We start from the raw sequence: 55,361 nt of genomic DNA on the forward strand, positions 1-55,361 counted from the left end.
CCGGCCACAGCCGCACGGGGCGCGGGGGGGGGCCCCCGCGGGCCGCGAACGGCTGAGAGATGCCGATGTCGGACCCGTCGAGCCGGCACGCCTCCCGACGGCCGGCTCGACGGCGTTCCGCTCTGCCTAAGGTTGTCCCGTGAACCTCCGCCAAGCCCAGAAGCGCCTGACGAGCGAGCTGCTGCTCAAGGAAGGGCTGGGGCTGTTCCAGGCCAAGGGCTACGCGGCCACCACGATCGACGACATCGCGGCCGCCGCCGGGACGACACGGCAGACCTTCTACCAGCACTTCGCCTCCAAGGCGGTGCTGATGAAGCAGCTCATCACCGCCGTCGACGACCTGTTGATCGCCGCCGACGACCCCCGGCTCTCCGCCGTCGTGGCCTCCGGGGACCGGGACACGATCCACGCCTGGCTGGGCAAGAAGATCGACCAGTGGCCGGCCATCAAGCCCTATGTCATCGCGGCGCACGAAGCGGCGGCCCAGGATGCCGAGATCCAGGAGGCCGTCGACGTCTGGTTCGAGAGCGCTATCGGTGACATCCACCTGGGCCTGGAGAAGGCAGACCGCTTCGATCCGACCTCGCGCCGAGTGCGCGGCACGCTCGCCTTCGGCCAGCTGGAGTTCGCCTCGGTCCGCTGGATGCGCCACGGGTGGGACGTCGACCGCGACGCCACCCACGCGGTGCTCACCGAGTCGTGGATGCACCTGCTCGTCGACTGACATCTCCCGGCCGGCGGCGCCGCAGCCAGCCGCCGCCGTACAGCGCCCAGAGCACGAGCAGCGGCTGGAAGAACAGGCGGACGAGGCGCTTGCGGTCGGTGTCGAGGCCGAAGGCGTCGGTGCCCTCCAGGTACTGCGCGACGTTGCCCGGGAAGATCACCACGAAGAACGCCGCGAGCAGCCCGCCGACGAGCCGCCGCTTCCGCGGGAGCGCGAGGAACGACGCGCCGAGGGCGATCTCGACGACGCCCGAGCCCAGCACCGTGAGGTCCTCGTCCACGGGGAACCAGGCCGGCACCTGGGCCCGGAATTCCTCCCGCTGGGTGGTCAGGTGGAGCACGCCCGCGCCGACCATCACCGCGCCGAGCAGCAGGCGGGCGGCGGTGCGCGCGGCGGCGGGCATGCACGGACGGTAGCCCGCGCGCCGCACCGCGCGTTGACAGCCGGGCCGGGCCGCCCGTAGACAGCGGGCATGGCTGACGACGTCCCGCGCCGGGTGGCGCTCACGGTGACCGACGGCGTGGCGACCGTGCGGCTGGACCGGCCGGAGAAGATGAACGCGCTGGACCCGGCGATGTTCTCGGCGATCCTGGCCACCGGGAAGGAGCTGATGGCCCGGGAGGACGTCGGCGCGGTGGTGCTCACCGGCGCCGGCCGGGCCTTCTGCGCCGGCCTGGACTTCGGCTCCTTCGCGGACATGGCCGAACGCGGGCCGGAGCGGACCCGCGAGCGCGAGGCGGCCGCCCCGGCGCCGCTGGGCGCGGCGGGCGCGCTGGCCCAGCAGGCCGTGCACGTCTGGTCGCTGGTGCCCGCGCCGGTGATCGCGGCGGTGCAGGGTGTCGCGTTCGGCGGCGGGCTGCAGATCGCGCTGGGCGCCGACATCCGGCTGGTCGCCCCCGACGCGCAGCTCTCGCTGATGGAGATCCTCTGGGGCATCGTGCCGGACATGTGCGGCACCCAGCTGCTGCCCGAGCTCGTCGGCCGCGACGTCGCCAAGGAGCTGGCGCTGACCGGGCGCAAGGTGTCGGGCACCGAGGCGGTGCGGCTCGGGCTGGCCACCCGCGAGGCCGCCGACCCGGTCGCCGCCGCGCTGGAGCTGGCCGCCGAGATCGCCGGGCACAGCCGCAGCGCGACCCGGGCGGTCAAGCGGCTGGTCGACCTCGCCGGCCGGGTGCCGCTCGCCGAGGGGCTGGCCGCCGAGCAGGCGGAGATCGGCGCGCTCATCGGCTCGCCGGAGCAGGCCGCCGTCGTCCGCCGCCGGCTGGAGAGCCGCGGCTGAGTCTCCGGACGGCTACCGCGGCACCAGCACCGACCAGGCGTGGTGCACCACCCGCCAGCCGCCGGCGTCCTGCACCTCGCCGAGCTCGCCGTCGGCGTCGACGGGCACCGGGCCGCCCGAGATCCGCACCTCGCGACCGCACAGCACCAGCACGTCGGGGCGGTCGACGTGTCGGCCCGTGGTGAGCGCCGCCGCGTACGCGGCGCGCGCGACCGGCCCGGTGGCCGCGCACACCACCACGTCGGCGAGGCCGTCGTCGGGGCGCGCGTCCGGCGCGAGCGCGGTGCCGCCACCGATCGTCGCGCCGTTGCACACCCCGACCATGAGCACGGGCTGCTCGCCGTCGGCGGCCCAGCCCTCGCCCTCGTGGACGGCGACCTGCCCGTCGACCTCCACGCGCAGCGGCCAGCCGGTGTCCCCCAGCCCCGCGATCGCCGCGCCGACCGGGTAGGCCGCCGCGCCGAGCCGCTGCTTGAGCCGGTGCGCCTCGGCGGCGGCCTCCGCCCCCACCCCGGCGTGGACGGCGTTGACGACCACGGCGCCCGCGTCGTCGCGCAGCAGGTCCAGCCGGCGCGGCACCCCGGCCAGCACGGCGGCGGCGCCGTCGGCCGGGTCCAGCGGCAGCCCGAGGGTGCGGGCCAGGTCGTTGCCCGTGCCGCACGCGATGATGCCGACCGGCTCGTCGGGCGAGAGCCGCCCGGCCCGGTCGAGGGCGGCGACCACCGCGTGCACCGAGCCGTCCCCGCCGAGCACGACGACCCGGCGGCCGGGGTGGGCACCCAGCGCGTCGTCGAGGTCACCGGCGTCGGCGGTCGCGGCGACGGCGACGTCGGCGCCGGCACGCAGGCCGCTCACCGCCGCCTCCACCCGCTCGTCCTCGGCGGTCCCCGCCGACCGGTTCACCACGAGCAGCATCTCCGGCTTCCCGGACATCGGGCCTCCTGCCTGGTCGGACGGACGGCCGACCGTACTGGCCGCGCCGTCCGAGGCCTGCAGCGCCCCGGGTCAGCCGCGGCGGGCGCGGGCGGCCTCGGCGAGCTCGGCCAGCAAGTGCTCGGTCGTCGGCAGGTCGACGCAGGCGTCGGTGACGCTCTTGCCGTACTCGAGGTCGCCCGGGTGCTGCTGGTCGAGGTCCTGCCGGCCGGCGACCAGGTTGCTCTCCACCATCACGCCCCGGATGGCCTGCTCGCCGCCGGCGATCTGATCCGCGAGGTCGCGCACGACGTCGATCTGGCGCAGGTGGTTCTTCTGGCTGTTGCCGTGCGAGGCGTCGACGACGAGCACCTCCGGCAACCCGCGGGCGGCCAGCCGGCGCCGGGCGTCGGCGATGTGGGCGGCGGAGTAGTTCGGGCCGTCCTTGGCGCCGCGCAGGATGACGTGGCCGGTGCCGTTGCCCGTCGTCGACAGTTGCGCGGAGACGCCGTGGGCGTCGACCCCGAGGAACTGGTGCGGCGCCCGCGCCGCCATCACCGCCTGGATGGCGGAGTCCACGCTGCCCTCGGGCGAGTTCTTGAACCCGACCACCGACGAGAAGCCGGACACCCGCTCCCGGGCGGTCTGGTCGGTGACGTTGCGCGCCCCGACGCCGTTGTAGGTGACCAGCCCGTTGACGTACTGCGGCGTCAGCGCGTTCAGCGGCTCGGCGGCCACCGGCACGCCGGACGCGGTGATGCGGCACATCAGCATCCGGGTGGCGACGAGGCCGACGCTGATCCGGCTCGACCCGTCGAGGAAGGGATCGTAGGCGAAGCCCTTCCAGTCGACCTCGGTGCGCGGCTTCTCGGTGTAGGTGCGCATGAGGATCTCGAGGTCCGCGCCGTGCCGCTCGCGCATGCGGGCGACGAAGGCGGCGTACTCGAGCGCGGCCTCCGGTTCGTGGATCGAGCACGGTCCGGCGATGACCGTGAGGCGCTCGTCGGCGCCGGTGAGGATCCCGGTCACCGCCCGCCGCGCAGTCCGCGTGGTGGCGGCCGAGCCGGCCGGCACCGGGACGGCGGCGGCGACCGCGGCCGGGGTGACGACGACGCTGGAGCCGGTGATCCGGGTGTTGACCAGGTCCGAGAGGCAGGCGGCGCCGTCCGGCGAGACGCCGAGCTGCTGCTGGACGCCGGGCAGCAGCTCCGCGAGCTCGGCGTCGATCCGCCCGTTGACGCGGGTCTGCACCTCCAGCAGCAGCTCGGCGACCCGCGTCGCGGCGGTCAGGAGCGGTTCGGCGGTCATCGGTCCTCCAGGGCGGCGGTGAGCAGTGCGACGAGCGCCTCGAGCTGGACGTCGGCCGACCCCTGCATCTCCTCGTCGGAACCGTCGAGCGCACGCGCCGCCAGGCCGGCCTTGCTGTCGATCAGCTCGGCGATCCGGGCGTCGAGGGTCTGCGCGGCGATGATCCGCCACGCGGTGACCGGCTCGGTCTGCCCGATGCGGTGGCTGCGGTCGATCGCCTGGGTCTGCTCGGCGTCGGTCCAGGAGAGCTCGGCGAGCACCAGGTTGGAGGCGACCTGCAGGTTGATGCCCACGCCGGCCGAGGTCAGCGAGCAGACGGCGACGGCGACCTCCGGGTCGTTGACGAAGGCGTCGATGTTGCGCTGGCGCACCGCGGGCGTCTGGTCGCCGCGGATCGAGGAGTAGCGCAGGCCCATGCCCTCGAAGGTCTCCTCGGCCACGTCCATGACGTCGATGTGCTTGGCGAAGAAGACGACCTTGCCGGCGCTGCGGGCCAGCTGCGCGGCGTAGTCGGCGGCGAGCCCGGCCTTCGCCTGCCCGATCCGCCGCATCATCGTGAAGACGTTGTCGCCGCCGGTGCCCGAGGTCGAGTCCTTGAGCTCCCAGCCGGCGACCTTGCGCACCAGCGCGTGGTCGATGCCCTCCACCACGGTGGCCGACTCGCGGGCCGCGAGGGCGCTCTCGTAGCGCTTGACCAGGCGGCGGGCGAGCTCCCGCTCGGCCGCGCGGACCGAGCGGCCGGCCTTGTCGTCGAGCTCGACGGGGAGGTCGGCGATGCGGCGGGCGGGGATGTCGGCGGCGACGTCGACCTTGCGGCGCCGGACGATGCCCCGGTCGATCACGCACTGGCGGGCTGCCGGGTAGAAGCCGGGGTCGGCCGGCGTCAGGCCGGTCCCCTCCAGGCACTCCATCAGCTCGCCGAGCGGCTTCTCCTCGTCGATCCAGCCGAGGAACTGCCAGATCGCCCGGAAGTCGTCGATGTCGTTGATCAGCGGCGTACCGGTGAGCGCCATGAGCAGCGGCCGCGCCGCGCGCAGCCGGAGGCGCTGGGACAGCTCCAGCACGTGCTGCGAGCGCTGCGAGCTCTTGTTCTTGATGAAGTGCGCCTCGTCGACGACCATCCCGCCGAACCCGAAGTCGCCCAGCCAGCCCACGTGCCGGTCCAGCACCTCGTAGTTGACGACGACGATGTCGGCGAAGCCGTCGACGCTCTCGCCGTTCCCCTGGATCACGGTGGCCCGGCGCTGGGGCACCCAGCGCGCGGCCTCGCGGGCCCAGTTGGTCTTCACGACGTTGGGGACGACGACGAGCAGCGGGAAGGCCTGCGCCGCCTCCGCCGCGAGCAGCGACTGGGCCGTCTTGCCGAGGCCCGGCTCGTCGGCGAGCAGGAAGGTGCGGGAACCGCTGGCCGCCGCCGCGACCAATTGCCCCTGGTGCGGCATGAGCTCCAGCCCGGCCGGGGTGAACTGGGAGCTCGGGAAGGGCAGCGGCATGCACGCCGGGGCGCCGCCGCCGGCCCGCTCGAAGGAGTTGAACAGCGGCTCCAGCAGCTCCCAGCCGGCCAGCCGGCGCGGCCGCACGGCGCTGGGCCGCGCGGCGTCGAAGTCGGGGGCGAGGAAGGGGTTGGCCAGCTGCCGTGAGACGACCGACTGCGGCACCACCTGGCGCTCGGCGGAGGCGGCCACGGGGGCGGCGGCCTCCACCGGCGGCGGAGCCTCCTCCTCGGGCGCCTCGATCCCGGCGGCGGCGAGCAGCTCCCGCCGGTGCGAGCGGGCCGCCTCGGTGGCGACGGCGTCGTCGGAGAGCAGCGCCAGCAGGCCGGAGTTCCGAACCGCGGTCGTGGCCAGGATCGTCGCGATCCCGTCGAGCCGCTTCAGCTGCTCGGAGCGGCGGCCCTCACCGGTGCTCTGGTCGGCCTGCACCCGGGCGCGCTCCTCGCGCAGCACCAGGGCGATGGCCTGGAACTCGGCGCGCACCGACGGCGTCACGCGGTCGCGCTTGACCGCCGCCTCGACGTCGCGGACGGCGCGGGCGAGCACCGCGATGACGTCGCCCTCGCGGACGCGCCGCTGGGCGCGCGGGGCGCCGCGCCGGGCGCCCGTCGAGCGCCGTCCTGGTCGAGCCACAGACTCCTCCTCTGCACTGCCCGGCAGGGTTGCCGGGCAGGACGCGCACGCGGCCCCCTCGACCGGACGGCGGAGGTCGCGGGGCTGAACGCCCCGCGGAAGGGCTCCGCGATCCGGCCCCGCCCCGTGGCTGCGCGGGAGAACGACGTCTCGGGCCGCGCGCCCCGAGGTCCCCGGGGGACCGTCAGCCCGCCAGACGATGACGGGAGCACCGGTCGCACCAGCGGGCTTCCTCGCCAGGCGAGGGCATGCTGGCCCGCGGCCGGTACGGCCCCCACAGTAGACCCCGTGCGGCGCCGGGGCCCGGGCCGTCGCCGCGCCTCCCCGGCTCAGCCCCCGACGGTCGCCTGCAGGTCGTTGCGCGGGACGACCCGGAGGGCGCGGAACGGCAGGCCGTGCGCGCCGGGCCGGGCCCACTCCACCTCGACGACCTGCCCGGCCCGCAGGCCCCCCGAGCCGGTCGTGCTCTGCTCCACCGCGGCGGCGTCGGCCCAGCAGCCGCCCGGGAGGTCGGGGGCCTCGATGACCGCGCCCGGGTCCTCGTCGTCCCACCGGACGACGGTGCCGAAGGTCGTGCCGCCCTGCGTCATGGTCCGAGGCTCCGCCCTCCCCGCCCTGCGGGCAAGGCGTGCGGCCGCCGGGGAGGCGGAACCGTTGCGGCCGCGCGCCACCGGGGGTGGGATGTGCCATGGCTGTCGTCCGGGGCGAGCGCCCCTCCCGTGGCGCGCGGAGCCGCGACGGCGCGAGACGCGGGCACGAGGCGCACTCCCCGCACCTGATCCCCGCCGCCGGGTGGCGCCGCGTGCTCCGGCGGGTCGTGCGCCAGGTGCTCAGCGACCGCCTCATGGTGCAGAGCGCCGGGGTCGCGTTCTTCGCCGTCCTGTCGGTCGCCCCCGTGCTGGTGACGGCGCTGTCCATCTACGGCTTCGTGAACACGCCGGAGACGGCGCGGCGGCAGCTGTCCGGGTTGGCGGACGTCCTCCCCACCGACCTCGACGCGATCGTGACCGACCAGCTCACGACGATCACCGCGGCGTCGGCCCAGGTGCTCACCTTCCGCGGGCTCACCGGCCTCGTCGTGGCGCTGTGGACGGCGACGACCGCGATGACCTACCTCATCGACGGGCTCGGCATCGCCTACCACCAGCCGGAGTCGCGGAGCTTCCCGCACCGGGTGGGGCTCGCGCTGGTGTTCGTCCTCGGGGGTGCGGTGCTCCTCGCCGCGCTGCTCACCGTCGCGGGGGTCGCCGCGGCCGAGGTCGCCGGGTCGTCCGGCCCGCTCCGGCTCGCCGCCCGGGTCCTCTCGTGGCTGGCGCTCGCCGCGCTCATGGCCGTGGCCCTGGCCGTCCTCTACCGCTTCGGCCCGGACCGGGCGCGCGCCCGGTGGCGGTGGCTCACCCCCGGGTCGGTCCTCGCGACGGTCGTCTGGCTGGCGGTGACCCTCGGCTTCTTCTCCTACGTGCAGAGCCTGGGCAGCTACCAGTCGACCTACGGCTCGCTCGCAGGCGTGGCGATCAGCATGTTCTGGCTGTGGACCACAGTCCTGCTGATCTTCTTCGGGGCCGCGGTGAACGCCGAGGCCGAGCGGCAGACCGTGCGCGACTCCACCGTGGGTCCGGAGCAGCCCGCGGGGACCCGGGGCGCCGTCGTCGCCGACGACACCCCGCCGTACCCCGGCGAGTGACGGTGTCCGGCACCGCCGGCCGGCTCACCCGCCGCCGGGCCGCTCCCTGCGGTAGGTGAGGCGGACGAGGGAGTCGCCCACCGTCTCGACGTCGAGCAGGTGCAGGGGCACCCGGTCGGCGGTGGGGCCGAACAGGCGCTCGCCGCTCCCCAGCACCACGGGGAAGACCGTCAGCCGCACCTCGTCGACGAGGTCGTGCGCCAGCAGCGTCTGCACGAGCAGCCGGCTGGCATGGACGACGACGTCGCCGGCCACCGCGCACCTGAGGCCGGCGGCGGCCTGCACCACGTCGCCGGTCAGCACGGTGGTGCCGGCCCACCCGGGCTCCGTGAGGGTGGTGGACACGACGTACTTGGGCAGCCCGTTCAACCGGTCGGCCCACTCCCCCGTCCGCGCGGGCCAGCGGGCGGCGAACCACGTGTAGCTCCGGCGCCCGAGCAGCAGCGCGGCCGCCTCCCGCGCCTCCCGGTGCTCGACCTCCGCCCAGGCCCGGCGGTCCGCCTCGCCGATCCGGCCGAACCACCCGCCGCGGTCGAAGCCCTCCTCGCCCGTCGGGTCCTGCACGACCCCGTCGATCGAGACGTTCTCGCTGACGACGATCCTCCCCATCACAGCTCCCTCCTCGCGGCGCCGTGGGCTGTCGACGGTGCAGACCCCGGGACGGCGCCGGACTGAGCGCTCGCGACGCTGAGCAGCTGCTCACCCCGCGGAACGGCGGGCCACCGACCGGAGGAAGCAGGCCGGTGAGGAACAGCACGGGCGAACACCGACGCGGCCGAGGAGGCCCGTGCCTGGCCCGCTCCCTACGCTGGCGTGATGTTCCTGCTCTTCGGGTTCGGCACCAAGCGCAAGCACCTCGGCCCCGGGGAGACCCGCACCTGCCCGAACTGCCACAACACCACGCGTTGGTCGCGCATCCGGCAGTACCGGCAGTTCTCGCTGTTCTTCGTGCCGGTCGCCCGCTGGAAGCGCCGCGAGCTCGAGGTCTGCGGCATCTGCGGCACCGCCGTCGCCGTGTGACGGGCCCGGTGCCCGCGATGGGCAGCGTCGGCCGGTCGCACGGCCCACGACGGAACCGCTGACCGAGGGCGCTCGCGATGAGCGGCAGCCGGTGAAGGGCGACGAAGGCCGGCGACCGCCCGGCCGCCCGTCCTCCGGATCCGTCGGTCCCGAACGCCGGATCAGGGAACGGACGGCTCGTCGGCGATCGGAGCAGGCAGCTGCTTGGGGCCGGCTTCGGCGGGGCGCGGCCGGTCCTGACGGTGCAACCGGACGGCGACCAGGGCGACGTCGTCGTCGGGCCGCCCGTGCACGAGCCGTTCCAGCAGCTGGTCGCACAGCTCCTGCAGCGGCAGGTCGGCCAGCTCGGTAAGCGCACGCTTGAGCCGGTCCAGACCGGCGTCCAGGTCGCTGTCGCGACGTTCGATCAGCCCATCGGTGTACAGGAGCACCGTCGCGCCGCGATCGACGGTGACGACCGACTCGGTGCGCCTGGCGGCCGGCTCGATGCCGAGCATCAGCTCCGCTCGCTGCGCGGAGAGTTCGAGCACGCTGCCGTCCGGCTGCAGGATCAGCGGGGGCGGATGGCCGGCATTCGACCAGCGCAGCTGCGTGACCCCGCGCAGCCGCTGGTCCATGTCCTGCTCGATGCGAGCGACGGCGGCGGTGACGAGGGTGCCCATGTCCAGCAGCTCGATCGACTCGTCGAGCCGGGTGAGCACCTCCGCCGGGCCGATCTGGTTGCTGGTCGCGATGCCCCGCAGCACTCCGCGCAGCTGCCCCATCGCCGCCGCGGCGGCGATGTCGTGCCCGGCGACGTCACCGATGACCAGCACGGTCGCGCCGTCGTGCTGCAGGAACGCGTCGTACCAGTCACCGCCGACCGCGGCGGCCTCCGCAGCGGGCAGGTACCGGACCACGACCTCGGCGTGGTCGGGCTCCGGCGGTGCGGTGAGCAGGCTGCGCTGCAGCTCCCCGGCGACCAGTCGTTGCTGCCGGTAGAGGCGGGCGTTGTCCAGCGCCATCCCGGCGCGGCTGGCCACCTCACCGGCGGTGGCCAGGTCCTCGGCGGAGATCGGGCCCCGGGCGGGGCCGTTGAACAGGGAGAGCAGACCGACGGTGCGCCCGCGCCCTCGCAACGGCAGGACGACGAAGGACTCCGGAGCGAGCCGGCCGATCAGCTGCTGCGCCTCACCCTGGTGCAGCACGGCGCGGACCGCGGTCGTCGCATCCCGGTCCACGATCACCTGCTCGCCGGTGCTCAACGTGCGCAGGAGGAACGAGTCGTCCCGCAGCGCGGGGATGCGCACCTGGCAGTAGGCCTCGACGAGCGGCCGGGGGGTGTCGTCGGCGTGCCACCAGCCGACGTCCCGGATCCCCGCGCGGGACCCCGAGGGCATGGCGTCATCGACGAGGGTGACGACGCACCAGTCGGCCAGCGACGGCACCACGAGCTGGGCGAGACGGGCGACGGCCTGCTCAGCGTGCAGCGTGCCGGTCACCTGCTCGGTGACCGAGGCCAGCAGCTCCAGCCGCGCCGAGGCCCGAGCGGCGCGTTCCTGCTCGGCCCGTCGGACGGTGACATCGAGGAAGTACACCGCCAGCCCGTCGGGGTTGGGCCAGGCCAGCACCTCGTACCAGGAGTCCAGCGGCGGCGGATAGTACGCCTCGAAGGTGACGGTCTCACCCGACGCCATCGCGTGCCGGTAGTCGACTTCGAAGGGGCTGCCCACCGCCGCCGGGAAGGCCTCCCAGATGTTCTGGCCGACCAGGTTCCCGCTGACCGGCTGCAGCAGCCGCTCGGCGTGGGCGTTCACGTAGGTGAAGCGCCACTGCCGGTCCAGCGCGAAGAACGCCGCTGGCATGGCCTCCAGCACGCGGGTCACGCTGGCGTCGGCCTCGTGCTGGCTGGTGACGTCGTACGCGGCCCCCAGCAGCCGGGACGCCCTGCCGTCGGGGTCGCACAGGGTCCGGCCGCGCGCGGAGATCCACCGGGTGTCGCCGCTGGGCAGGCGCACGCGGTAGAGGGCCCGGACGTCCCCGCAGGTGTCGATGGCCGTCTGCAGGGCCTGCGTGACCCGGGCCAGGTCATCGGGGTGGACCCGGGCGTTGAACCCCTCGATGCTTCGGTCGAAGTCCTCGGGGTCGTAGCCGAACATCGCGATCAGCCGGTCGTCCCACTCCAGCCGGCCGGTGACCAGGTCCCAGTCGAACGTCCCGATGTCGGCGGCGTCGATGGCCAGCTCACCGCGGAGCCGCGCGGCCTCCTCGTCCCCGAGCAGCACGGGCTCGACCGACTCGTCCACGTTTTCCCCTCTGGTCGGACACCGCGGTCGCGAACGCGCCCGAACAGGTGGGACCCACGCCCGCCAGCAGTCTGACGGTGACCCCGAGGGCCCACAACCGGTGTGTCGCCGAGGTCTCGATCCGTCAGGTTTCCTGACGCACTGGGACGCGGCTGGGCTGCGCGGGGCCGTCGCTGTCGCGCCTGCGGTGGGTGAGGCAGGTGGACGGCGTCCGCCGCACGCGTGTCACCTCGCGGGTGACGGGGGCAGCCACCGGGCCAACCAGTCGGCGGACCGGCCGATGACCGCCTCGAGGGCTCCCGGCTCGGGGAACAGGTGCGATGCACCGGATACCACGCTGAGCTCGTGCTCACCGGTGAGCCGGGTGGCGGCCGCCCGGTTGAGCTCCAGCACCTGGTGGTCGGCACCGCCGACGAGGAGCAGCACCGGCGCACGGACCCGCTGCAGCGCATCGCCGGCCAGGTCGGGCCGGCCACCGCGGGAGATGACCGCGCGGACCCGATCCGGCCGGTCGGCGGCGGTGATGAGCGCGGCCGCCGCACCGGTGCTGGCCCCGAAGGTGGCCAGCGGCAGCCCGGCGGCGACCTCCGAGGTCCCCAGCCAGTCCGCGGCGTCGGTGAGCCGCCCGGCCAGCAGCCCGATGTCGAAGCGCAGTTCCCGGGTCGCTGCGTCGACCCGCTCCTCCGCCTCCGTCAGCAGGTCCATCAGCAACGTGCCGAAACCGGCGTCCTGGAGGCCGGCGGCGACCTGCTGGTTGCGCGGGCTGCGCCGGCTGCTGCCGCTCCCGTGGGCGAACAGCGCCACCCCGCGAGCTCCGCCCGGGACGACGAGGTCACCTGCGAGCTGCGCGCCCGAGACGGGCACCTGCACGGCCTGCGTGGATCGGTCAGCCGGCATCGGGGAAGGTCTCCATCTCCCCGCCCGCGGGATGGGCCCCGTGCAGCGGGCTCAGCGCCCGGGACTCGTCGAACCAGCAGAAGGCGTCGTACCGGCGGCCGAGGACCGTGGGCACGTAGTTGCCCCACCGTTCCGCACCCGGGTGGTAGACGACGCCGACCGCGCGGTGCGGGCGTTCCTCGGCCAGCCACCGGGGCTGGTCCGCAGGGAAGACGAAGAGGGCGCCGGCCTCGCTCACCGCGTCGTGCAGCAGGGCCTCGGTACTGCCCCGGCGGGCGGGCGGCAACGGCATCCGCTCCGTCGGAGCTCCCCAGCTGTCGGCCGCGATCACGCTGCCGTGGTGGCTGCCGAAGCCGACGATCACGACGTCGTCCTCGCCGTACCGCTCGCGGGCCAGCTCCCCGACGTTGACCATGCCCGAGTCCACCATGTCGGTGTACCGGGCGTCGCCGACGTGGGTGTTGTGCTCCCAGACGACCGCCTTGGTCCCCGGCCCGTGGTGGTCCAGGAGGTGGTCCAGGGTGTCGACCATGTGGTGGTCGCGGACGTTCCACGACTCCGGCCCGCCGCGGACCATCGCCCGGTAGTAGGCCTCGGCGCCGGCCGCGACACGAGCGTTCTGCTCCGCGTTGAACGCTGCGTCCCGGTCGGCGCCCCCGTCGGTGGCTGCTCGGGCGAGGATGTCGCGGAGCATGTCGACCACCGCATCCTCGCAGCTGGTGGGCACCAACCGCGTCGCGCGGGCGTAGGACCGCGGGTCCTCGGCGTAGGGCTCGAAGCACCGGAACGCGTGCAGCGCGGTGTCCACGTGCTCGGGTTCGTGCTCGCGCAGGTAACCCAGGATGGCTCGCAGGGAGTCCCAGAGGCTGTAGACGTCGAGGCCGTAGAAGCCCACCCGGTCGTGTGGCGGACGCTGCGCGTTGTGCTCGCGCAGCCACCGCGTGAAGTCGGCGACCTCCTCGTTGGCCCACATCCACGTCGGCCACCGCTCGTACCCGCGGAGCACCTCGCGGGGGTCCGCGGCGGACGAGGCCAGCCGCACCGAGCAGTTGACCCGGTAGCAGTCGGGCCAGTCCCCCTCCACACCGACGAAGGAGAACCCCCGCTCGGTGATCAGCCGGCGGGTGAGCGCCGCCCGCCACGCGTAGTACTCGTGCGTGCCGTGCGATGCCTCCCCGAGCAGCACGATCCGGGCGTCGCCGATCCGGTCCAGCAGCGGGTCCAGGTCGTCGGCGGTCCGCAACGGACAAGCCAGATCGCGCACGTGCTTCCTGTCGTCCCCCACGTGGCCGCCCCTTCGATCGCTGTGTTCGCCGTTGCCGGGGACCGCACCGTGCGCACCTCCGCCCTGCGCTGTCACGGAACGCGGCGCACGCCCGGACCCCTGGATGCCCGCGTACCCCGTCCGGCAGCGCCGATGCCTGTCACCAGTCCCCGCTGGTCCGGCCACGGCGGCGATCCGTACCGGGGGCCGGCAGGGGGTACAACGCCTGAGCGATCCGCGACGACCCGAGAGGGGCACCCATGTCCTCGACCACCAGACCGTTCGCCGACCGGACCGGGGCAGGTCGGGCGCTCGCCGCCCGGCTGACCGAGCACGCCGGCACCGACCCGGTCGTGCTCGGCCTCCCACGGGGCGGCGTCGTGGTCGCCGCCGAGGTCGCCGCCGCGCTGGGCGCGACCCTCGACATCGTCGTCGTCCGCAAGGTCGGCGTCCCCTGGCAGCCGGAGCTGGCCATGGGCGCCATCGCCGCCGTGGACGACGACGTGGAGACGGTGGTGTCCGAGAGGGTCCTGCAGCAGCTCCAGGTCGACGACGACGCCTTCGAGCGCGTCCGGCAGCAGGAGATCCGAGAACTGCGCCGCCGCGAGACGGCGTACCGGCAGGGACGCCCCGCACCACCGCTCGCCGGTCGGCCGGTGATCGTCGTCGATGACGGGCTGGCCACCGGGTCCACGATGCGGGCCGCCGTCGCCGCGATCCGCCGGCAGGGCCCCGGCCGCCTCGTCCTCGCCGTCCCCGTGGCCTCGCCCACCGCGTGCCGGACCCTCGAACCGGAGGTCGACGACATGCTCTGCCTCTGGGCACCGGACTCCTTCTCAGCAGTCGGGCAGGGATACGAGAGCTTCGAAGCGACCACCGACGAGGAGGTCCGGAACGCGTTGGCGCCGTCCGCGTGATCCACATGCGAGGCGGCACCCGACGGAGGCCTCCGGCGTGGTCAGCCAGGTCCTGGCTCGACACATCTTTCGGGATGTCACCGGTCGCCGCCAGAACACCCCGGGCGAGTGGCCGCACCTCCCGCCTCTGTCGATCGCCTCAACGCCCCTGCTCCACCGCGGTCACCACCATGCGAGCCGCTCGGTGCTACGAGCGCAGGGTGACGAGACCGAGAGCTTCGGCTTCCCGCGCCAGGCGGCTGTCGAAGGCAGCGACGCGGGCAGCCGCATCCTGGGCGACGAGCAGGACGCAGCAGTCCGGCATCCGCAGACCCGTGCCGGCACGCAACTGGGCAAGTCGGACGGAAGTGTCGGGGGGAAACGGTCGCTCGTCGACCTCGAGGTCTCGCAGGGCGGAGAGGGCGGCGTCGAGACGACCCGACCGCGCAGGCGCGACCAGCACCTCCGCGAGCGTCAGTGGATTGGCGGCGAACACGTCGTCGATCTCGCGCGCGAGCAACGAATTCGCCGCCTCGTGCTGGACGTCTTCGGCGTCCAGGTATGCGATGAGAACGCTGGCATCCAGCACGATCACGCGGGCCACTCCTCGCGCAGTCGCTGCAGGTAGTCGGAGCCGTAGACCCCGGTCAGCCCACCGCTGTGTGCACGCAGGGCCGCGAGCCGCCGCTGCCGCCGCTCGTCGTGCGCCCGCTGGGCGGCCTGATGACCTTCCAGGGCCAGTCGGGTGAGCAGTTGCGAACGACTGAGGCCTGGAGCGCGCGCCGCCGCTGCGTCCAGAGCAACAGCCAGCTCGTCCGTCTCGGTCACCATGTGGCGCGGGCGAGCAGTTGGCACGAGTAGAGTGTAGCACTTGGACATGGCGGTGTAACACCGTAGTTGTGACGGCCTGTTCGGGGTGAAGGCGCCCGCAACGGCCGCTCCTCCGCCGTCCAGTACGTCGACGACGCAATCTCATCCGCTGGGCAGAGCTCCTGCCCTCAGGCAATGTGCGCCGTGCAGTTCACCGCTTCGGCGGGTCCCGAGGCTCTCCGTCATCGACATCGCCGAGCGGGAGGCCGGTCGGGGGCATGGGCTTTCCGACGTCTTCACTGCCACCATCAAGCAGGCCGACCCCCACGCATGCGGTGATGCCTAGCTGAGCGGTGGCGTGGCCTCACGCGACGCCGTCGACAGCGGGGATCAGGCAGGGCGGACGACGGCCAGTCCCGAGGCGCTCGCGGCGGAGCCCAGCTCCGAGTCGTAGGGGCTGATCTCGTCCACCCCGACCCGGAGGGCGACAGGCAGGTGCACTGCGCCGTTCGAGCGCAGCCGGCCGGGCAACGCCGCGGCCGTCCGTAGATCGCCGCGCGTCAGATCGATCAGCGTGAGGGTGTCGAGGACGACGCCCACCGCAGCCAGGTCGAGATGGTCGGGATGGCGGCTGGCCGCGCAGTGCAGCTCGGTGTGGAGCAGCCCTGACGCGACCACGTCGGAGATCTCTTCCGACTGCAGGTAGGTGATGAGCGCCGCGGACTCCGCCTCTCGACGAGCGGCTTCATCGCCGCCGACGCGTCCAGGTACGACGTCACCAGCGGCCTCGGGCGTCGTCGGCCAGCGCCTGGCTCGACAGCGTGGCCGTGCGCCGCCGGGTGGTCGACAGATCGGCAGGGGACCGGCGTGCCCGCCGTGCCTACTGGCGCCAGGAGACGTCGTCCGCCGGCCGCTCACTCGCCGACCAGGTGATCTGTTCCAAGGGAGTGGTGACGTTCACGCGGGCACGTCGTCAAGCCGGCGACCTCGACCACGGTCCAGCGGGAACGCGACCACGTCGGCGACCTCGTCGCTCTGGTCACACGACCGGCCAGCGTGGTTGTGTGACCACGAGTGGCGCGGGCCAGCGTGCGCCGGAGTCGAGGGAGGCCCGGATGGCCGAGGTGCAGGGCAGATGCGACGACCGGTTCGGCGCGCTGCGGGAAGCGCTGGAACGCCGGCTGGACGACGACGAGCTGGGTGCGTCGGTCGCGGTCGACCTGGACGGTGAGGTCGTCGTCGACCTGTGGGGCGGCTACCGGGACGAGGCGCGGACGACGCCGTGGATGCAGGACACCATCGTCAACGTCTGGTCGACGACCAAGACCGTGCTCTCGCTGGCGGCACTGATGCTCGTCGACCGCGGCGAGCTCGACGTCTCCGCGCCGGTGGCCAAGTACTGGCCGGAGTTCGCGGCCAACGGCAAGGAGAGCATCGAGGTGCGGCACCTGATGGGGCACACCTCCGGCGTCGCCGGCTGGGACCCGCCCTTCACCGTGGCTGACATGTACGACTGGGAGCTGTCGACGTCACGACTGGCCGCCCAGGCGCCGTGGTGGGAGCCGGGGACGGTGTCCGGCTATCACGCCAACGACCAGGGGCACCTCGTCGGCGAGGTGATCCGCCGGATCACCGGGAAGACCTTCAAGCAGTTCGTGGCCGATGAGATCGCCGGGCCGACGGGCGCCGACTTCCAGGTGGGCGCGAAGGAGTCGGACTGGGACCGGATCGCCCCCGTCGTCCCGCCGCCGCCGTTGGCGTTCGACCTTGCGGCACTGGACCCGCTGTCCCCGATGGTGCGCTGCATGACCGGGCCGATCCCCGACGCGAGCCAGGCGAACACCGCGGGTTGGCGGGGCGCGGACATGGGCGCGCTCAACGGGCACTCCAACGCCCGGGGGGTCCTCGACATCATGCGGGCGATGTCGCTGGGCGGGGAGACCGGCGGCGTCCGGTTCCTCTCGCCGGAGACGATCGAACTCGTCTTCGAGGAGCAGGCTAACGGCACGGACGTCGTCCTCGGCGTGCCGCTGCGGTTCGGCACCGGCTACGGGCTCACCCCGTCCGGGGCGATCCCCTACCTGCCCGAAGGCCGGGTCTGCTTCTGGGGTGGCTGGGGTGGCTCGCTGATCCTCATGGACCTCGACCGGCGGCTGACGCTGAGCTACATGATGAACCGGATGGCGCCGGGCATCATCGGCTCCGACCGCAGCGAGGCCTACGTCCACGCCCTCTACGACGCGCTGCGCTGACGCCTGGGCGATGAGAGACGTTCCAGCGGGAAGGTCTGTAGCGGTGCTTCAGCGTGCCTCGATCGCCCGATGGACGAGGGTGCGTTCTGCAGCGGGTCCTGGCCCTTCCGGGGCTCTGACGTGAACGCGCACGTCTCGACGAGCCGCCTCCAGCGGTGGAGGGCTGCCGCGGACGCCGCCTACCTCGCGGGGAACCGAAGCTCCGGACGGCCTAGCCTCCTGCTCATGCGAGCCGTGCAGATCACCGAGTTCGGTGGCCCCGAGGTCCTGAACGTCGTCGACATCCTGGAGCCGGAGGCCGGTCCCGGCCAGCAGCTCTACGACGTCTCCACCGCCGGCGTGAACTACGCCGACACCCACCACGTCGGGCCAGCTTCTCTCTAAGCAGGATGGACGCCCGGCCCAGGTCGATGAGAGCCGCCCCCTCCCCACAGCAGACGCTGTGACGGGCAGCCGCGGCGTCGCTCCCGTAAAAGCAACCGTCTACGCTTCATTGTTCGGCAAGTCCTACAGCCCCACTTACGGGGTGGCAGGCTGCTCAATCTTCAATGCCTGTGCGAATGTGCTCGCATGAGCACAACGCCTCCTGACGGCGCGCCGGAGACCGGCAGTTCCGAAGCCACCAACGGCTATGGGAGCAACGACCGTATGCCTGGCATCGCTCCGGGCGCCGGCTGGTATCCCACCCCGACCGGCGAGCAACGGTACTGGGACGGTGAGCAGTGGCTGGCACTGCCTCCACCCACGGACCCTGCCGGAACCAGCATGGCGACCTCGGAAGCCAGTATGGCGCCAGAGAGGCGGCGGGTCGGCAAGTGGCTTGCGATCGCCGGAGCGGTGGCGGTGCTCCTAGGCCTCATCGGCGGCGGTATCGCCTGGAAGTCGGCCAACGACGCAAGGGTGGCCGCAGCAGAAGCCGCAGCCGCTGAGGAGAAGGCCGCGGCCGAAGAACGCGAGCAGCAAGAGCGCGAGGACGCCGCTGCTGCGGCTGCTCAGGAAAGAAGGGACGAGGGGGAGCGCAGCGCGAGGCGCGCGTCGGTCACCGAGATCGAGGCGAGCGTCAAGACGATGGCCGAGGGCCATGCGGCTGACGACATCATCGACGGTCCGATAATCGACGTGAGTTGCTCTCCGGTTGGCGGCGGTTCGACGGACGACCTCACGGAGCAGACGACCGTTTTCGCGTGCTTTGTCGCCAACGTGGACAACGGCGACGGAACAATGAGTGGGTACAAGTACAACGCGACCATGAACTGGTCCAGCGGCTCATTCACCTACGGCCTCGGCGCGCCCTAAGGAGTCGCTTCAGTCGAACGCCACGCGGAGAACGAGCCGGCCGGGCATGCGCTCGACCGGCTCGTCCGTTCGAGAGGGCTCAGGAACCTGATCGCCCAGGGATTCCACGGCGGCCGATTGCGGAGTCACTTGGGTGACTTCAGCGATGCCTTAAACCTCCAACGTCGGAAGGCCGTGCTCATGAGTTCCTTTCGCAGGGCCTCGTACCTATGCCGCCACTCTGACGCCGTTCGACTTGCTGCGAGGAAGCGCTGGTCCGCTTCAGCGACTTGTGCTCGCTCTTGATCCAGCTCACTGGTCCGCTGATCGAGCGCCGCCTGCGCTTCGACGAGGTCACGCTGCCAGCCGCGCGCGGTTGCGTCGAGCGCCCCTAGCTGACGCCGCAAGTCAGACCGCACGCCGGCGCCCTCGTCCAGCTTCGCCTCGAGCTCGGCTATTCGGCGAGCCTGCCATTCTGTGTGCTGCTTCCAGTCGGTCATCGATGCCCAGCCGTTCTGTAGGCCGTCAGCAGCCTGTTGCACCGGGCCCCAGTCCACCGTCTTCGCCAGGTGGTCTCTTAAGAAGGTCGCCAGCGCAGGGCGTCGCAACCCTGGCTGCAATCTCCGGGTCCTGCGGTCTAAGGACAGGTAACCCTCCATCACGGAGTAGTAGACGCCGTGCACTTCAGTGGTCGCGTAGTGATGGGGCTTCTCCGTCTCCGCGCGTAGTCCCACGGACGGAAGCCGGTCCACCCAGTTGACGTTTCGCGTCACCCAGAGGACCTCATATCCCTGGTGCTGCAGCGACTCAGTGCGACGACGTGCCGTCTCGAGGAGGATGGGCGACAGCTGCACCTCGTAGGCGAGCTTCCGCCCTTGAATCTCCACATGAACATCCGGGCGCAGCTCACCGACGGTCCGGTCGTACTTGGGCGAGAGGCTTTGCGCCTCAAGCCAGTCATGGATCCACCAAGTCAGAGCGACGTGCTCCTCACTCTCGCGCCCTGCTGCACCAGTGGCCCCATGCCGCTGCTCAGCGGCAGCGGCGTTGTGGCGCAGCCACACCCGTTCACCTCGCAAGAAGGGATGAACCGGCTCGCCACAGCCAACGCAGCGGAGTCCACCCCGGCTGTGCCAACGTTCGTAGGCCTCCGGCTTGCGGATATCGACCCGCTCGTCGTTAGGACCGAAGGCGAGAGTCATGCGCAGGGCGGGGCCCGGGTTCGAACCTGGTCGCCTCCCGCGCATGGGAGCAGCCTCTGCCACGGGTACGACGGTTTTCAACCCTGGCTGACTGCCTGCGGAGCGGCAATGCCACTGCCCCAAGGGGCGCCACGACCCCAAGACCTAGGGTCACGGCATGCGTGCTGTTCAGATCACCCGCTTCGGCGGCCCCGAAGTCATGGACGTCGTCGACCTTCCTGACCCCACTCCGGGACCGGGTCAGCAGCTCTACGAGGTGAGCTCCGCAGGAGTCAACTTTGCCGACACCCACCAGATCGAGAACAGCTACCTCGCCGAGCAGAAGCTGCCGCTCATCCCCGGTGCGGAGTTCGTCGGCACCCCGGTCGGCGGCGGGCAGCGGGTCGTCGGCCTGCTCGACGGCGGCGGCTACGCCGAGAAGGTCGTGGCGCACGACTTCTTGACCTGGCCGGTGCCCGACGGCGTGAGCGACGAGCAGGCCCTCGCCGTCGTCCTGCAGGGCTCGACCGCCTGGCACCTGCTGCGCACCAGCGCGCACCTGGCCGAGGGCGAGACCGTCGTCGTCATCGCCGGCGCCGGCGGCGTGGGCTCGCTGGCCGTGCAGCTGGCCCGCAAGTGGGGCGCCGGCCGGGTCGTCGCCACCGCCTCCTCCCCCGAGAAGCGGCAGCTCGCCGAGGAGCTCGGCGCGCACGCCACGGTCGACCCGGCGCTGGCCGACGACGACCCGAAGGCCTTCACCGGCGCGCTGCGCGAGGCCAACGGCGGCAAGCCCGTCGACATCGTGCTGGAGATGACCGGCGGCAACGTGTTCAACGGGTCGCTGGCGGCCCTTGCGCCCTTCGGCCGGCTGGTCACCTACGGCATGGCGGCTCGGCAGGAGACGCGGTCGGTCCCGCCCGGCATGCTCATGCAGAAGAGCCGCGCGATCATCGGTTTCTGGCTGGCCCACTGCATGGCTCGCCCACAGATGATGGACGCCGCCATGACCGACCTGCTGGCCATGGTCGACGCCGGTGAGCTGAAGCCCGTCGTCGGCGGCCGCTACCCGCTGTCGGCCGTCGCCGACGCCCACCAGGATCTGCTCGCCCGCCGCACCACCGGCAAGCTCGTCCTCGACCCCAGCCGCTGACGGCTCCGCGCCACGCCGGCTCGACCGCGCCGTCCGGCAGCCTTCCCCGCCGTGTACGGCGAGGAGGGCTGCCGCACCGCGCGATTCACACCAGGCGGTTGGTCCAGAACAGGCTGAGGACCGCGCCGAGCAGCACGACCAGGACGCCGGCCCGCACGAACCAGGGGCTGATGTCCTGCGGCTCGGTGGTGTAGCCGATCTGGCTGCCCAGGTCGGCGTACACCTGCTCCAGCTCCGCGGCGCTGGCGGCCTCGCTGTAGCTGCCGCCGGTCTGGTCGGCGATCTCCTCGAGCGCCGCCCGGTCCACCGGCACCGGCACCCGCTCCCCGTCGATGTCGAGGGTGCCGTAGTCGGTGCCGAACGCGATCGTGGAGACCGGCACCCCGGCGGCGCGCGCGGCCTCGATGGCCTGCGTGTCGTCGCGGCCGACGGTGTTGGTGCCGTCGGAGAGCAGCACGATCCGCGCCGGCGGCGGCTCCTCCCCGGCGCTCTCCAGCGAGGCCTGGAAGTTCTCGATCGCCGCCAGCGAGGTGAACACCGCCTCGCCGATCGCCGTCGCCTCCGCGAGGTCCAGGTTCTCGATCGCCACCGCCACCTGCGCCCGGTCGGTGGTCGGCGGCACCACCGTGGTGGCCGTGCCCGCGAAGGTCACCAGGCCGAGGTTGATCCGCTCGGGCAGCACGTCGACGAACTCGGTGGCCGCCCGCTGCATCGCCTGGAAGCGGCTGGGCTCGACGTCCTCGGCCTCCATCGACAGCGAGACGTCGACGGCCATCACGACGGTCGCCCGCTCCCGCGGGACCCGCACCTCGGTGCTCGGCACGGCCAGCGACACCACGAGCGTCGCCAGCCCGAGCGCGACGAGCCCGAAGGCGAGGTGCCGCTTCCAGCCGGGCCGCTTGGGCACCAGCGAGCCGAGCAGCGCCACGTTGGTGAAGCGGGCGGCGTACGCCTTGCGCCGCAGCTGGAGCACCACGTACACGGCGACGAGCAGGGCGACCACCAGCAGGGCCAGCAGCCACCACGGGGACTGGAAGGTCATCGGGAGGCCCCTCCGCTGCCGGCACGCCGGCGTTCGGCGACGAAGCGGACGACGTCCATGAGCCAGTCACGGTCGGTCCGCAGGTGCAGGTGGCCGGCTCCGGCGCGGCGCAGCGCCGCGGCCACGCGCGCCCGCTGGGCGGCGGCGCCCTCGGCGTACCGGGCGCGGAACTCGGCGTCGCCGGTGGGCACCTCGAGCGTCTGGCCGGTCTCGGGGTCGACGACGGTGAGCAGCCCGACGTCGGGCAGCTCGAGCTCGCGCGGGTCGACGACCTCGACGGCCAGCAGGTCGTGCCGGGCACCCAGGCCGCGCAGCGGGCGCTCCCAGTCGTCGTCGCCGAGGAAGTCGGAGATCACCACGACCAGCCCCCGGCGGCGCGGCGGGCGGCGCAGCGTCTCCAGCGCCGCGGCGAGGTCGCCCCGGCGGCCGGTGCCCGCCCGCGGCGTCGCCACCACCGAGCGGAGCAGCCGCTCGGCGGCGAGCCGTCCGGCCAGCGCCGGGTACCGGTCGACCCGCTCCCCCGTGGTGACGACGGCGCCGAGCCGGTTGCCGCCGTGCACGGTGAGGTGCCCGACCGCCGCCAGCCCGGCGATGGCGAGGTCGCGCTTCTGGCAGTTGGCGGTGCCGAAGTCCAGGCTCGCCGAGAGGTCGACCACCGCCCAGGTCTCCAGCTCGCGGTCGGCGATGGTCTCGCGGACGTGCGCCACCTGGGTGCGGGCGGTCACCGGCCAGTCCATGCGCCGCACGTCGTCACCCGGGTGGTAGGTGCGCGAGTCACCCGCCTCGCTGCCCGAGCCGGGGACGAGGCCGAGGTGGTCGCCCTGCAGCAGCCCGTCCAGCCGGCGTCGCACGGTGAGCTCGAGCCGGCGCAGCAGCACGTCGGCCGGCCCGTCGGCGAAACGGGGCGGGGACCCGTCCTCGCCACCCGGGCCGGTGCCCGAGCCAGGCGTCGCCGGGTGCAGCAGCAGCCCCTTGTGCTCGGGTGCGGCCGGCGGCGGCTCCGCCCGGCGACGGCGGCCGATCACGTCCGCTGGGACCCGGGTGCGGCGCCGTTGGAGCTGCCGTGCTGCCCGTTGTCCCCGTGGCCCGGCTGACCGGGGCCCTGCGGACCCGCGCCGTAGTGCGGGCCGCCCGGCGCCTGCGGGCCGTTCTGCCCCCACGGGCCACCCTGCGGCGGACCGAAGAACGGGCCGCCCTGACCGTGCGGCACCGAGGGCCCGCCCGGGACGCCGGGGCCGCCGCCGGAGGCACCCTGCCGGGGCGCGACCTGCGGCAGCGGGACGGTCTGCACGATGCGCTTGACGATGTGGTCGGCCGGCACGCCGTCGGCCAGCGCGTCGTAGGACAGCACCAGCCGGTGGCGCAGCACGTCGGCGGTGACGTCGAGGACGTCCTGCGGGAGCACGTAGTCGCGCCCGCGCACCAGCGCCAGGGCGCGGCTGGCGGCGATCAGCCCGAGCGAGGCCCGGGGGCTGGCGCCGTAGGCCACCCACGTGGCGACGTCCTCCATGCCGTGCTCGCGCGGCGACCGGGTGGCCACCACGAGCCGGACGACGTAGTCGACGAGGGCGTGGTGCACGAACACCTGCGAGGCCGTGCGCTGCAGCCGGCGCAGCTCGTCGGGGCCGAGCACCGTCTCGGCCACGGGGGGCTGCGAGCCCATCCGGTAGATGATCTCGCGCTCCTCTTCGGCGCTGGGGTAGTCGACCAGCACCTTCATGAGGAAGCGGTCACGCTGGGCCTCGGGCAGCGGGTAGACGCCCTCGTTCTCGATCGGGTTCTGCGTCGCGAGCACGAGGAACGGGTCGGGCAGCGGGTGGGTGACACCGCCGATGGAGACCTGCCGCTCGGCCATGACCTCCAGCAGCGCCGACTGCACCTTGGCCGGGGCCCGGTTGATCTCGTCGGTGAGCAGGAAGTTGGCGAAGACCGGGCCGAGCTCGGTGTCGAACGCGTCCTGGCCGGCCTTGTAGATGCGCGTGCCGATGATGTCGGCCGGCACCAGGTCGGGGGTGAACTGCAGCCGGGAGAACGTGCCGCCCACGACGGTCGCCAGCGTCTCGACGGCGAGGGTCTTGGCGACGCCGGGCACGCCCTCGAGCAGCACGTGGCCCCGGGCGAGCAGCGCCACGAGCATCCGCTCCACCAGGCGGTCCTGGCCGACGATGACGCGCTTGATCTCGAAGAGCACCCGTTCCAGCCGGGCGGCGTCGACCGAGGGGGGCACGGGCGCCTGCGGGTGGGCGGGCACGCTCTCGGTCGGTGTGCTGGCAGCGCTGGACACGTGGCTCCCTGGTCGTGCCGGGCCGCGACCACCCGGCTCGGGCAGGCCGTCGACGGGGCCGTGCCGTGCCGGCCCCGGCCCAGTGTCCTACACCGGAGGCGTGTGCCGCCGCGCCCTCGCGACCCGCCGCGCGTCCCCTCCTGGAACGACCGGTGAGGGCGCGCGATTTTCCTGCCCACGGCAGGCCGGGACTGCTAGCGTGTGCGCTGCGTCGGGCAGCTCCCCCCGTGGCTGCCCGACGCCTCACGTCCGGCGGCGGATCCGGCGCGAGGTCCGGCTCAGCGAGCGCTCGGCCGCACCGCGCCGAAGTAGGTGCTGCTCGAGGTGCGCGCCGGCGCCACGGTCACGTGCTTGCCGCGGTCCGGCGCCTCGATCACCTGACCGCCGCCGATGTAGAGCGCCACGTGCGTGATGGACATGTAGTCGCTCCGGGTGCCGCCCCAGAAGAGCAGGTCACCGGGCTGCAGGTCGGCGGTCGCGACCTGCTTGTCCCGGTTGAGCCACCACTGGTCCCGGCTGGTCCCGCCGATGGCGATCCCGGCACGGGCGTAGGCGTACTGGGTCAGCCCCGAGCAGTCGAAGCCGAAGAGCTGGCTGTCCGGCGGGATTCCGTTGCTGGGACCGCTGCTGCCACCGCCGCCCCACGAGTACGGGACGCCGAGCTGCGACCGCGCCGCCGCGATGGCCGTCTCGGCCGCCGATGCCGACGGCGCGCCGGCCGTGCCCCCGGAGGGACGCTCGGGCGTCGGGGTGCTCGGGACGGGGGCGGGCGCGGGGGCGGGCGCGGGGGCGGGCGCGGGCCTGGTCGGGGTGCGCTGCGGCGCCGGCGCGGCGGACTGCCGGGCGGCCGCCTCCTGCGCGGCCGACCGGGCGCCCTCCAGCCCCTGCAGCACCTGCTGCGCCTGCTGGAGCTCGGCCTGGAGACCGTCCTCCCGGGCATCGAGCGCGTCCGCCTGCCGGCGCGCTTCCACCTCCTGGGTCTGCGCATCCGCCAGCAGGTCGGCCGCCTGCTGCTGAACGGCGGCGGCCTGCTCGGTCGCCTGCTGGGCGGCCTGCTCCGTCGTCGCGGCCTGCACCTGCAGGACGGTGAGCTCGGCGACGACCTCGGTGCGGTTGGTCCCCGCGGCCTCCAGCAATGCCGCGCGCTCGATCAGCTCCGCCGGCCCTGCGGCGCTGAGCAGCGCGGTGATGCCCGGAGCGGTGGAACCCTGCATGTAGCTGGCCCGCGCGAAGGAGGCGACGTCGTCGCGCCCCTCCTGCAGGTCGGCGGCCGCCTGCACCGCCGCGGCGGTCGCGGCGTCGGCGGTGGCGCGGGCGGCGTCGTAGGCCGCCTGCTTGTCCTCGTAGTCCTGCAGCGCGATGAGCGCCGCCTGGTGCAGGGCCTCGGCGTCCGCCCGCGCCCGCGCCAGCTGCGCGCTGATTTCCCCGACGCGCTCGGCAGCATCGGCCCTCGCCTGCTGCGCGGTACCGAGCTCGGCGTCGCTGGGGTTCCGCGGCGCCGCGCCGGCCGCCGACGGGGTGAGGCCGATCGCCACCGCGGCGACGAGGACCGCCACGACCGCCCGCAGCGCCGCCCGGCCGCGCCCGGCCACCCCGGCCGGGGACCCGGTACCGCCCCGCACCGCGCACGTCCGCGCTCCGCTGCCCACCGCTGCCTCTTCCCGACGTCCGACGGGCACCCGGACGGGTGACCCGTCGGGGGCATCGGCTCCGGGCGCGGGACCGTTGAGGACGCCTCACCCCTCCGGGTGGGTCACTCGCGCGTGGATGACTGCGGCATTACGCGGGCGCCGTCCTCGCGTGCCGGCCGCCGTCCGCACGCTGGAGCACGAGGACGGCGGCGCGCCGGCGCGGTCGGCGCGGCTGACGAGGGCCGTCGCTCCGGGACGTCAGCGGCGGTGCCAGCGGCCCAGCTCGAGGACGGTGCCGCCGGGGACCTCGCCGCCGAGGCGCTGCAGGATCGCCGCCTCGCCCCGGCGCTGCACGAACGCCCGGGGCCGGGAGTCGACCCACAGCCGGGTCGCGTCGACGTAGGTCGGCGGGACGGAGGTCGTGTCGCGCACGGTGCGGTTGTGCCCGGCGTCGCCTGGGCAGAACCGGGCGGTGCCCGACCTCCAGGATCGCGTCATCCTCGTCACCGGCGGGAGCACCGGCATCGGTCGCGCCGTCGTCCACCGCCTGGCCGCCGACCGTGCGCGGGTGGTGGCGTGCGCCCGCGACCAGGGGCGGCTGACCGAGGCGCTGGCCGGCGTCGACGGCGCGACCGGGGTGCGGGCCGACGTCTCCTCACCCACCGACCGGGTGGCGCTGGTCGAACGGGTGGTCGCCGAGCACGGGCGCCTGGACGCGGTGGTCCTCAACGCGGCGATCGGCTACGCCGGGCTCGTCGAGGACACCCCGCAGGAGGCCGTCGAGACGATGATCGCCACCAACCTGACCGGGGTCGTCGACCTCGCCCGCCTGGCCCTCCCCCACCTGCTGGCCGCGGCCGCCGAGCGGGGGCGGGCCGACGTCCTCGTCACCGCCTCCTCCGCCGCGCTGGCACAGGTGCCGCCGCTGACCGTCTACTCCGCGACCAAGGCCGGTGCACACGGCTTCGTCAAGGGGCTCCGACGGGAGGTCACCGCCCGCGGCGTCCGGGTGCACTCGATCACCCCCGGGCCGGTGTCGACCGAGTGGCTGGTGCGCGGCCGGGGTGCGGCGCCGGTCTCCGACGAGGACGCCGAGGGGCGGCTCTCCCCCGGCATCCGCCCGGAGCGGGTGGCCGAGCAGGTCGCGCGCAGCCTCGGCTCCTACTGGTCCCGCACGGTCGCCGTACCGCGGTGGATGGGCCTCGCGCGGCTCGGCGAGGTCCCGCCCGTCGACCGGCTCCTCGACATGACCCTCTCCCGGCAGGTGCACCGCATCCGGCGGATCACCGACCGGCTGGTGGCCGAGCGCGATGGCTGAGACCCCGCGCTCGGCCCGGCGGGGGCGCCCTCAGTTCACCTTGCGCTCGGAGCCGGCCCAGAAGTCCTCGCGCAGCTTGAACTTCTGGATCTTCCCGGTGGCGGTGCGGGCCAGCTCGTCGCGGAACTCCACCCGCTTCGGTGCCTTGTAGCCGGCGATCCGCGCCTTGCAGTGGGCGATGATGTCGGCCTCCGTGGCCTGCTCCCCCTCGGCGAGGACCACGATGGCGGTGACCATCTCCCCCCACTTCTCGTCGGGGATGCCGATGACCGCGACCTCCGCGACCGCCGGGTGGCTGAACACCACGTCCTCGACCTCGATCGAGGAGACGTTCTCGCCGCCGGTGATGATCACGTCCTTCTTGCGGTCGGAGATCGTCAGGTAGCCCTGCTCGTCGAGCGTCCCGCCGTCCCCGGTGTGGAACCAGCCGTCCTCCAGCGCCTCGGCCGAGGCGTCGGGGTTCTCCCAGTAGCCGGCGAGCACGGTGTTGCTGCGCGCCAGCACCTCGCCGTTGTCGCTGATCGCCATCCGGGTGCCGATCGACGGCACGCCCGCCCGGGACAGCCGCTTGGCGCGCTCCTCCGGGTCGAGGTCGTCGTGCTCGGCGCGCGGCCGGTTGATGGTCAGCAGTGGGGCGGTCTCGGTGAGGCCGTAGATCTGGTTGAACTCCCACCCGAGCTCGGCCTCCACGCGGGCGATGGTCCGCGACGGCGGCGGCGCGCCCGCGACGATGATCCGCACCCGGTCCCGCCCGGGGATCTCGCCGTCCCAGTCGGCGGCGGCGTCCAGGACGGCGTTCCAGACCGCCGGGGCCCCGGCCATCACCGTCACGCCGTGCCGGTCGACCCGGCGCAGGATCTCCGCGCCGTCGATCTTGCGGATCACCACCTGGCGGGCGCCGACCCCGGCCATGGCGTAGGGCAGGCCCCAGCCGTTGCAGTGGAACATCGGCAGCGTGTGCATGTAGACGTCGCGATCGCTGACCTGCATGTGCATGCCGAACGTGACCGCGTTGACCCAGATGTTGCGGTGGGTCATCTGCACGCCCTTGGGCCGCGCCGTCGTCCCGCTGGTGTAGTTGATCGTGGCCGTGGCGTCCTCGTCCGGCTCCGCCCACGGCCGGGGCTCGGCGTCGAACCGGAGCAGCTGCTCGTACTCCTCCCCCGTGCCGAACCGGTGGTCGGCGCGCACGCCCTTGAGCGAGGTCTCCAGCTCGGGGTCGACCAGCAGCACCCGGGCGCCGGAGTGGCCGACGATGTACTCGACCTCCTCGGGCTGCAGCCGGAAGTTGATCGGGACGGCGACCCGGCCGGACGACGGCACCGCCAGCAGCAGCTCGAGCAGCCGGGCGGAGTTGTGGCTGACGATCGCCACCCGCTCCCCCTCCCCGACGCCCAGGGCGTCGAGGCCGGCCTGCAGCGCCCGGCCGCGCCGGGCCACCTCGCGGTAGGACACCTCGCCGAGCGACGGTGCGGGCTGCGCCGGCTCGTCGACGATGCCGACGCGGTCGCCGTAGACGAGCTCCGCGCGGTCGAGGAAGTCGCGACTGGTGAGGGGTACGCGCATGCCGGCTCCCGGGCTGCTGGGCCGGTGCGGGCCGGCCGTGGACGTGGTCCCCGTCACGCTATCGGTCGCCGGGGACGGCGACGAGCCGCGCGGCGCGTGCGGCGCCGCCGTCCACCCGCTGGGATCAGGGAACTGATCGTGGAGCGTCCTCCCTCAGCGCAGACCGGGAGGGAGGACGCACCCCGGTGGGGGAGGATGGGGTCAGCCCGCGGCGACCAGCCGCGGCAGCGCCGTCCCGATCGGCTCGCGCACGACGAGGTCGGCGACGTCGTCGTACGGCGTCGGCTCGGCGTTGACCACCACCACGCGGGCCCCGTGGCGGACGGCGACGTCGACCAGCCCCGCCGCCGGGTGGACCTGGAGCGACGTGCCCACCGCGAGCAGCAGGTCGCAGTCGCGCGCGGCTGCGACGGCGGCGTCGATCACGTCGGGGTCCAGCAGCTGCCCGAAGCTGATCGTCGCCGACTTGAGGATGCCGCCGCAGGCGTGGCAGGGCGGGTCCGGCTCACCCGCGGCCACCCGGTCCAGCGCCTCCTGCATCGCCGTCCGGGCGCGGCAGCCCAGGCACTCGACGTCGTGCACGGTGCCGTGGATCTCCACGACCCGCGCGGGGTCCGACCCCGCCGCCTGGTGCAGCCCGTCGACGTTCTGGGTCACCAGCGCGCGCAGCCGGCCCTGCCGCTCCAGGTCGACCAGCGCGGCGTGCCCGGCGTTGGGGCGCACGTCCAGCGCGCCCATGTCCCGGCGCATCAGCCAGGCCCGGCGCCGGATGTCCGGATCGGCGACGTAGTAGGACAGCGTCACGAGCTTCTCGGCGTCCGGGTCACGGGTCCAGACGCCGTTCGGTCCGCGGTAGTCGGGGATGCCGCTGTCGGTGGAGATGCCCGCACCGCTGAGCACGGTGACGCGGCGTGCGGCGGTCAGCCAGCCGGGCAGCGGGTCGGGGACGGTGCCGGTCACACCCGCCACGGTAGGGGCCGGGCGGCCGCGCGGCGGGCCCCGGCCCGGGCCAGGCGCCCGGCCGGCGGCGCGAGCAGGACGACGGCGCACGCGTACGCGGCACCCAGCAGCGTGTCGACGACGTAGTGCTCCCCGGACCAGACCAGGACCACCGGCATGAGCACGGCGTAGGCGACCAGGCCGGCCCGCTGCCAGCCGTACCGGGCCAGCGGCAGCAGCACGATGCACATGAGGACGGCGAAGGCGGTGTGCAGCGAGGGGACGGCGGCGACGAGGTTCACCTGCCCCTGCCCGGTCTCGAGCAGCACCCCCGCGCGCGGCAGCCCCAGAACCTCCCACCCGGCGTTGCTGATCCGCCCGACCGGCTCGATCACGCCCTGCTTGGCGGCCAGCCACGGCGGCGCGGCCGGGTAGAGCACGTAGGTGACCAGCCCGGCGAGGGAGAGCGCCACCACCAGGCGGGCGCAGCGGGCCCAGCGGGCGCGGTCGCGCAGCCACAGCACCGCGAGCACCACGGGGGTGAGCACGAAGTGGCTGCTGTAGACCAGCGTCGCCACGGCCTTCCACCAGTCGGCCCGCACGTGCTCCTGCAGCCACACCGTGGGCAGCACTCCCCCGGTGAACCAGCGGTCGGCGTCGGCCACCTCGCGCACGTGCACCGGCATGCCCAGGCCGTCGGCCAGCCCCCGGGTCGCGTCGTAGGCCAGCAGCACCGCCACCAGCGGCAGCCAGTCCACGAGCAGGTGCACGAGGCGCCGCCAGCCGTGCGTGACCGAGGTGACGGCCAACCCCGCGAGCACCCAGCCGAGCAGGACCACGCGGTCGGTCGGCAGGCCGCGCGCTGCACAGGCGAGCACGAAGGCGCCGAGGAGTCCGGCCCAGAGCACTGCCGCGACGGCGCGGCCCCGGGCGCCGGGCGCGGTGTCCCGGAGGACGGGCGGGGCCGCCGCCGGGGCGGGTGCCGATCGGTCGACCGCGGTCATGGCGCGGGACCGTAACCGCGCGCCGGCGCACGGGACGGACCCGCGTGCCCGGCACGCCGTCCGCGGGCGAGCGGTGGGGCTGCTGCGGCGGCGCGGACGGGAGGGGCGGTCGGACTCCGCGCGTTTCGCCGTCGGTGACACAGGTCACCGGGTGAGGGAAGGGTCGCCTGACTCGGTGCTCCCGGCCGCGGGCTGGGATGATGGGGGGTGGTCAACGACGCGTGATGAACCACGAGGGGTAGGCGCAGAGAAGTGGCAGCCAGCAAGGACAGCTTCGGGGCCCGGTCGACGCTCGCCGTCGAAGGCACCGAGTACGACATCTACCGGCTCGACGCGGTGGAGGGCGCGGAGAAGCTGCCCTTCAGCCTGAAGGTCCTCCTCGAGAACCTGCTGCGCACCGAGGACGGCGCGGACATCACCGCCGACCACATCCGCGCGCTGGCGAACTGGGACCCCTCGGCCGAGCCCGACCAGGAGATCCAGTTCACCCCGGCCCGCGTGGTGATGCAGGACTTCACCGGCGTGCCCTGCATCGTCGACCTCGCCACCATGCGCGAGGCCATGGCCGAGCTCGGCGGCGACCCGCAGAAGATCAACCCGCTCGCCCCGGCCGAGCTGGTCATCGACCACTCGGTGATCGCCGACGTCTTCGGCACGCCGGAGTCCTTCGAGCGCAACGTCGAGATCGAGTACGAGCGCAACGGCGAGCGCTACCAGTTCCTGCGCTGGGGCCAGGGCGCCTTCAGCGACTTCAAGGTCGTCCCCCCGGGCACCGGCATCGTCCACCAGGTCAACATCGAGCACCTGGCCCGCGTGGTCTTCCCGCGACAGGAGGGCGACCGCACGATCGCCTACCCCGACACCTGCGTGGGCACCGACAGCCACACCACGATGGTCAACGGCCTGGGCGTGCTCGGCTGGGGCGTCGGCGGCATCGAGGCCGAGGCCGCGATGCTCGGCCAGCCGGTCTCGATGCTCATCCCCCGCGTGGTGGGCTTCAAGCTCTCCGGCCAGCTCCCCGACGGCGCCACCGCCACCGACCTGGTGCTCACGATCACCGAGATGCTTCGCGAGCACGGCGTGGTCGGGAAGTTCGTCGAGTTCTACGGCGAGGGCGTCTCCGCGGTGCCGCTGGCCAACCGCGCCACGATCGGCAACATGAGCCCCGAGTTCGGCTCCACCGCGGCGATGTTCCCCATCGACGAGGAGACGATCACCTACCTGCAGCTGACCGGCCGCAGCGAGGAGCAGGTCAAGCTGGTCGAGGCCTACGCCAAGGAGCAGGGCCTCTGGCACGACCCGTCGCGCGAGCCGGTCTTCTCCGAGTACCTGGAGCTGGACCTCGCCACGGTCGTCCCGTCGATCGCCGGGCCGAAGCGCCCGCAGGACCGGGTGGCCATCACCGAGGCCAAGCCCGCGTTCCGCGCCGCGCTGGCCGACTACGTCCAGGCCGACGAGACCGGTGGCGAGGACCGCAAGCCCGGCGTGCCCGGCCAGGAGCAGCCCTACGGCGTCGAGTCGGAGGCCGACGAGGCCTCGGCGGAGTCGTTCCCCGCGTCGGACCCGGTGAGCCCGTTCGCGCACGGCAACGGCGAGGCCGGCAAGCCGCACCACTTCGACGGGCACGACGTCAGCCGCCGGCCGAGCAAGCCGACCCGCGTGGTGATGGAGGACGGCACCGAGACCGAGGTCGACCACGGCCACGTGGTCATCGCCGCGATCACCTCCTGCACCAACACCTCCAACCCGCAGGTGATGCTCGGCGCCGCGCTGCTGGCGAAGAACGCCGTCGAGCGCGGGCTGTCCAGCAAGCCGTGGGTGAAGACGACGCTGGCCCCCGGGTCCAAGGTCGTCATGGACTACTACGAGAAGGCCGAGCTCACCCCCTACCTGGAGAAGCTGGGCTTCTACCTGGTCGGCTACGGCTGCACCACCTGCATCGGCAACTCCGGCCCGCTGCCGGAGCCGGTGTCGGCGGCGGTCAACGAGGCCGATCTCGCCGTCGTCTCGGTGCTCTCGGGCAACCGGAACTTCGAGGGCCGGATCAACCCCGACGTCAAGATGAACTACCTGGCGTCGCCGCCGCTGGTCATCGCCTACGCGCTGGCCGGGTCCATGGACGTCGACCTGAACAACGACCCCCTGGGCCAGGACGCCGACGGCAACGACGTCTTCCTGCGCGACATCTGGCCCTCGCCGCAGGAGGTCCAGCGGGTCATCGACCAGGCCGTCTCCGCGGAGCAGTTCGGCCGCAGCTACGAGGACGTGTTCGCCGGCACCGAGCAGTGGCAGAACCTGCCCACGCCGACCGGGAACACCTTCGAGTGGGCCGAGGAGAGCACCTACGTCCGCCGTCCCCCGTACTTCGAGGGCATGCCGGCCGAGCCCGCCCCGGTCCAGGACATCACCGGCGCCCGCACCCTCGCGGTGCTCGGCGACTCGGTGACCACCGACCACATCTCGCCGGCCGGTTCGATCAAGGCCGACAGCCCCGCGGGCACGTACCTCCGCGAGCACGGTGTGGACCGCCGCGACTTCAACTCCTACGGCTCGCGCCGCGGGAACCACGAGGTCATGATCCGCGGCACCTTCGCCAACATCCGGCTGCGCAACCAGCTGGTGCCCGGGACCGAGGGTGGCGTCACCAAGAACCACCTGACCGGCGAGACGACGACGATCTACGACGCCTCGCGCGCCTACATCGACGCCGGCATCCCGCTGGTCGTGCTGGCCGGCAAGGAGTACGGCTCGGGGTCCTCCCGCGACTGGGCCGCCAAGGGCACCGCGCTGCTCGGCGTCAAGGCCGTCATCGCCGAGAGCTACGAGCGGATCCACCGCTCCAACCTCATCGGGATGGGCGTGCTGCCGCTGCAGTTCCCCGAGGGCCAGGACCGCGAGTCGCTCGGCCTGACCGGCGACGAGGAGTTCACCATCACCGGCATCACCGCGCTGAACGACGGCGAGGTGCCGCGCACGGTGAAGGTGAAGGCCGTGGGCCCGGACGGGAACACGACAGAGTTCGACGCCCGGGTGCGCATCGACACTCCCGGTGAGGCGAACTACTACCGCAACGGCGGGATCATGCAGTACGTCCTGCGCTCGCTGCGGGGCTCTGCCGCCTGATGCACCTGGTCCTGGGCGGTCGCGGCCCCTTGCTCACCGGCGCAAGCCGGAAGCGGGAGTCCGCGACCGCCCGGGCCCTCCACGCCCGGTGACCGCTCCCCCGACACCGGTGCTGGTCGCCTGCGCCCACGGCACCCGCAACCCCACCGGCCGGCGGCTGATCGCCGAGCTGGCGCTGGCCGCCCGCGCGCTGCGCCCCGGCCTGGTCACCACCGCAGCGTTCGTCGACGTCCAGCCGCCGACGGTCGTCGACGTCATCGCCGGCCTGTCCGCCGAGGGCCGGCCGGCCGTCGTCGTCCCGCTGCTGCTGTCCGGCGGGTACCACGTGCACGTCGACATCGCCGGGGCCGTCACCGCGCACGAGTCCGCGGTCGCGGCCCGCCCGCTCGGGCCCGACCCCCGGCTGGCCGAGGTGCTGCACGCCCGGCTGGTCGAGTCCGGCGCCGATCCGGCCGACCCCTCCACCGCCGTCGTGCTGGCCGCCGCCGGGTCCAGCGACCCGCGCTCGGTGGCCGACGTCGACCGGACCGTCGCGCTGCTGCAGGAGTCCTGGGCGGCGCCGGTGACCACGGGCTATGGCTCGGCCGCGCAGCCGCCGGTGCCCGACGCCGTCGCCGCCGCGCGGGAGCGGGGCGCCCGGCGCGTGGTGATCGCGTCGTACCTGCTCGCCCCGGGGCACTTCCACGACAAGCTCGCCGGCGCCGGGGCCGACGTCGTCACCGCGCCGCTGCTGCCCGACGACCGGATCGCCGCCGTCCTGCTCGACCGCTACGACGCGGTCCTCGGCGCAGAGCAGTCGGGCCGATAACGTCACGGCGGTGATGTCGCTGATCGGGCTCGCCACCTACCTCGCCCTCGTGGGCCTGTTCCTCTACGCCCTGTACTGGGTGGTGAACCGGGCGGTGCTGCACGCGCTCCGCACCCACTCCGCCGAGGTGCGCGCCGCCGCGGCGCCGGAGGGCCCCACCCACCCGGGCGGCTGAGCCGCGGGCCGCGCCGCCCGGCTCAGGCCTGCCAGCCGAGCAGCCAGCCGCCGACGGCGACGGTGAGGACGAGGACGGCGGCCGCGAGCACCGGGACCATCGGCGTCCACCACGAACGGGCGAGCGCGAGCCGGACCAGCCACGCCGCCAGCACCAGCCAGAGCACCCACAGCGGGAGCAGCGCGTACAGCGGCACGGCCAGCCCGCTCACCAGGTAGAAGTAGCCGACGACCAGGTGCGCGGCGCCCGCCACCCCGGCGAGCAGCAGTGCACCCGGGTCGCGGGCGGTCCCGGTGGGCATGGCAGGAGTATGGCCCCGCCGGCGGCGCAGCCGGTCGGGTCAGGGCCGGGCGGGCTCCACCCGGCCGACGACCTCCCCGAAGCCGATGCGTGTGCCGCCGGGGCCAGGGGCGCTCGCGCTGAGAGACACCGTGTCGCCGTCCTCGAGGAACCCCCGGGTCGAGCCGTCGGCCAGGCGCAGCGGCTGCGTGCCGTTGGCGGTCAGCTCCAGCAGCGAGCCCCACTGGTCGGGTGCGGCGCCGCTGACCGTCCCCGAGGCGAACAGCTCCCCGGCCGAGACCGAGGCACCGTTCACGGTCAGGTGCGCGAGCTGCTGCGCCGGCGTCCAGTACATGTCCCGGAACGACGGGCGGCTGACCACCTCGCCGTTGATCCGGACCTCGAGGGCGAGGTCCAGCCCCCACGGGGCGCCGTCGTCGCGCAGGTAGGGCAGCAGCCCGGTGCCGCGCGGCGGCGCCGGTACCCGCGCCGCTTCGAGCGCCGCCAGCGGCACGATCCACGGCGACATCGACGTCCGGAACGACTTGCCGAGGAAGGGGCCCAGCGGCACGTACTCCCAGGCCTGCAGGTCACGGGCCGACCAGTCGTCGACCAGGCAGACGCCGAACACGTGCTCGGTGAACGCCTCCACCGGCACCCGCTCCCCCGGCTCGCTGGGCGCACCGACCACGAACCCGACCTCGGCCTCGAAGTCGAGCTTCCGCGTCGGGCCGAACGGCGGCAGCTCGCCGTCGTCCGGCCCCCCGAGCTGCCCGCACGGCCGCACCACCGGCGTCCCCGACACCTCCACCGTGCCCGACCGGCCGTGGTAGCCGATCGGCAGGTGCCGCCAGTTCGGCGGCAGCGGGTCGGTGCCCGGGCGGAACAACCGGCCGACGTTCTCCGCGTGCTGCCGGGAGCTGTAGAAGTCCACGTAGTCCGCGACGCCGATCGGGCGGTGCAGGCTCACCTCGTCCAGCGGGACGAGGTGCGGCTCCACGCGGACGCGGTGCCGCGCGTCGGTGAGCCACTCGGTGACCTGCTCGCGGAGGTCCCGCCAGGCCCCCGGCCCCGCGACGAGGAACGCGTCCAGCGTGCGGGTCCGGTGGACCGGGAACCCGGTCATCCCGAACAGGTCGAGGACCGCGTCACCGATGCGCACGCCGTGCCGGAACCCGGGCCGCCCGCCGCCGAGGAACACCCCCAACGGCAGGTTCTCGATGCCGAACCCGCTGTCCTCCGGCAGCTCCAGCCAGGTCACGAGGTGGGCCCGCGGCCGGACCACGACCAGGCGTACCGCCCGTCGTCGACCGCCGCGCCGCCCTCGCCGAGCTGCAGCGGCCGGAAGGTGTCGACCATGACGGCCAGCTCGTCGAACCGCTCGGCGCCCAGCGACGCCTCGACCGCGGCCGGCTGCGGTCCGTGCGAGTGCCCGCCGGGATGCACGGTCACCGAGCCCTTGCCGATGCCCGAACCCTTGCGGGCCTCGTAGTCGCCGTCCACGTAGAACATGATCTCGTCGGAGTCGACGTTCGAGTGGTAGTAGGGCACCGGCACCGCGAGCGGGTGGTAGTCGACCTTCCGCGGCACGAAGTTGCAGATGACGAAGTTCGGCCCCTCGAACACCTGGTGCACCGGCGGCGGCTGGTGCACCCGGCCGGTGATCGGCTCGAAGTCCGCCACGTCGAAGGCGTACGGGTAGAGGCAGCCGTCCCAGCCGACGATGTCGAAGGGGTGCTCCGGGACGACGTGCACGGTGCCGGCCAGCCCGCCGGGCCCCTCGCCGCGGTGCTTGACGTACACCTCGACGTCGGTGCCCTCCGCCAGCAGCGGCTCGGCCGGGCCGCGCAGGTCCCGCTCGCAGTACGGCGCGTGCTCGAGGAACTGCCCGTACTTCGACAGATAGCGCTTCGGCGGGGCGATGTGGCCGTTCGCCTCGATGGCGTAGGTGCGCAACGGCTCGGCACCGGTGGGCAGCCAGCGGTGCGTCGTCGCCCGCGGGAGGACGACGTAGTCGCCCGAGCCCACGTCCAGCGCCCCGAACACCGTCTCGACTTTCGCCGTCCCGCGCTCGACGAAGACGCACTCGTCGCCGACGGCGTTGCGGTACAGCGGGCTCGGCAGGCTGCTGACCGCATAGGAGATGCGGACGTCGGCGTTGCCCAGCACCAGCCGCCGGCCGGTCACGGGGTCGGCCGCCGCGCTTGTCGACGGCATGGCCTCCTCGCCCGGGAAGAGGTCGTGCAGCTTCAGGTGCCGGGGCATCAGCGGGGCGTTCGGCGTCGTCGCCTGGTCGGGCAGCTGCCACGGGCGGGCGTCGACCAGCGAGGAGGGGACGCCGCGGTGGTACAGCAGCGAGCTGTCGGAGGAGAAGCCCTCCTCCCCCATCAGCTCCTCGGCGTACAGCCGACCGTCGGGACGCCGGAACTGCGTGTGCCGCTTCCGCGGCACCTCCCCCACCTGCCGGTAGTGAGCCATCTGTGGTGACCTTTCTGGAACGGCCCCGCTACAGGGGCCCGCCGCGAGCCTGCGAGCAGCGGGGTCCTTCTTCAGAAGTTGCCGCGTCGTTCCTGCTCGCGCTCGATCGCCTCGAACAGCGCCTTGAAGTTGCCCTTCCCGAAGCCCAGCGACCCGTGCCGCTCGATCAGCTCGAAGAAGACCGTGGGCCGGTCGCCGGTGGGCCGGGTGAAGATCTGCAGCAGGTAGCCGTCCTCGTCGCGGTCGACGAGGATCCCGCGGCGCTGCAGCTCCTCGATCGGCACGCGCACGGTGCCGATCCGGGCGCGGAGCTCCGGGTCCTCGTAGTAGGAGTCCGGCGTGGCGAGGAACTCGACGCCCTCTGCCCGCATGGCGTCGACCGTGGCGAGGATGTCGTTGGTCGCCAGCGCCACGTGCTGGGCGCCGGGGCCGCGGTAGAACTCCAGGTACTCGTCGATCTGCGACTTCTTCTTGCCCGGCGCCGGCTCGTTGAGCGGGAACTTCACCCGGTGGTTGCCGTTGGCCACGACCTTGCTCATCAGCGCGGAGTAGTCGGTGGCGATGTCCTCCCCGATGAACTCGGCCATGTTGGTGAACCCCATGACCCGGTTGTAGAAGTCGACCCACCGGTCCATCTCGCCCAGTTCCACGTTGCCCACGACGTGGTCGACGGCCTGGAACAACCGCTTCGGGGATTCCGGCCGCTTGACGAACGACGACGTGCGCCCGACGTAACCGGGCAGGTAGGGCCCGGCGTAGCGGGACCGGTCGACCAGCGTGTGCCGGGTGTCGCCGTAGGCCGCGATCGACGCCAGGCGGACGGTGCCGTGCTCGTCGCCGACGTCGTGCGGCTCCTCCAGCACGGTGGCCCCTTGAGCCCGGGCGTGGGCGGTGCAGCGGTCGACGTCGGGCACGGCGAGCGCGATGTCGACGATGCCGTCGCCGTGCCGGCGGTGGTGGTCGGCCAGCGGGCTGTCCGGGTCGTAGGCGCCCTGGACGACGAACCGCGCCGCCCCCGAGGTGAGCACGAAGGCGTGGTGGTCGCGGTTACCGGTCTCGGGGCCGGAGTAGGCGACCAGCTCCATGCCGAACGCCGACTGGAAGAAGTGCGCCGTCTGCACCGCGTTGCCCACGACCCAGACCAGGCCGTCCCAGCCGGAGACCGGGAAGGGGTCACCGGAGGGGTCGTACTGCACCAGCCCGACCAACTGCTCCAGCTGCCGACGGTCGAGCCCCGCCAGCCGTTCCTCGTCGTTGAGCGCCTGCTCGAGCGTCACCGCGACCCCTCCCTCGCCTCGGACCATGTGTGCCCCCCTCACAGCACACCCGTCGTCCGGCCTGCGCAACCACACCGGCTCGTGCTGGCGCGCCTGCACGACCGGGCTAGCTCCGAAGGGCTCCAGCTGGGCAGAATGCAGAGCTCCCGATCACGTGGAGGTCCGATGAGCCACCCCTACCGCCTCGACGCCCTCGACGTGGCCCTGCTGGCGGCGCTCCGGGAACACCCGCGTACGGGACTCGTCGAGATCGCCCGCATGGTCGGCGTCGCCCGCGCCACCGCGACCGCCCGGTTGCAGCGACTGGAAGCAGCGGGCGTGGTCACCGGGTTCGGTCCCGACGTGGACGTCACCGCTGCCGGGTTCGGCGTCCAGGCCTTCGTCACCCTGGAGATCGCCCAGGGTGCGCTCGATGCCGTGCACCGGGACCTCGAGGCGATCCCCGGCGTCCTCGAGGCCCACGCCACCACGGGCAGCGGCGACGTCGTCTGCCGCGTCGCCGCCGCCTCGCACGAGGCACTGCAGGAGATCCTGGTGCAGCTGAACCGGTCGTCCTCCGTCGTGCGCTCGACGAGCGTGGTGGCGTTGACCTGCCTGGTGCCGTGGCGCACCCTGCCGCTGCTGCGCTCGGGAGCGGCGCCGGGCTCGGGCCGTTCGCCCAGCTACCGGTAGCGATCGCGACCCGTGGGCCGCGACCGGCCGAGCACCGCCGGCGGGCCGCGGAGCTGACCTACTGTGGAGCCGATGGACGGCGACGAGCGGAGGGCTACGGGCGGCGACGGGCCACCCCTCGGGCCGGCCTCCGCGGACGTCGGCGCCGCAGCCGCTCCCGCACCCGGCGACGCGGTGGCCGGCGATGCGGTGGCCGGCGATGCGGTGGCCGGCGATGCGGTGGCCGGCCCCGCCCCGAACGAGCAACCCTCGACCTCGACCCGAGGGTCAGGGCCGGCCCGGTTGTGGAGCCGCCCCGTCGCCGTGGCCGCCACCGCCGGGCTGACCGTGGTGCTGGGTTTCGCGCTCGTCGTGCAGATCCGCAGCACCGCCGAGCCGGCCGAGCAGGACGTGCGCAGCGAGGCCGACCTCGTCGTCCTGCTGGACGAGCTGAACGCCCAGGAGGAGACGCTGCGCCAGGAGATCGGTGCCACCCGGGAGACCCTCGAGCAGCTGGGCAGTGGGCAGGAGGAGTCCGGGAGCGCGCTGGAGGAGGCACGGTCCCGGGCGGAGGCCATCGGCATCCTCGCGGGCACCCTCCCGGTCAGCGGCCCCGGGGTGCTGGTGACCGTCCAGGACCCCGACGGCGCTGTCCCCGCGTCGGTGGTGCTCGGCGCCATCCAGGAGCTGCGCGGCGCCGGCGCGGAGGCGCTGCAGGTCGACGGCGTGCGGGTCGTCGCGTCCAGCGCCGTGACCGGCTCCCCCGGCGCCCTGCGCATCGACGGTCAGCCGCTGAGCTCCCCCTACGAGTTCCGCGCCATCGGCCCCCCGGCCGCGATGGAGATCGCCCTGTCGGTCACCGGCGGGGTGCTCGCCGACATCGGCCGCGAGGGTGCGCGGGTGCGGGTCGAGCGGGCCGACGACGTGCGGGTGGACGCCACCGTCGACTGACCCCGGCTCACTGCGGGATGAGCAGGCCCCGCAGCTCCTCGGTCAGGGCCTCCCGCGCCTCGGGATGCTGGTGCCACGCCGCCGGGGTGACCTGGAACAGCGAGATGCGCCACCGGCCGCGCCCCTCGTCGACGGCGATCATCGTGTGGACGGCGTTGAGCTCGGGGTCGAGGTCGCTCGCGCCGGCCGGGATCATCCCGGCGTGCGCGGTCAGCATCGCCACGCCGTCGCCCACGGGGCGGACCGAGCGGACCACGGCCACGTAGGCGGGCGTCTGGTGCGACGAGAACACCTGGCGCAGGTCCGCCGCGATCGACAGCCGGCCGCGGTGGTGGCTCCCGTCGAACCCGATGATGTCGCCGTCGTCGGCGAAGCCGGCCGCCACCGCCGCGCCGCTGCGCCGGTTCCAGCCGTCGATGAACTCGGCGTAGAGCGCCTGGATCTGGGCGTCCTGCGGGTGGGCTGCGGTCACGTCTCCTCCTCGCTGGCGTTCGCCGGTGCGTCCCGACGCGTGCTGCGGTCCTGCGTGGCCGCGCCAGCCCGGCCACGTGTCCCGGCTGCGGCCGCCTGGGACAGGTGTGACGCTAGTGGTCCGGGTGACCAACTCGTTCGATGCTCGCCGGAGTTCCACGCCGTCCGCTCCGGCGCTTTCTCCCTGCTTCCGAGCGCCCGCCACCGTGCGTGCACGGTCGTGCGCGCACGGCCATCGGAAACGTCCGTCGATCGGGTCACCCGACGATGATCGGACGCCGCTCCTGCTGCGCGAACTGGGTGCGGTGCAGGTCGGCGTACCGGCCGCCGCGCGCCAGCAGCTCCTCGTGCGTCCCCGCCTCGACGATCCGCCCCTCGTCGACGACCAGGATCTGGTCGGCGCTGCGGATGGTCGACAGCCGGTGCGCGATGACCAGGGACGTCCGGCCGGCCAGCGCGGTGTCGAGGGCATGCTGCACCGCGGCCTCGGACTCGCTGTCCAGGTGGGCCGTCGCCTCGTCGAGGATGACGATGCCCGGCGCCTTCAGCAGCACCCGGGCGATGGCCAGCCGCTGCTTCTCCCCGCCCGAGAGCCGGTAGCCGCGGTCGCCGACCACCGTCTCCAGCCCCTCCGGCAGCGACCGCACGAGGTCGGCGATCCGCGCACCCGCGAGGGCCTCCCACAGCTGCTCGTCGGGGGCCTCCGGCCGCGCGTAGCGGAGGTTGGCCCCGATGGTGTCGTGGAACAGGTGCGCGTCCTGGCTGACGACGCCGACCGCGTCGCGCAGGGAGGCCAGCGTCGCCCGCCGCACGTCGACACCCCCGACCCGCACCGTGCCGCCGGTGGCGTCGTACAGCCGGGGCACCAGGTGGGCGATGGTCGACTTGCCGGCCCCCGAGTGCCCGACCAGCGCGACGAGACGACCGGGTTCTACCCGGAAGCTGACGTCGTGCAGGACGTCGACCGGACCGCCGTGCTCGGGCAGCGACACCTCCTCCAGCGACGGCAGCGAGACGTCGGCGCCGGACGGGTAGCTGAAGGAGACGCCGTCGAACTCGATGGACCGGTCGTCGGCCGGGACGGGGACGGCGTCGGGCGCCTGGCGGATCATCGGCGGGAGGTCGAGCACCTCGAAGACGCGGTCGAAGCTGACCATCGCGCTCATCACGTCCACGCGGATGTTGGACAGGGCGGTCAGCGGCCCGTAGAGCCGGGACAGCAGCAGCGCGAGCGCCACCACGTCACCGGCGCTCAGTTCGCCGGTGAAGGCGAGCCAGCCGCCGAGGCCGTACACCAGCGCGGTCGCCAGCGCCGCCACCAGCGTCAGCGCGGTGAAGAAAGTGCGCCCGTACATGGCCGAGAGGACGCCGATGTCGCGCACCCGGGCGGCGCGGCCGCGGAAGGACTCGGCTTCGGCCGTCGGCCGGCCGAACAGCTTCACCAGCAGCGCGCCGGCGACGTTGAACCGCTCGGTCATCGTGGCGTTCATCGACGCGTTGAGCGAGTAGGACTCCCGGGTGATCTCCTGCAGCCGGCGGCCGATGCGGCGGGCGGGCAGGACGAACAGCGGCACGAGGACCAGGGACAGCAGCGTGATCTGCCAGGACAGCGTGAGCATCACGCCCGCCGTGAGCACCAGCCCGATGACGTTGCTGACGACGCCCGACAGCGTCGAGGTGAACGCCTGCTGCGCGCCGACGACGTCGTTGTTCAGGCGGCTGACCAGCGCGCCGGTCTGCGTGCGCGTGAAGAAGGCGACCGGCATGCGCTGGACGTGCTCGAAGACCTGGCTGCGCAGGTCGTAGATGACGCCTTCGCCGATGCGCGCGGAGTACCAGCGGGTGCCCAGGGAGATCCCGGCGTCGACCACGGCCAGGCCGGCGATGACCAGCGCGATCTGCACGATGTCGCCCGCGGTGCCCTCGAGCCCGGCGATCCGGTTGACGATGTCGCCGGCCAGCAGCGGGGTGATCACGCCGATGACCGAGGAGCCGACGACGAGCAGCAGGAAGAAGGTGAGCTCGCGCCGGTAGGGCCGGGCGATGCCGACGATCCGCCGGACGGTGCCCTCGGGCAGCTGCCGCGCGGTCACCGACGGATCCCGCTTGAACGACCGCATGGCCGCCATGGAGGTCATGGACTGGCTCACGTCCATGCCACCTCCCTCGTCCCGCCGGTCGCGCCCCGGCGGCTGCTGCAACCAGGGCGCGACCGCGCTTGTTCCTGGGAGCCTCTCAGGGGCCGCTGACGATTTCGTGCAGCCGCTGCACCTGGGCGGCGCGCTCCGCGGCGTCCTGGGCACCGACGTCGTTGCGCACGGCCGAGCGGACCAACGCCGCGGCGGCCCGGCTCGCACCCACCGGCGGGGCGAGGAGCGCCGCGGTCAGGTCGGCGACGGCGTCGTCCAGCTCCGCGCGCGGCACCACCGCGGTCGCGAGGCCGATCGCCTGCGCCTCGGCGGCGCCGACGGCCCGACCGGTCAGGCACAGCTCCAGCGCCCGCGCGTAGCCGACGAGCTCGACCAGCGTGCTCGTGCCGGTCAGATCGGGGACCAGGCCGAGCGTCACCTCGGGCAGCCGCAGCTGCGCGTCGTCGGTGAACACCCGCAAGTCGCAGGCGAGCGCCAGCTGGGCACCGGCGCCGATGGCGTGGCCCTGCACCGCCGCGACCGACACGACGCCCGGCGAGCGCAGCCAGCGGAAGCCGGCCTGGTAGCCGCGGATCCGCTCCTGCGCCTCCTCGACCGGCAGCCGCACGAGCTCACCCAGCCCACCTCCCGTGCGCGAGCCGGTGTCGAACATGCTGCGGTCCAGGCCGGCCGAGAAAGAGCGGCCGGAGCCGCGCAGGACGACGACCCGCACGTCGTCGTCCAGCGACGCCCAGACGTCGGCCAGCGCCGACCAGGTGTCCGGCGTCTGGGCGTTCAGCTGGTCCGGCCGGTCCAGGGTGACGGTGAGGACGGCGCCGTCGCGGCTCGTCCGCAGCCAGCCGGGCGTGGTGGTGTCGGTGGGGTCTTCAGTCACGCTTCTTGCTATTCCGGTTGGCTCCGCCGCGGCTGCGCAGCGAGGCCCCGGACTCCGAGAGCAGCCGGTGCACGAAGCCGTAGGACCGGTTCGTCGAGGTGGCCAGGGAGCGGATGCTCTCGCCCTCGTCGTACCGCTTGCGCAGCTCGTCGGCGAGCGTCGACCGGTCACCGCCGGTGATCCGCTTGCCCTTGCCGAGGTCCGCAGTGCTCGTGTCGGCCATGGCTCCCCTCCGTGTCGGCCACCGGCCCACCGGCACAACCGGTGCGCGACGGCCCGTCGTTGGCTGTCCGCCCTGGTGCCGCCGTCCCGTCGACCACGGCTCCCTCGGACCCATGATCACCCAGACGGGGGACGACGGCCACGTGAACCGAGACCTGCCGGAGTCATGCGACGTCGGGGGGTTGGGGAGTCGCTGCGGAGCGCCGACGGGCAAGTGGTTGCGTTTCGACCCGGACTTCGTCTACCGCAACGTCACGATCACGGATGCCCGCGTATCAGACGTCGTCGACCTCGCTGCCGTCTACAGCCGGCGCCTCGCCGGCGCCGGCACACCGATGGTGAACAGCCACGCGTGACCAGCCGAGGTGTCCCGGAGTCGATCGCCAACCACGGCGTCCGATGGCCGCGACGAATGCCTCCTCCGCCTCGGCGGAGACGTGCACACTCCGCTCGGCCTCCGCGCGCGATCGGTGAGAGCTCTCTTCGAACCCGCCCCACTCAGGGTGCTCACCGGTCCACTCGTGAGCTGCTTCAGCCACCGACGCGAGAAGCGCCTGCCGTTCGCTATCCACTCGACTCCGTTCGAGGTCATCGATCACGACAGCAGTCTGCAACGCAGCTACGACAGAGGCCCGCGACGAGCGATCCCCCTGGGGTCCCGACGGCACGCCATGACAGGCCGGCGCCGAACGGGAGCAGCCGCGCTCTGCCCCGCCCGGAGTGGCAGAGAGCTACTGTCCGCGGAACACATGCCCAGCCTCCCGGGCCGCGACGGGCATCGACCGCCGCGGCGCCGAGCCGCGATCACCGCCGAGCAGGCCTACGCGAGCTCGACCAGGTCGGCGAGGTCCTCGCTCCACGCGTCCTCGGTGCCGTCCGGCAGCAGGATGACCTTGTCGGGGTCCAGCGCCCGCACGGCACCCTCGTCGTGGGTGACCAGCACGATCGCGCCGGCGTAGGTGCGCAGCGCCTCGAGCACCTGCTCGCGGCTGGCCGGGTCCAGGTTGTTCGTCGGCTCGTCGAGGAGCAGCACGTTGGCGCCCGAGACGACGAGCGTCGCCATCGCCAGCCGGGTGCGCTCACCGCCGGAGAGCGTGCCGGTGCGCTGGTCGACCGTCTCGCCGGAGAACAGGAAGGCGCCGAGGATGCGGCGCAGCTCGGTGTCGGTGCTGTCGGGCGCCGACGAGCGCATGTTCTCCAGCAGCGTGCGGTCCATGTCGAGCGTCTCGTGCTCCTGCGCGTAGTAGCCCACGCGCAGCCCGTGGCCGGCCTTGACCTCCCCGGTGTCGGGGCTCTCGGTGCCGGCGAGCATCCGCAGCAGCGTCGTCTTGCCCGCCCCGTTGAGCCCCAGGACGACGACGCGCGCGCCGCGGTCCACCGCGAGGTCGACGTCGGTGAAGATCTCGAGCGAGCCGTAGCTCTTGGACAACCCCTCGGCGGTGAGCGGCGTCTTCCCGCACGCGGCCGGCGTCGGGAACCGGAGCTTGGCGACCTTGTCCTGCACCCGCACGTCGGCCAGCCCGGCGGCCAGCCGCTCGGCCCGCTTGTCCATGCTCTTGGCGGCCTTGGCCTTGGTCGCCTTGGCGCGCATCTTGTCCGCCTGCGCGGTGAGGGTGTCGATCTTGCGCTCGGTGTTGGCGCGCTCCTGCTTGCGGCGCCGCTCGTCGGTCTCCCGCTGGGCCAGGTAGGGCTTCCAGCCGAGGTTGTAGATGTCGACGGTGGCCCGGTTGGCGTCCAGGTGCCACACCTTGTTGACGACGGCGTCGAGCAGTTCGACGTCGTGGCTGATGACGATCAGCCCGCTCTTGTGGCCGGCCAGGAAGCCCTTGAGCCAGGTGATCGAGTCGCCGTCGAGGTGGTTGGTCGGCTCGTCGAGCAGCAGCGTCTCGGCGTCGGAGAAGAGGATGCGGGCGAGCTCGACCCGGCGGCGCTGGCCGCCGGAGAGCGTGCGCAGCGGCTGGGCGAGGACGCGGTCGGGCAGGCCGAGGTTGGTGCAGATGCGCGCGGCGTCGCTCTCCGCGGCGTACCCGCCGAGCGCGGCGAACTGGTCCTCCAGCCGGCCGTAGCGGCGGACGGCCCGGTCGCGCTCGTCGTCGTCCGCGGGCTCGGCCATGGCGACCTGCGCCTTGACCAGCTGCGCCTTCAGGACGTCGAGCCCTCGGCCGGAGAGCACCCGGTCGCTGGCGGTGATGTCGAGGTCGCCGCTGCGGGGGTCCTGCGGCAGGTAGCCGATCTCGCCGGTGACGTCGACCTTCCCGGCGTGCGGCAGGCGCTCGCCGGCCAGGGTGGTGAGCGTCGTGGTCTTGCCGGCGCCGTTGCGCCCGACGAGGCCGATGCGGTCACCGGGCTGCACCCGCAGGGAGGCCTCGCTGATGAGGATGCGGGCGCCGGCGCGCAGCTCCAGGCCGGTCGTCGTGATCACTGCACCCAGGGTAGGCGCTCGACCGCCGGGTTCCGAACGCTTCGAGGGTGATTCGGGCGGCACCGCCGCGGGCAGGGTGCTCCGGTGACCCCGGAGGCGCGGACGACCCGGCCGGTGGCTCCTCCGCCGGTGCCGCCGTTCCCGTACGCTGCCAGCCCGCCGCAGGTGCTCCTCGCCGTGGGCGCCGTGCTGCTGGTGAGCGGCGCGGCGGCGCTGGCGTCGGTCCAGGGCGGGCCGCTGGTCAGCGGGGCGCTCCTGGTGCTCGCCGGGGTCGCCGCGGCCGGCTCGGTCCGGGCGGACCGCTCGCGGCTGCGCAGCTCGGCCGAGACCTTCGCCGCCAGCTCCGCGGGCCTGGCGCTGGCCGCCGGTGACGTCGGCGCACCGCGGACCGGCGACCCGCTGCTGCCGCTGGTGCTGGCCGGCGCCTTCGTCCTGCTGCACCGCACCTCCCCCGCCACCACCGCGTGGCCGCTCGCCGCGTGGGCGGGTCTGCAGCTCGCCGTCCTGCGGCTGCTGGACCAGGTCGCCGTCGCCCTCCGCACGGAGTTCCTGCTGGCCGTGGCCCTGGCCGGCCTCGCGGTCGCCCTGTTCGGCCGGCCGCTGGTCGCCCGGCTGGTCCTGGCGACGACGGCACCCTGGTTCGCCGCCGGCGTGCTGGCCGGCCTCCAGGAGTCGTGGACCGCCGGTCCGGCCGCGCGGTGGCCGGCCGCCGCCCTGGTGGCGGGCGCCGCCGGCGGGCTGCTGCTGGCCCGGCTGCGCGCACCGCTCGACGTGCTGCTCGGCCCCCCGCGGCTGGTCCCCGTCGTCTCCGGCGCCGTCACCGGGGCCGCCGTCGCCGGGGCGTCGTCCGCCGGGGGGCCGGTCGTCGTCGCCGTGGCCGGGTTCGCCGGCGTCCTGGGAGCCGCGGTGGCGGCCGGTGCGCTCAGCGGGTGGCGGCGCGGGTTCCTGCTGCCCGTGGCCCTCACCGGCGGCGTGCTGCTGGCCGCCCTGTCGGTCCTCCGCCTGGTGGCCGGCACGCACTGGTCGGCGCTGGCGCTGCTGCTGCTCCTGACGGCGGCCCCGACGCTGTGGGTGGCAGCCCGGCGCCCCGACGACCGCCCCGTGGCGGCGCCGACGGCGGTCGGTTGCCTGGCCGGGGCAGCGGTCCTGGGGCTCCCCGACGGCTGGGCCTCCCCCGCCGGCGCCGCCGTTCTGCTGACCGCGCTGTACGTGGCCGCGCTCGGCACGGCGGCGGTGCTGGACCGCGACTCCCGGCGCGCCACGGTCACCGCCGCGGCGGTCGTCGCCGCGCTGGCCGTGCTGCTCCTGCTGGTCCGGGGGGACCGTGCCCAGGTGCTGGCCCACCTGGCGGTCCAGGGCACCGCGACGCTGGGTTGGGCGTGGTGGACCGGTCGGGCGGACGCCAGCGACGCCGGCGCCGCGACCGACGCCGGCACCGCCTGGCGGGTGGGCGCGGTCCAGGTGGTGCTCGCCTGCTGGATCGCGGCCGCGCTCGCCGGCACCGGCACGGTGGAGGCCTGGACGCTGCCGGCCGCCGGCGGACTGCTGCTCGCGTCGGGGCGGGCACTGGTGCGCGAGCCGTCGTGGCCGTCCTGGGGCCCGGGCCTGCTCGTGGCAGCCGTCCCGTCGACCGCGCTCGCCGCCCTCTCCCCCGACGGGCCGCGCGCCGTGCTGGTGCTGGCTGCCGCCGCGGTCGCGATGGTGGCGGGGAGCCGGGCCGGCGTCCGAGCCCCGATCCTGGTCGGGGCGGGCTCGGCGCTGGTGCTGGCGCTGGGCCTGGCGGTGCGCGCGCTGCCCTGGCCGGTCGCCGCCGCGCTGGCGGTGGGCACCGTGCTCCTGCTCGTGGGGGTGCTGCGCGAGCGGACGCCGGTCGCCGGCTTCGCCGCCCGCCTCGCCGACCTGCGGTGACACTGTGACATGGCGCCCCTCCGGGTCGCAGCGCGGCCAGGAGCCGTGCCCCAGCGGCGACGTCGTCCCCGGGACGGGCATTCCGGCGTCCGGAATGCCCACCTCGGGGACAACGCTCACCCGCCGGCAGGCGGCGGCCCGCTGCAGGGTCCCGCGCCGAGCGTGCGAGGTGTGGGGCCGGCGGGACCGTTCTCCTCGTCCCGCGTCACGCAACCTTCGACTGGTTCAAGCTGGGCCGGCTAGCGCTTGGCGTCAGGACAGTGTGCGCAGACGCGCCATTCCCGTGCCGAGAACTGACCATCTGCGCACTCCGTCGCCATCCGCGGCGGTCTCGGGAAGGCAGCCGCCAGGCAGGCGAACGCTGACGGCCACAGGACTAGACCCGGAAGCCGAGGGCGCGCAGCTGCTCGCGGCCGTCGTCGGTGATCTTGTCCGGGCCCCACGGCGGCATCCAGACCCAGTTGATCCGGATGTCGTCGACCAGCCCCGGGCCGGGGCCACCGGTGAGGGCCTGGCGGGCCTGGTCCTCGATGACGTCGGTGAGCGGGCACGCCGCGCTGGTGAGCGTCATGTCGATGATCGCGACGTTGCTGTCGTCGACGTCGAGGCCGTAGACGAGGCCGAGGTCGACGACGTTCACGCCGAGCTCGGGGTCGACGACGTCGCGCATCGCCTCCTCGAGGTCCTCGAGCAGCGCCGACTTGTAGGCGGGCAGGTCACCCGGGGCGCCGTCGGTTGCGGGCGTCGCGTTCCCGGTCACGGCGTTCTCGGTGGTCTCGCTCATCACTGGCCTCCGGCCTGGGTCGTGGACAGGGCTCGGGCGGACGCGTCCTTGAGGGCCATCCAGCTCATCAGCGCGCACTTGATGCGCGCCGGGTACTTGGAGACGCCGGCGAACGCGACGGCGTCCTCCAGCTCGTCCTCGAGCTTCTCGGCGACGGCGGGGTCGCCCTTGGCCTGCATGAGGGTCATGAAGTGCTCGCCGGTCTCCAGCGCCTCGGTCACCGGCTTGCCGACCACCAGGTCGTACATCGCCGAGACCGATGCCTGGCTGATCGAGCACCCCATGCCCTCGTAGGACACGTCGGCGACGGTGCCGCCGTCGAGCTTCACCCGCAGGGTCACCTCGTCACCGCACGTCGGGTTGACGTGGTGCACCTCGGCGTCGAACGGGTCGCGCAGACCGCGTCCGTGCGGGTTCTTGTAGTGGTCCAGGATGATCTCCTGGTACATCGACTCGAGCTGCATCAGCGGATCGACCTCACACCGTTCCGAAGAACTTCTGGGCCGCGCGAATTCCGTCGGCCAGCGCGTCGACGTCGTCGTACCCCGTGTGCACGTAGAACGTCGCCCGGGTGGTGGCCGGGACGCCGTAGCGCCGCACGACCGGCCACGCGCAGTGGTGCCCCACGCGGACGGCGATGCCGAGGTCGTCGAGCACCTGCCCGACGTCGTGCGGGTGGACGCCCTCGACGGTGAAGGAGACCGCTCCCCCGCGGGAGACGGTGTCGGGCGGGCCGATCACCGTGACGCCGGGGATCTCGGCGAGCTTCTCCAGCGCGTAGCCGGTGAGCGCCCGCTCGTGCTCCTCGACCTTGTCCATGCCGAGGGCGGTCAGGTACTCGACGGCGGCCCCGAGCCCGACCACCTGCGCGGTCATCGGCACGCCGGCCTCGAAGCGCTGCGGCGGCGGCATGAAGGTGGAGCCCTCCATGCGCACGACCTCGATCATCGAGCCGCCGGTGAGGAACGGGGGCAGCGCGTCGAGTACCTCGTAGCGGCCCCACAGCACGCCGACGCCGGTGGGCCCGAGCATCTTGTGCCCGGAGAACACCAGGAAGTCCGCACCCAGGGCCGTCACGTCGATCGGCTGGTGCGGCACCGACTGTGCGCCGTCCACCAGCACCAGGGCACCGACCTCGCGGGCTCGCGCCACGATCTGCTCGATCGGGTTGATGGTGCCCAGGATGTTGGACTGCTGGGTGACGGCGACGAGCTTGGTGCGCTCGTTGACCACCGTCGCCAGGCCCGACAGGTCCAGCCGGCCGCCGTCGGTCAACCCGAGCCAGCGCAGGGTCGCCCCGGTGCGCTCGCACAGCTGCTGCCACGGGATCAGGTTGGCGTGGTGCTCCATCTCGGTGACGACGATCTCGTCCCCCTGGCCGACGGCGTGGGTCCGGAACTCCGGCTCCTTGGCCGTGGCCGCGTTGGACAGCGCGTAGGCCACCAGGTTGATCGCCTCGGTGGTGTTGCGGGTGAAGACGATCTCGTTCTCGGGAGCGCCGATGAACGCACCGATCGTGGCCCGGGCCTCCTCGTAGGCGCCGGTCGCCTCCTCGGCGAGCTGGTGGGCCCCCCGGTGCGGCGCGGCGTTCACGTTCTCGTAGAACCAGCGCTCGGCGTCGAGCACCTGGCGCGGCTTCTGCGAGGTGGCCCCGGAGTCGAGGTAGACCAGCCGCTTCCCGTCGCGCACGGTGCGGGACAGGATCGGGAAGTCCGCCCGGATCGCCTCGACGTCCAGCGGGAGCGGGGTGCGCGCCCCCGTGGCGGGACGCGAGGCGGTCGAGGTCATGCCGCGGTCTCCCCCGACCCCTTCGCGTACGCCGCGTAGCCCTCGTTCTCCAGCTTCTCCGCCAGCTCCGGGCCACCCTCCTCGACGACCTTGCCGTTGACGAAGACGTGCACGAAGTCCGGCTTGATGTAGCGCAGGATCCGCGTGTAGTGGGTGATCAGCAGGACGCCGACGTCACCCTCCTCGCGGGTGCGGTTGACGCCCTCGGAGACGATCCGCAGCGCGTCGACGTCGAGGCCGGAGTCGGTCTCGTCGAGGATCGCGATGCCGGGCTTGAGCAGCCGCATCTGCAGGATCTCGTGGCGCTTCTTCTCACCACCGGAGAAGCCCTCGTTGACGTTGCGCTCGGCGAAGGCCGGGTCCATCTCGAGCGCTTCCATCTCGCTCTTGACGTCCTTGACCCAGGTGCGCAGCTTCGGCGCCTCGCCCTTGATCGCGGTGGCGGCGGTGCGCAGGAAGTTCGACACCGAGACACCGGGCACCTCGACCGGGTACTGCATGGCGAGGAACAGGCCGGCACGGGCCCGCTCGTCGACGCTCATCGCGAGGACGTCCTCGCCGTCGAGCGTGACGCTGCCGCCGGTGATCGTGTACTTCGGGTGGCCGGCGATCGAGTAGGCCAGGGTCGACTTCCCCGAGCCGTTGGGGCCCATGATCGCGTGCGTCTCGCCGGAGCGGACGGTCAGGTCGACGCCACGGAGGATTTCCTTGGCATCGTCCCCCTCGCCGACGCTGACGTGCAGGTCGCGGATCTCCAGAACGGACACTTCTCTTCTCGCTCCTCAGTTGGCGGCCGCGGCGGGGAGGGTGCCGTCGGCCTCGGTGTCGACGTACACGTCCTCCCCCTCCACGCGGACCGGGTAGACGGGGACCGGCTCGGTCGCCGGCAGGTTGGTGGGCTCGCCCGTGCGCAGGTCGAAGCACGACCCGTGCAGGAAGCACTCGATCGTCGGCGCGCCGTCGAAGGTCTCGACGTCGCCGTCGGTGAGCGGCACGTCGGCGTGCGAGCAGCGGTCCTCGAGCGCGTAGACCGCACCCTCGAACCGGACGACGGCGATGTCGATGTCGGCCAGCTCGACCCGCAGCGACCCCGTCTCCTTGATGTCGGAGAGGGCGCAGACGCGTTCGAAGGCCATGGTCAGGCCACCTCGACCGGCTGCTCGTCCAGGGCGGGCAGGGCGCCGAGGCGCTCGTCGATGGCGGCCATCAGCCGGTCCTGCAGCGCGTCCAGGCCGATCCGCTGGACGACGTCGGCGAAGAAGCCGCGGACGACCAGCCGGCGCGCGGTCTCGGCGTCGATGCCCCGCGAGCAGAGGTAGAACAGCTGCTCGTCGTCGAACCGGCCGGTGGCGCTGGCGTGCCCGGCACCGACGATCTCGCCGGTCTCGATCTCCAGGTTCGGCACCGAGTCGGCGCGGGCGCCGTCGGTGAGCACCAGGTTGCGGTTGAGCTCGTAGGTCTCCGTGCCGGTGGCCGCGGGCCGGATGCGGACGTCGCCGATCCAGACCGTGCGCGCGCCCTCGCCCTGCAGCGCGCCCTTGTAGAGCACGTCGCTGGAGCAGTTGGGCACCGCGTGGTCGACCCACAGGCGGTGCTCCTGGTGCTGGGTCTCGTCGGAGAAGTAGACGCCGAAGAGCTCCGCGCTGCCGCCGGGACCGGCGTACTGCACGTTGCTGACCAGGCGGACCAGGTCGCCGCCGAGGGTCACCACGACCTGGGTGAAGGTGGCGTCCCGGCCGACGACGGCGTCGTACTGCCCGCCGTGCACGGCCCCGGGCGCCCAGTCCTGCACCGACACGAGCTTCACCTGGGCGCTGTCGCCGACGAGGACGGAGACGCCCCCGGCGTAGCGGGCCAGGCCGCTGTGGTCGAGCACGATCGTCGCCTTCGCGAAGGCGCCGACCTCGATCACGAGGTGGCCCCAGACGACGTCCTCGGAGCCGGAGCCGGCCAGGCCGAGGGTGACCGGGCGGTCGAGCTGGGCCTCCTTGGCCACGCGGACGACGGCGGCGCCACCGCTGCGCTGGCGGGCCAGCGCCGCGAGCCGGTCGACCGGCTCGGGCAGCCCCTTGAGCAGCGGGTCGCCGGCCTCGACGCTGGTCAGCTCGACGCCCTCGGGCAGGTCGGTGGTCCAGGTGAGGTGGGCGTCCGACGGGGCGCCGTCGAGCAGCGGCCTGAGCCGCTTCATCGGCGTGAAGCGCCAGGTCTCCTCGCGTCCGGTCGGCACGCCGAAGGCGTCCGGGTCGATCGAGGTGAACCGCTCGGCGGGCGAACCGGTGGGCGTGGACCCGCCGTGCGAGTGCGCGCCGGGCGCGGCCTGCCCGGCCGTGCCGGTGCCGGCGGCCGGGACGGCCGGCGGACCGGCCTGCGTCCCGACGCCGTCGCCGAACAGCTCGCCGGCGAGGGTGGCCGACTCGGTGGTCAGCCCGGTGGTGGTGGGGGCGTTCTGGTCGGGCATCAGCCGACGGCACCTTCCATCTGCAGCTCGATGAGCCGGTTGAGCTCGAGGGCGTACTCCATGGGAAGCTCGCGGGCGATCGGCTCGACGAACCCGCGCACCACCATCGCCATGGCCTCGTCCTCCGAGAGGCCGCGGCTCATGAGGTAGAAGAGCTGGTCGTCGCTGACCCGGGAGACGGTCGCCTCGTGGCCCATGGCCACGTCGTCCTCCCGGACGTCGACATAGGGGTAGGTGTCCGACCGGCTGATCGTGTCGACCAGCAGCGCGTCGCACTTCACCGTGGACTTCGAGCCGTAGGCGCCCTCGTCGACCTGCACCAGGCCGCGGTAGGAGGTACGGCCACCGCCGCGGGCCACCGACTTCGACACGATCGTCGAGGAGGTGTGCGGCGCGGCGTGCACCATCTTGGCGCCGGCGTCCTGGTGCTGGCCCTCGCCCGCGAAGGCGATCGAGAGGACCTCACCCTTGGCGTGCTCGCCGGTCATCCAGACGGCCGGGTACTTCATCGTCACCTTGGAGCCGAGGTTGCCGTCGACCCACTCCATGGTCGCGCCCTCGTGGGCCACGGCCCGCTTGGTGACCAGGTTGTAGACGTTGTTCGACCAGTTCTGGATGGTCGTGTACCGGCAGCGCGCGTTCTTCTTGACGATGATCTCGACGACCGCGGAGTGCAGCGAGTCGCTCTTGTAGATCGGCGCGGTGCAGCCCTCGACGTAGTGCACGTAGGCGCCCTCGTCGACGATGATCAGCGTCCGCTCGAACTGGCCCATGTTCTCGGTGTTGATCCGGAAGTAGGCCTGCAGCGGGATCTCGACGTGCACGCCCGGCGGCACGTAGATGAACGAGCCACCCGACCAGACGGCGGTGTTCAGCGCGGCGAACTTGTTGTCACCGGACGGGATCACCGAGCCGAAGTACTCCTGGAAGATCTCCGGGTGCTCCTTGAGCGCCGTGTCGGTGTCCAGGAAGAGGACGCCCTGCTCCTCCAGGTCCTCGCGGATCTGGTGGTAGACGACCTCGGACTCGTACTGCGCGGCGACACCGGCGACCAGGCGCTGCTTCTCCGCCTCGGGGATGCCCAGCCTGTCGTAGGTGTTCTTGATGTCCTCCGGCAGCTCCTCCCACGAGGTCGCCTGCTTCTCGGTGGAGCGCACGAAGTACTTGATGTTCTGGAAGTCGATGCCCGAGAGGTCCGAACCCCAGTCGGGCATGGGCTTGCGACCGAAGAGCTTGAGGGCCTTGAGGCGGCGCTCGAGCATCCACTCGGGCTCGTTCTTGCGGGCCGAGATGTCGCGGACGACGTCCTCGTCGATCCCACGACGGGCGGAGGCACCGGCGACGTCGGCGTCGGCCCAGCCGTACTCGTAGCGGCCGAGCTGGTCGATCTGCTCGTCCTGCGTCAGCGGCGTGCTCACCGGCTGCTGGGTGCTGGTCATGCGGGCGTCCTCTCCCGGTCGTTCGTGGGGGCGGTGCTGGTGGACTCGGTCGTGCGGGTGCGCGCGCGGTCGGGCGCTGCACGCTCACCTGGTACAGGGCGTCCGGGGACCGATCTGTTCCCCGCACGCGTGTGGCCCCGGCCGCTGCCGGGGCGCACCGGACCGGGGATGTGCGTGGTGCACACCCCGTCGCCGTGGGCGATCGTGGCCAGCCGCTGGACGTGCGTGCCGACCAGCCGGCCGATCACCGCCGTCT

General features: G+C 73.4%; 55 protein-coding genes (1 of these 55 running past the window's edge). 17 read left to right on the forward strand and 38 right to left on the reverse strand.

The features are described 5' to 3' along the window. Nucleotides 1–139 precede the first annotated feature (139 nt). Entirely contained in the window at nt 140–724 is a 585-nt protein-coding gene (locus QOZ88_RS07055; RefSeq protein WP_305999085.1) for a TetR/AcrR family transcriptional regulator, read from the forward strand. Here the strand turns inward: QOZ88_RS07055 and QOZ88_RS07060 are convergent. Further along, nucleotides 690–1,127 carry a DoxX family protein gene (locus QOZ88_RS07060; RefSeq protein ID WP_305999086.1) on the reverse strand — a complete coding sequence of 146 codons (438 nt, stop codon included), beginning with the start codon at nt 1,125–1,127 and terminating at the stop codon, nt 690–692. The two genes, QOZ88_RS07055 and QOZ88_RS07060, sit on opposite strands and share 35 nt — an antisense overlap. A 69-nt stretch (nt 1,128–1,196) precedes the next feature. Here QOZ88_RS07060 and QOZ88_RS07065 point away from each other — a divergent pair, with 69 nt between their 5' ends. Further along, nucleotides 1,197–2,003: a crotonase/enoyl-CoA hydratase family protein gene (locus tag QOZ88_RS07065; protein WP_305999087.1), complete on the forward strand. Its 807-nt coding sequence runs from the start codon at nt 1,197–1,199 to the stop codon at nt 2,001–2,003. A 12-nt stretch (nt 2,004–2,015) separates the two neighbouring features. Here the strand turns inward: QOZ88_RS07065 and QOZ88_RS07070 are convergent, their stop codons facing one another. The 4 genes from QOZ88_RS07070 to QOZ88_RS07085 all read right to left on the reverse strand — a co-directional run bounded on the left by QOZ88_RS07070 (nt 2,016) and on the right by QOZ88_RS07085 (nt 6,939). After that, entirely contained in the window at nt 2,016–2,936 is a 921-nt protein-coding gene (locus QOZ88_RS07070; RefSeq protein ID WP_305999088.1) for a diacylglycerol/lipid kinase family protein, read from the reverse strand. Between the two features lie 72 nt (nt 2,937–3,008). Further along, complete coding sequence (locus QOZ88_RS07075) at nt 3,009–4,223, reverse strand: 3-deoxy-7-phosphoheptulonate synthase (protein ID WP_305999089.1); 1,215 nt, start codon at nt 4,221–4,223, stop codon at nt 3,009–3,011. After that, nucleotides 4,220–6,349 (reverse strand): DEAD/DEAH box helicase, encoded by a 2,130-nt coding sequence (locus tag QOZ88_RS07080; RefSeq protein WP_305999090.1) that lies wholly within the window; start codon nt 6,347–6,349, stop codon nt 4,220–4,222. The genes QOZ88_RS07075 and QOZ88_RS07080 overlap by 4 nt, the downstream gene beginning before the upstream one ends. 329 nt (nt 6,350–6,678) lie before the next feature. Continuing rightward, nucleotides 6,679–6,939, reverse strand: coding sequence for a hypothetical protein (locus QOZ88_RS07085; RefSeq protein WP_305999091.1), 261 nt, complete (start codon nt 6,937–6,939; stop codon nt 6,679–6,681). A 98-nt stretch (nt 6,940–7,037) separates the two neighbouring features. On the opposite strand from QOZ88_RS07085, the gene QOZ88_RS07090 reads away from it, so the two are divergent. Further along, nucleotides 7,038–8,033 carry a YihY/virulence factor BrkB family protein gene (locus QOZ88_RS07090; protein WP_305999092.1) on the forward strand — a complete coding sequence of 332 codons (996 nt, stop codon included), beginning with the start codon at nt 7,038–7,040 and terminating at the stop codon, nt 8,031–8,033. A gap of 24 nt (nt 8,034–8,057) precedes the next feature. On the opposite strand, the gene QOZ88_RS07095 is transcribed toward QOZ88_RS07090, so the two are convergent. Continuing rightward, nucleotides 8,058–8,642 carry a dihydrofolate reductase family protein gene (locus QOZ88_RS07095; RefSeq protein WP_305999093.1) on the reverse strand — a complete coding sequence of 195 codons (585 nt, stop codon included), beginning with the start codon at nt 8,640–8,642 and terminating at the stop codon, nt 8,058–8,060. Nucleotides 8,643–8,849: 207 nt separating this feature from the next. On the opposite strand from QOZ88_RS07095, the gene QOZ88_RS07100 reads away from it, so the two are divergent. Further along, nucleotides 8,850–9,053 (forward strand): zinc-ribbon domain-containing protein, encoded by a 204-nt coding sequence (locus tag QOZ88_RS07100; protein ID WP_091930486.1) that lies wholly within the window; start codon nt 8,850–8,852, stop codon nt 9,051–9,053. A 161-nt stretch (nt 9,054–9,214) separates the two neighbouring features. On the opposite strand, the gene QOZ88_RS07105 is transcribed toward QOZ88_RS07100, so the two are convergent. The 3 genes from QOZ88_RS07105 to QOZ88_RS07115 all read right to left on the reverse strand — a co-directional run bounded on the left by QOZ88_RS07105 (nt 9,215) and on the right by QOZ88_RS07115 (nt 13,520). Further along, nucleotides 9,215–11,338, reverse strand: coding sequence for a SpoIIE family protein phosphatase (locus QOZ88_RS07105; RefSeq protein ID WP_305999094.1), 2,124 nt, complete (start codon nt 11,336–11,338; stop codon nt 9,215–9,217). A gap of 225 nt (nt 11,339–11,563) precedes the next feature. Beyond that, complete coding sequence (locus tag QOZ88_RS07110) at nt 11,564–12,235, reverse strand: dienelactone hydrolase family protein (protein WP_305999095.1); 672 nt, start codon at nt 12,233–12,235, stop codon at nt 11,564–11,566. Then, complete coding sequence (locus QOZ88_RS07115) at nt 12,225–13,520, reverse strand: erythromycin esterase family protein (protein ID WP_305999096.1); 1,296 nt, start codon at nt 13,518–13,520, stop codon at nt 12,225–12,227. The genes QOZ88_RS07110 and QOZ88_RS07115 overlap by 11 nt, the downstream gene beginning before the upstream one ends. 239 nt (nt 13,521–13,759) lie before the next feature. On the opposite strand from QOZ88_RS07115, the gene QOZ88_RS07120 reads away from it, so the two are divergent. Then, complete coding sequence (locus QOZ88_RS07120) at nt 13,760–14,416, forward strand: phosphoribosyltransferase (protein WP_305999097.1); 657 nt, start codon at nt 13,760–13,762, stop codon at nt 14,414–14,416. A 187-nt stretch (nt 14,417–14,603) separates the two neighbouring features. Here the strand turns inward: QOZ88_RS07120 and QOZ88_RS07125 are convergent, their stop codons facing one another. The 3 genes from QOZ88_RS07125 to QOZ88_RS07135 all read right to left on the reverse strand — a co-directional run bounded on the left by QOZ88_RS07125 (nt 14,604) and on the right by QOZ88_RS07135 (nt 15,883). After that, entirely contained in the window at nt 14,604–14,990 is a 387-nt protein-coding gene (locus QOZ88_RS07125; protein WP_305999098.1) for a type II toxin-antitoxin system VapC family toxin, read from the reverse strand. After that, nucleotides 14,987–15,250, reverse strand: coding sequence for a hypothetical protein (locus QOZ88_RS07130; protein WP_305999099.1), 264 nt, complete (start codon nt 15,248–15,250; stop codon nt 14,987–14,989). The genes QOZ88_RS07125 and QOZ88_RS07130 overlap by 4 nt, the downstream gene beginning before the upstream one ends. A 345-nt stretch (nt 15,251–15,595) precedes the next feature. Next, nucleotides 15,596–15,883, reverse strand: a complete 288-nt coding sequence (locus QOZ88_RS07135) for a PIN domain-containing protein (RefSeq protein WP_305999100.1) — start codon at nt 15,881–15,883, stop codon at nt 15,596–15,598. Between the two features lie 437 nt (nt 15,884–16,320). On the opposite strand from QOZ88_RS07135, the gene QOZ88_RS07140 reads away from it, so the two are divergent. The 3 genes from QOZ88_RS07140 (at nt 16,321) to QOZ88_RS07150 (ending at nt 18,753) form a co-directional block, all read left to right on the forward strand. Continuing rightward, nucleotides 16,321–17,457, forward strand: a complete 1,137-nt coding sequence (locus QOZ88_RS07140; RefSeq protein WP_305999101.1) for a serine hydrolase domain-containing protein — start codon at nt 16,321–16,323, stop codon at nt 17,455–17,457. Nucleotides 17,458–17,682: 225 nt separating this feature from the next. Then, complete coding sequence (locus tag QOZ88_RS07145; RefSeq protein ID WP_305999102.1) at nt 17,683–17,841, forward strand: Zn-dependent oxidoreductase; 159 nt, start codon at nt 17,683–17,685, stop codon at nt 17,839–17,841. A 186-nt stretch (nt 17,842–18,027) separates the two neighbouring features. Next, nucleotides 18,028–18,753, forward strand: a complete 726-nt coding sequence (locus tag QOZ88_RS07150) for a DUF2510 domain-containing protein (protein WP_305999103.1) — start codon at nt 18,028–18,030, stop codon at nt 18,751–18,753. A 125-nt stretch (nt 18,754–18,878) separates the two neighbouring features. Here the strand turns inward: QOZ88_RS07150 and QOZ88_RS07155 are convergent, their stop codons facing one another. After that, nucleotides 18,879–19,796 (reverse strand): competence protein CoiA family protein, encoded by a 918-nt coding sequence (locus tag QOZ88_RS07155; protein WP_305999104.1) that lies wholly within the window; start codon nt 19,794–19,796, stop codon nt 18,879–18,881. A 295-nt stretch (nt 19,797–20,091) separates the two neighbouring features. Between QOZ88_RS07155 and QOZ88_RS07160 the strand changes: the two genes are divergently transcribed. Then, on the forward strand, nt 20,092–21,063 hold the full coding sequence (locus tag QOZ88_RS07160) for a quinone oxidoreductase family protein (protein WP_305999105.1): 972 nt from the start codon (nt 20,092–20,094) through the stop codon (nt 21,061–21,063). Between the two features lie 85 nt (nt 21,064–21,148). Here QOZ88_RS07160 and QOZ88_RS07165 read toward each other — a convergent pair whose 3' ends face one another. The 5 genes from QOZ88_RS07165 to QOZ88_RS07185 form a co-directional block, all read right to left on the reverse strand. Continuing rightward, nucleotides 21,149–22,105, reverse strand: coding sequence for a VWA domain-containing protein (locus tag QOZ88_RS07165; protein WP_305999106.1), 957 nt, complete (start codon nt 22,103–22,105; stop codon nt 21,149–21,151). Next, the gene (locus QOZ88_RS07170) at nt 22,102–23,130 is read right to left on the reverse strand and encodes a DUF58 domain-containing protein (RefSeq protein ID WP_305999107.1); all 1,029 of its coding nucleotides are present in this window, start codon (nt 23,128–23,130) and stop codon (nt 22,102–22,104) included. Before QOZ88_RS07170 ends, QOZ88_RS07165 begins: the two co-directional genes overlap by 4 nt. After that, entirely contained in the window at nt 23,127–24,389 is a 1,263-nt protein-coding gene (locus QOZ88_RS07175) for an AAA family ATPase (protein WP_305999108.1), read from the reverse strand. The genes QOZ88_RS07170 and QOZ88_RS07175 overlap by 4 nt, the downstream gene beginning before the upstream one ends. Nucleotides 24,390–24,667: 278 nt before the next feature. Next, the gene (locus QOZ88_RS07180) at nt 24,668–26,038 is read right to left on the reverse strand and encodes a C40 family peptidase (protein WP_305999109.1); all 1,371 of its coding nucleotides are present in this window, start codon (nt 26,036–26,038) and stop codon (nt 24,668–24,670) included. A gap of 240 nt (nt 26,039–26,278) precedes the next feature. Continuing rightward, nucleotides 26,279–26,452 (reverse strand): hypothetical protein, encoded by a 174-nt coding sequence (locus QOZ88_RS07185; RefSeq protein ID WP_305999110.1) that lies wholly within the window; start codon nt 26,450–26,452, stop codon nt 26,279–26,281. A gap of 40 nt (nt 26,453–26,492) precedes the next feature. Between QOZ88_RS07185 and QOZ88_RS07190 the strand changes: the two genes are divergently transcribed. Further along, nucleotides 26,493–27,338, forward strand: coding sequence for an SDR family oxidoreductase (locus QOZ88_RS07190; RefSeq protein ID WP_305999111.1), 846 nt, complete (start codon nt 26,493–26,495; stop codon nt 27,336–27,338). A 30-nt stretch (nt 27,339–27,368) separates the two neighbouring features. Here QOZ88_RS07190 and QOZ88_RS07195 read toward each other — a convergent pair whose 3' ends face one another. From QOZ88_RS07195 to QOZ88_RS07205, 3 genes are all read right to left on the reverse strand, one after another. After that, entirely contained in the window at nt 27,369–28,904 is a 1,536-nt protein-coding gene (locus QOZ88_RS07195; RefSeq protein ID WP_305999112.1) for a long-chain-fatty-acid--CoA ligase, read from the reverse strand. A 201-nt stretch (nt 28,905–29,105) separates the two neighbouring features. After that, complete coding sequence (locus QOZ88_RS07200) at nt 29,106–29,864, reverse strand: SIR2 family NAD-dependent protein deacylase (protein ID WP_305999113.1); 759 nt, start codon at nt 29,862–29,864, stop codon at nt 29,106–29,108. Beyond that, nucleotides 29,861–30,847 carry a phosphatase PAP2 family protein gene (locus tag QOZ88_RS07205; protein WP_305999114.1) on the reverse strand — a complete coding sequence of 329 codons (987 nt, stop codon included), beginning with the start codon at nt 30,845–30,847 and terminating at the stop codon, nt 29,861–29,863. The genes QOZ88_RS07200 and QOZ88_RS07205 overlap by 4 nt, the downstream gene beginning before the upstream one ends. 252 nt (nt 30,848–31,099) lie before the next feature. Between QOZ88_RS07205 and QOZ88_RS07210 the strand changes: the two genes are divergently transcribed. The 3 genes from QOZ88_RS07210 to QOZ88_RS07220 all read left to right on the forward strand — a co-directional run bounded on the left by QOZ88_RS07210 (nt 31,100) and on the right by QOZ88_RS07220 (nt 34,953). Continuing rightward, on the forward strand, nt 31,100–33,970 hold the full coding sequence (locus tag QOZ88_RS07210; RefSeq protein WP_305999115.1) for an aconitate hydratase: 2,871 nt from the start codon (nt 31,100–31,102) through the stop codon (nt 33,968–33,970). Nucleotides 33,971–34,058: 88 nt separating this feature from the next. Next, complete coding sequence (locus QOZ88_RS07215; RefSeq protein ID WP_305999116.1) at nt 34,059–34,778, forward strand: sirohydrochlorin chelatase; 720 nt, start codon at nt 34,059–34,061, stop codon at nt 34,776–34,778. 10 nt (nt 34,779–34,788) lie between these two features. Then, nucleotides 34,789–34,953: a hypothetical protein gene (locus QOZ88_RS07220; protein ID WP_305999117.1), complete on the forward strand. Its 165-nt coding sequence runs from the start codon at nt 34,789–34,791 to the stop codon at nt 34,951–34,953. A 22-nt stretch (nt 34,954–34,975) separates the two neighbouring features. Here the strand turns inward: QOZ88_RS07220 and QOZ88_RS07225 are convergent, their stop codons facing one another. The 4 genes from QOZ88_RS07225 to hppD all read right to left on the reverse strand — a co-directional run bounded on the left by QOZ88_RS07225 (nt 34,976) and on the right by hppD (nt 38,987). Next, entirely contained in the window at nt 34,976–35,254 is a 279-nt protein-coding gene (locus tag QOZ88_RS07225; protein WP_305999118.1) for a hypothetical protein, read from the reverse strand. A 39-nt stretch (nt 35,255–35,293) separates the two neighbouring features. Continuing rightward, the gene (gene fahA, locus QOZ88_RS07230; RefSeq protein WP_305999119.1) at nt 35,294–36,517 is read right to left on the reverse strand and encodes a fumarylacetoacetase; all 1,224 of its coding nucleotides are present in this window, start codon (nt 36,515–36,517) and stop codon (nt 35,294–35,296) included. After that, entirely contained in the window at nt 36,490–37,710 is a 1,221-nt protein-coding gene (locus tag QOZ88_RS07235; RefSeq protein WP_305999120.1) for a homogentisate 1,2-dioxygenase, read from the reverse strand. Before QOZ88_RS07235 ends, fahA begins: the two co-directional genes overlap by 28 nt. A 71-nt stretch (nt 37,711–37,781) precedes the next feature. Further along, complete coding sequence (gene hppD / locus QOZ88_RS07240) at nt 37,782–38,987, reverse strand: 4-hydroxyphenylpyruvate dioxygenase (protein ID WP_305999121.1); 1,206 nt, start codon at nt 38,985–38,987, stop codon at nt 37,782–37,784. A gap of 165 nt (nt 38,988–39,152) precedes the next feature. Between hppD and QOZ88_RS07245 the strand changes: the two genes are divergently transcribed. After that, entirely contained in the window at nt 39,153–39,659 is a 507-nt protein-coding gene (locus tag QOZ88_RS07245; protein ID WP_305999122.1) for an Lrp/AsnC family transcriptional regulator, read from the forward strand. Nucleotides 39,660–39,731: 72 nt separating this feature from the next. Beyond that, nucleotides 39,732–40,589: a DUF881 domain-containing protein gene (locus QOZ88_RS07250; protein ID WP_305999123.1), complete on the forward strand. Its 858-nt coding sequence runs from the start codon at nt 39,732–39,734 to the stop codon at nt 40,587–40,589. A gap of 7 nt (nt 40,590–40,596) precedes the next feature. Here the strand turns inward: QOZ88_RS07250 and QOZ88_RS07255 are convergent, their stop codons facing one another. The 4 genes from QOZ88_RS07255 to QOZ88_RS07270 all read right to left on the reverse strand — a co-directional run bounded on the left by QOZ88_RS07255 (nt 40,597) and on the right by QOZ88_RS07270 (nt 44,307). Beyond that, entirely contained in the window at nt 40,597–41,061 is a 465-nt protein-coding gene (locus QOZ88_RS07255) for an SgcJ/EcaC family oxidoreductase (protein WP_091930506.1), read from the reverse strand. A gap of 256 nt (nt 41,062–41,317) precedes the next feature. After that, a complete protein-coding gene (locus QOZ88_RS07260) occupies nt 41,318–43,216 on the reverse strand; it encodes an ABC transporter ATP-binding protein (RefSeq protein WP_305999124.1) in 1,899 nt (632 codons plus the stop codon). A gap of 79 nt (nt 43,217–43,295) precedes the next feature. Next, complete coding sequence (locus QOZ88_RS07265) at nt 43,296–44,084, reverse strand: enoyl-CoA hydratase/isomerase family protein (protein WP_305999125.1); 789 nt, start codon at nt 44,082–44,084, stop codon at nt 43,296–43,298. Beyond that, a complete protein-coding gene (locus tag QOZ88_RS07270; RefSeq protein ID WP_305999126.1) occupies nt 44,077–44,307 on the reverse strand; it encodes a helix-turn-helix domain-containing protein in 231 nt (76 codons plus the stop codon). The genes QOZ88_RS07265 and QOZ88_RS07270 overlap by 8 nt, the downstream gene beginning before the upstream one ends. A 112-nt stretch (nt 44,308–44,419) precedes the next feature. Here QOZ88_RS07270 and QOZ88_RS07275 point away from each other — a divergent pair, with 112 nt between their 5' ends. Then, the gene (locus QOZ88_RS07275; protein ID WP_305999127.1) at nt 44,420–44,662 is read left to right on the forward strand and encodes a hypothetical protein; all 243 of its coding nucleotides are present in this window, start codon (nt 44,420–44,422) and stop codon (nt 44,660–44,662) included. A 464-nt stretch (nt 44,663–45,126) separates the two neighbouring features. Here QOZ88_RS07275 and QOZ88_RS07280 read toward each other — a convergent pair whose 3' ends face one another. Continuing rightward, a complete protein-coding gene (locus QOZ88_RS07280) occupies nt 45,127–46,728 on the reverse strand; it encodes an ABC-F family ATP-binding cassette domain-containing protein (protein ID WP_305999128.1) in 1,602 nt (533 codons plus the stop codon). An 84-nt stretch (nt 46,729–46,812) separates the two neighbouring features. Between QOZ88_RS07280 and QOZ88_RS07285 the strand changes: the two genes are divergently transcribed. After that, on the forward strand, nt 46,813–48,636 hold the full coding sequence (locus QOZ88_RS07285) for an SCO7613 C-terminal domain-containing membrane protein (RefSeq protein WP_305999129.1): 1,824 nt from the start codon (nt 46,813–46,815) through the stop codon (nt 48,634–48,636). Between the two features lie 376 nt (nt 48,637–49,012). On the opposite strand, the gene QOZ88_RS07290 is transcribed toward QOZ88_RS07285, so the two are convergent. The 8 genes in view from QOZ88_RS07290 to QOZ88_RS07325 are tightly spaced (at most 15 nt apart) and all read right to left on the reverse strand, a layout consistent with a single transcriptional unit that may run on beyond the window. Further along, nucleotides 49,013–49,420 carry a metal-sulfur cluster assembly factor gene (locus tag QOZ88_RS07290; RefSeq protein ID WP_305999130.1) on the reverse strand — a complete coding sequence of 136 codons (408 nt, stop codon included), beginning with the start codon at nt 49,418–49,420 and terminating at the stop codon, nt 49,013–49,015. Beyond that, complete coding sequence (gene sufU / locus QOZ88_RS07295; protein ID WP_305999131.1) at nt 49,420–49,884, reverse strand: Fe-S cluster assembly sulfur transfer protein SufU; 465 nt, start codon at nt 49,882–49,884, stop codon at nt 49,420–49,422. Before sufU ends, QOZ88_RS07290 begins: the two co-directional genes overlap by 1 nt. Before the next feature lie 13 nt (nt 49,885–49,897). Beyond that, nucleotides 49,898–51,208 (reverse strand): cysteine desulfurase, encoded by a 1,311-nt coding sequence (locus QOZ88_RS07300; RefSeq protein WP_305999132.1) that lies wholly within the window; start codon nt 51,206–51,208, stop codon nt 49,898–49,900. Next, a complete protein-coding gene (sufC, locus tag QOZ88_RS07305) occupies nt 51,205–51,975 on the reverse strand; it encodes a Fe-S cluster assembly ATPase SufC (protein WP_305999133.1) in 771 nt (256 codons plus the stop codon). The genes QOZ88_RS07300 and sufC overlap by 4 nt, the downstream gene beginning before the upstream one ends. Nucleotides 51,976–51,990: 15 nt before the next feature. Beyond that, nucleotides 51,991–52,344, reverse strand: coding sequence for a Rieske (2Fe-2S) protein (locus QOZ88_RS07310; RefSeq protein ID WP_305999134.1), 354 nt, complete (start codon nt 52,342–52,344; stop codon nt 51,991–51,993). Between the two features lie 2 nt (nt 52,345–52,346). Next, nucleotides 52,347–53,666 carry a Fe-S cluster assembly protein SufD gene (gene sufD / locus QOZ88_RS07315; protein ID WP_305999135.1) on the reverse strand — a complete coding sequence of 440 codons (1,320 nt, stop codon included), beginning with the start codon at nt 53,664–53,666 and terminating at the stop codon, nt 52,347–52,349. Beyond that, nucleotides 53,666–55,105 (reverse strand): Fe-S cluster assembly protein SufB, encoded by a 1,440-nt coding sequence (sufB, locus tag QOZ88_RS07320; RefSeq protein WP_305999136.1) that lies wholly within the window; start codon nt 55,103–55,105, stop codon nt 53,666–53,668. The genes sufD and sufB overlap by 1 nt, the downstream gene beginning before the upstream one ends. Beyond that, on the reverse strand, nt 55,102–55,361 hold the end of the coding sequence (locus QOZ88_RS07325; RefSeq protein WP_305999137.1) for a helix-turn-helix transcriptional regulator. Its footprint extends 583 nt past the window's final position; the window shows 260 of its 843 coding nt (coding positions 584–843); the start codon falls outside the window, past its right edge; the stop codon is at nt 55,102–55,104. Before QOZ88_RS07325 ends, sufB begins: the two co-directional genes overlap by 4 nt.

Source organism: Blastococcus carthaginiensis, from assembly GCF_030731085.1.
In the GTDB taxonomy this organism is placed as follows: Bacteria; Actinomycetota; Actinomycetes; order Mycobacteriales; family Geodermatophilaceae; genus Blastococcus; species Blastococcus carthaginiensis.

Bases quoted from the DNA above. Each gene is read 5' to 3' on its own strand.
- QOZ88_RS07160 (WP_305999105.1), top strand. From the start codon at position 20,092: ATGCGTGCTGTTCAGATCACCCGCTTCGGCGGCCCCGAAGTCATGGAC.
- QOZ88_RS07095 (WP_305999093.1), bottom strand. From the start codon at position 8,642: ATGGGGAGGATCGTCGTCAGCGAGAACGTCTCGATCGACGGGGTCGTG.
- QOZ88_RS07100 (WP_091930486.1), top strand. From the start codon at position 8,850: ATGTTCCTGCTCTTCGGGTTCGGCACCAAGCGCAAGCACCTCGGCCCC.
- QOZ88_RS07195 (WP_305999112.1), bottom strand. From the start codon at position 28,904: ATGCGCGTACCCCTCACCAGTCGCGACTTCCTCGACCGCGCGGAGCTC.
- QOZ88_RS07225 (WP_305999118.1), bottom strand. From the start codon at position 35,254: ATGCCCACCGGGACCGCCCGCGACCCGGGTGCACTGCTGCTCGCCGGG.
- QOZ88_RS07165 (WP_305999106.1), bottom strand. From the start codon at position 22,105: ATGACCTTCCAGTCCCCGTGGTGGCTGCTGGCCCTGCTGGTGGTCGCC.
- QOZ88_RS07150 (WP_305999103.1), top strand. From the start codon at position 18,028: ATGAGCACAACGCCTCCTGACGGCGCGCCGGAGACCGGCAGTTCCGAA.
- QOZ88_RS07085 (WP_305999091.1), bottom strand. From the start codon at position 6,939: ATGACGCAGGGCGGCACGACCTTCGGCACCGTCGTCCGGTGGGACGAC.
- QOZ88_RS07090 (WP_305999092.1), top strand. From the start codon at position 7,038: ATGGCTGTCGTCCGGGGCGAGCGCCCCTCCCGTGGCGCGCGGAGCCGC.
- QOZ88_RS07310 (WP_305999134.1), bottom strand. From the start codon at position 52,344: ATGGCCTTCGAACGCGTCTGCGCCCTCTCCGACATCAAGGAGACGGGG.
- QOZ88_RS07145 (WP_305999102.1), top strand. From the start codon at position 17,683: ATGCGAGCCGTGCAGATCACCGAGTTCGGTGGCCCCGAGGTCCTGAAC.
- QOZ88_RS07065 (WP_305999087.1), top strand. From the start codon at position 1,197: ATGGCTGACGACGTCCCGCGCCGGGTGGCGCTCACGGTGACCGACGGC.
- QOZ88_RS07290 (WP_305999130.1), bottom strand. From the start codon at position 49,420: ATGAGCGAGACCACCGAGAACGCCGTGACCGGGAACGCGACGCCCGCA.
- QOZ88_RS07060 (WP_305999086.1), bottom strand. From the start codon at position 1,127: ATGCCCGCCGCCGCGCGCACCGCCGCCCGCCTGCTGCTCGGCGCGGTG.
- QOZ88_RS07260 (WP_305999124.1), bottom strand. From the start codon at position 43,216: ATGGACGTGAGCCAGTCCATGACCTCCATGGCGGCCATGCGGTCGTTC.
- QOZ88_RS07075 (WP_305999089.1), bottom strand. From the start codon at position 4,223: ATGACCGCCGAACCGCTCCTGACCGCCGCGACGCGGGTCGCCGAGCTG.
- sufB (WP_305999136.1), bottom strand. From the start codon at position 55,105: ATGACCAGCACCCAGCAGCCGGTGAGCACGCCGCTGACGCAGGACGAG.
- QOZ88_RS07110 (WP_305999095.1), bottom strand. From the start codon at position 12,235: ATGCCGGCTGACCGATCCACGCAGGCCGTGCAGGTGCCCGTCTCGGGC.
- QOZ88_RS07275 (WP_305999127.1), top strand. From the start codon at position 44,420: ATGATCACCCAGACGGGGGACGACGGCCACGTGAACCGAGACCTGCCG.
- sufU (WP_305999131.1), bottom strand. From the start codon at position 49,884: ATGCAGCTCGAGTCGATGTACCAGGAGATCATCCTGGACCACTACAAG.
- QOZ88_RS07120 (WP_305999097.1), top strand. From the start codon at position 13,760: ATGTCCTCGACCACCAGACCGTTCGCCGACCGGACCGGGGCAGGTCGG.
- sufD (WP_305999135.1), bottom strand. From the start codon at position 53,666: ATGCCCGACCAGAACGCCCCCACCACCACCGGGCTGACCACCGAGTCG.
- QOZ88_RS07245 (WP_305999122.1), top strand. From the start codon at position 39,153: ATGAGCCACCCCTACCGCCTCGACGCCCTCGACGTGGCCCTGCTGGCG.
- QOZ88_RS07205 (WP_305999114.1), bottom strand. From the start codon at position 30,847: ATGACCGCGGTCGACCGATCGGCACCCGCCCCGGCGGCGGCCCCGCCC.
- QOZ88_RS07270 (WP_305999126.1), bottom strand. From the start codon at position 44,307: ATGGCCGACACGAGCACTGCGGACCTCGGCAAGGGCAAGCGGATCACC.
- QOZ88_RS07235 (WP_305999120.1), bottom strand. From the start codon at position 37,710: ATGGCTCACTACCGGCAGGTGGGGGAGGTGCCGCGGAAGCGGCACACG.
- QOZ88_RS07070 (WP_305999088.1), bottom strand. From the start codon at position 2,936: ATGTCCGGGAAGCCGGAGATGCTGCTCGTGGTGAACCGGTCGGCGGGG.
- QOZ88_RS07300 (WP_305999132.1), bottom strand. From the start codon at position 51,208: ATGACCTCGACCGCCTCGCGTCCCGCCACGGGGGCGCGCACCCCGCTC.
- QOZ88_RS07140 (WP_305999101.1), top strand. From the start codon at position 16,321: ATGGCCGAGGTGCAGGGCAGATGCGACGACCGGTTCGGCGCGCTGCGG.
- QOZ88_RS07250 (WP_305999123.1), top strand. From the start codon at position 39,732: ATGGACGGCGACGAGCGGAGGGCTACGGGCGGCGACGGGCCACCCCTC.